This is a genomic window from Synechococcus sp. RC10B2, from assembly GCF_047502635.1.
Genome location: NZ_JANSHO010000060.1, coordinates 1 through 55,302 on the forward strand (window position 1 = coordinate 1; position 55,302 = coordinate 55,302).

General features: G+C 59.6%; 53 protein-coding genes, 3 pseudogenes and 1 riboswitch. Of the genes and pseudogenes, 24 read left to right on the forward strand and 32 right to left on the reverse strand.

Annotation, left to right across the window (positions count from 1 at the left end; translation table 11 throughout):
* Positions 1-95: 95 nt before the first annotated feature.
* A complete protein-coding gene (gene hisH, locus NW855_RS08235; RefSeq protein WP_011429853.1) occupies positions 96-746 on the forward strand; it encodes an imidazole glycerol phosphate synthase subunit HisH in 651 nt (216 codons plus the stop codon).
* 6 nt (positions 747-752) lie between these two features.
* Positions 753-1,214, forward strand: a complete 462-nt coding sequence (locus tag NW855_RS08240) for an EVE domain-containing protein (RefSeq protein ID WP_414347111.1) — start codon at positions 753-755, stop codon at positions 1,212-1,214.
* Between the two features lie 56 nt (positions 1,215-1,270).
* Here the strand turns inward: NW855_RS08240 and surE are convergent, their stop codons facing one another.
* Positions 1,271-2,050 (reverse strand): 5'/3'-nucleotidase SurE, encoded by a 780-nt coding sequence (surE, locus tag NW855_RS08245; protein ID WP_011429851.1) that lies wholly within the window; start codon positions 2,048-2,050, stop codon positions 1,271-1,273.
* A 372-nt stretch (positions 2,051-2,422) separates the two neighbouring features.
* Here surE and NW855_RS08250 point away from each other — a divergent pair, with 372 nt between their 5' ends.
* The gene (locus NW855_RS08250) at positions 2,423-3,088 is read left to right on the forward strand and encodes a Crp/Fnr family transcriptional regulator (RefSeq protein WP_414402395.1); all 666 of its coding nucleotides are present in this window, start codon (positions 2,423-2,425) and stop codon (positions 3,086-3,088) included.
* Positions 3,089-3,091: 3 nt separating this feature from the next.
* A complete protein-coding gene (locus tag NW855_RS08255; RefSeq protein WP_414402394.1) occupies positions 3,092-3,961 on the forward strand; it encodes an alpha/beta fold hydrolase in 870 nt (289 codons plus the stop codon).
* Here NW855_RS08255 and NW855_RS08260 read toward each other — a convergent pair.
* Entirely contained in the window at positions 3,901-4,503 is a 603-nt protein-coding gene (locus tag NW855_RS08260; RefSeq protein ID WP_414402393.1) for a Ycf51 family protein, read from the reverse strand. The two genes, NW855_RS08255 and NW855_RS08260, sit on opposite strands and share 61 nt — an antisense overlap.
* Before the next feature lie 181 nt (positions 4,504-4,684).
* On the opposite strand from NW855_RS08260, the gene NW855_RS08265 reads away from it, so the two are divergent.
* Complete coding sequence (locus NW855_RS08265) at positions 4,685-5,920, forward strand: dynamin family protein (RefSeq protein WP_414508651.1); 1,236 nt, start codon at positions 4,685-4,687, stop codon at positions 5,918-5,920.
* Between the two features lie 287 nt (positions 5,921-6,207).
* Positions 6,208-6,411, forward strand: a complete 204-nt coding sequence (locus tag NW855_RS08270) for a hypothetical protein (RefSeq protein ID WP_414402391.1) — start codon at positions 6,208-6,210, stop codon at positions 6,409-6,411.
* A 14-nt stretch (positions 6,412-6,425) separates the two neighbouring features.
* Here NW855_RS08270 and NW855_RS08275 read toward each other — a convergent pair whose 3' ends face one another.
* The 3 genes from NW855_RS08275 to NW855_RS08285 all read right to left on the reverse strand — a co-directional run bounded on the left by NW855_RS08275 (position 6,426) and on the right by NW855_RS08285 (position 9,697).
* The gene (locus NW855_RS08275) at positions 6,426-7,550 is read right to left on the reverse strand and encodes an FtsW/RodA/SpoVE family cell cycle protein (protein ID WP_414508652.1); all 1,125 of its coding nucleotides are present in this window, start codon (positions 7,548-7,550) and stop codon (positions 6,426-6,428) included.
* Positions 7,495-8,904, reverse strand: a complete 1,410-nt coding sequence (gene murD, locus NW855_RS08280; RefSeq protein ID WP_414508653.1) for a UDP-N-acetylmuramoyl-L-alanine--D-glutamate ligase — start codon at positions 8,902-8,904, stop codon at positions 7,495-7,497. The genes NW855_RS08275 and murD overlap by 56 nt, the downstream gene beginning before the upstream one ends.
* A gap of 76 nt (positions 8,905-8,980) precedes the next feature.
* On the reverse strand, positions 8,981-9,697 hold the full coding sequence (locus NW855_RS08285; protein WP_240527966.1) for a type 1 glutamine amidotransferase: 717 nt from the start codon (positions 9,695-9,697) through the stop codon (positions 8,981-8,983).
* Between the two features lie 1,261 nt (positions 9,698-10,958).
* Here NW855_RS08285 and NW855_RS08290 point away from each other — a divergent pair.
* Positions 10,959-11,162: a PD-(D/E)XK nuclease superfamily protein gene (locus NW855_RS08290; RefSeq protein WP_346426103.1), complete on the forward strand. Its 204-nt coding sequence runs from the start codon at positions 10,959-10,961 to the stop codon at positions 11,160-11,162.
* 73 nt (positions 11,163-11,235) lie between these two features.
* The gene (locus tag NW855_RS08295; protein WP_011429841.1) at positions 11,236-12,186 is read left to right on the forward strand and encodes a DNA adenine methylase; all 951 of its coding nucleotides are present in this window, start codon (positions 11,236-11,238) and stop codon (positions 12,184-12,186) included.
* 9 nt (positions 12,187-12,195) lie between these two features.
* On the opposite strand, the gene NW855_RS08300 is transcribed toward NW855_RS08295, so the two are convergent.
* Positions 12,196-13,380 (reverse strand): glycosyltransferase family 2 protein, encoded by a 1,185-nt coding sequence (locus NW855_RS08300; RefSeq protein WP_414508654.1) that lies wholly within the window; start codon positions 13,378-13,380, stop codon positions 12,196-12,198.
* A 112-nt stretch (positions 13,381-13,492) separates the two neighbouring features.
* On the opposite strand from NW855_RS08300, the gene NW855_RS08305 reads away from it, so the two are divergent.
* Positions 13,493-13,837 (forward strand): STAS domain-containing protein, encoded by a 345-nt coding sequence (locus tag NW855_RS08305; RefSeq protein WP_414508655.1) that lies wholly within the window; start codon positions 13,493-13,495, stop codon positions 13,835-13,837.
* 15 nt (positions 13,838-13,852) lie between these two features.
* Here NW855_RS08305 and NW855_RS08310 read toward each other — a convergent pair whose 3' ends face one another.
* From NW855_RS08310 to NW855_RS08330, 5 genes are all read right to left on the reverse strand, one after another.
* Complete coding sequence (locus NW855_RS08310; RefSeq protein ID WP_099835590.1) at positions 13,853-14,674, reverse strand: tetratricopeptide repeat protein; 822 nt, start codon at positions 14,672-14,674, stop codon at positions 13,853-13,855.
* 115 nt (positions 14,675-14,789) lie between these two features.
* Positions 14,790-16,571 carry an NADPH-dependent assimilatory sulfite reductase hemoprotein subunit gene (locus NW855_RS08315; protein WP_414402388.1) on the reverse strand — a complete coding sequence of 594 codons (1,782 nt, stop codon included), beginning with the start codon at positions 16,569-16,571 and terminating at the stop codon, positions 14,790-14,792.
* Between the two features lie 168 nt (positions 16,572-16,739).
* Positions 16,740-18,734, reverse strand: coding sequence for an ABC transporter ATP-binding protein/permease (locus tag NW855_RS08320; protein WP_011429836.1), 1,995 nt, complete (start codon positions 18,732-18,734; stop codon positions 16,740-16,742).
* A 211-nt stretch (positions 18,735-18,945) separates the two neighbouring features.
* Positions 18,946-20,139 carry a nickel pincer cofactor biosynthesis protein LarC gene (larC, locus tag NW855_RS08325; protein WP_414402387.1) on the reverse strand — a complete coding sequence of 398 codons (1,194 nt, stop codon included), beginning with the start codon at positions 20,137-20,139 and terminating at the stop codon, positions 18,946-18,948.
* Between the two features lie 76 nt (positions 20,140-20,215).
* Positions 20,216-21,319 (reverse strand): RNA-guided endonuclease InsQ/TnpB family protein, encoded by a 1,104-nt coding sequence (locus tag NW855_RS08330; protein ID WP_099812285.1) that lies wholly within the window; start codon positions 21,317-21,319, stop codon positions 20,216-20,218.
* 35 nt (positions 21,320-21,354) lie between these two features.
* Between NW855_RS08330 and tnpA the strand changes: the two are divergent.
* The 3 genes and pseudogenes from tnpA to gndA all read left to right on the forward strand — a co-directional run bounded on the left by tnpA (position 21,355) and on the right by gndA (position 23,843).
* Positions 21,355-21,749, forward strand: a pseudogene (gene tnpA / locus NW855_RS08335) (IS200/IS605 family transposase).
* A gap of 94 nt (positions 21,750-21,843) precedes the next feature.
* Positions 21,844-22,341, forward strand: coding sequence for a pentapeptide repeat-containing protein (locus NW855_RS08340; RefSeq protein WP_011429834.1), 498 nt, complete (start codon positions 21,844-21,846; stop codon positions 22,339-22,341).
* 92 nt (positions 22,342-22,433) lie between these two features.
* Positions 22,434-23,843 (forward strand): NADP-dependent phosphogluconate dehydrogenase, encoded by a 1,410-nt coding sequence (gndA, locus tag NW855_RS08345; RefSeq protein WP_414402386.1) that lies wholly within the window; start codon positions 22,434-22,436, stop codon positions 23,841-23,843.
* On the opposite strand, the gene NW855_RS08350 is transcribed toward gndA, so the two are convergent.
* From NW855_RS08350 to nadC, 3 genes are all read right to left on the reverse strand, one after another.
* The gene (locus NW855_RS08350) at positions 23,840-25,363 is read right to left on the reverse strand and encodes an L-aspartate oxidase (protein ID WP_414402385.1); all 1,524 of its coding nucleotides are present in this window, start codon (positions 25,361-25,363) and stop codon (positions 23,840-23,842) included. The two genes, gndA and NW855_RS08350, sit on opposite strands and share 4 nt — an antisense overlap.
* Positions 25,364-25,394: 31 nt before the next feature.
* A complete protein-coding gene (gene nadA / locus NW855_RS08355) occupies positions 25,395-26,327 on the reverse strand; it encodes a quinolinate synthase NadA (protein WP_414402384.1) in 933 nt (310 codons plus the stop codon).
* Positions 26,328-26,483: 156 nt separating this feature from the next.
* Positions 26,484-27,326: a carboxylating nicotinate-nucleotide diphosphorylase gene (gene nadC, locus NW855_RS08360; RefSeq protein ID WP_011429830.1), complete on the reverse strand. Its 843-nt coding sequence runs from the start codon at positions 27,324-27,326 to the stop codon at positions 26,484-26,486.
* A gap of 18 nt (positions 27,327-27,344) precedes the next feature.
* On the opposite strand from nadC, the gene NW855_RS08365 reads away from it, so the two are divergent.
* Positions 27,345-28,421, forward strand: coding sequence for an ABC transporter substrate-binding protein (locus NW855_RS08365; RefSeq protein WP_414402383.1), 1,077 nt, complete (start codon positions 27,345-27,347; stop codon positions 28,419-28,421).
* Positions 28,422-28,621: 200 nt separating this feature from the next.
* On the opposite strand, the gene NW855_RS08370 is transcribed toward NW855_RS08365, so the two are convergent.
* The 5 genes from NW855_RS08370 to mrdA all read right to left on the reverse strand — a co-directional run bounded on the left by NW855_RS08370 (position 28,622) and on the right by mrdA (position 34,205).
* Positions 28,622-29,386 carry a hypothetical protein gene (locus tag NW855_RS08370; RefSeq protein WP_240527877.1) on the reverse strand — a complete coding sequence of 255 codons (765 nt, stop codon included), beginning with the start codon at positions 29,384-29,386 and terminating at the stop codon, positions 28,622-28,624.
* A gap of 380 nt (positions 29,387-29,766) precedes the next feature.
* Positions 29,767-30,432 (reverse strand): hypothetical protein, encoded by a 666-nt coding sequence (locus tag NW855_RS08375; RefSeq protein ID WP_011429827.1) that lies wholly within the window; start codon positions 30,430-30,432, stop codon positions 29,767-29,769.
* A 26-nt stretch (positions 30,433-30,458) separates the two neighbouring features.
* Positions 30,459-31,700, reverse strand: a complete 1,242-nt coding sequence (locus NW855_RS08380; RefSeq protein ID WP_346426044.1) for a threonine-phosphate decarboxylase — start codon at positions 31,698-31,700, stop codon at positions 30,459-30,461.
* Complete coding sequence (locus NW855_RS08385; RefSeq protein ID WP_011429825.1) at positions 31,675-31,992, reverse strand: HU family DNA-binding protein; 318 nt, start codon at positions 31,990-31,992, stop codon at positions 31,675-31,677. Before NW855_RS08385 ends, NW855_RS08380 begins: the two co-directional genes overlap by 26 nt.
* A gap of 332 nt (positions 31,993-32,324) precedes the next feature.
* Positions 32,325-34,205, reverse strand: coding sequence for a penicillin-binding protein 2 (gene mrdA / locus NW855_RS08390; RefSeq protein ID WP_414401344.1), 1,881 nt, complete (start codon positions 34,203-34,205; stop codon positions 32,325-32,327).
* Between the two features lie 121 nt (positions 34,206-34,326).
* On the opposite strand from mrdA, the gene NW855_RS08395 reads away from it, so the two are divergent.
* Positions 34,327-35,592 carry a lipopolysaccharide biosynthesis protein gene (locus NW855_RS08395; RefSeq protein WP_240530488.1) on the forward strand — a complete coding sequence of 422 codons (1,266 nt, stop codon included), beginning with the start codon at positions 34,327-34,329 and terminating at the stop codon, positions 35,590-35,592.
* On the opposite strand, the gene NW855_RS08400 is transcribed toward NW855_RS08395, so the two are convergent.
* Together NW855_RS08400 and NW855_RS08405 are read right to left on the reverse strand one after the other, a co-directional pair.
* Positions 35,589-35,951, reverse strand: a complete 363-nt coding sequence (locus NW855_RS08400) for an FHA domain-containing protein (protein WP_011429822.1) — start codon at positions 35,949-35,951, stop codon at positions 35,589-35,591. The two genes, NW855_RS08395 and NW855_RS08400, sit on opposite strands and share 4 nt — an antisense overlap.
* Positions 35,952-36,063: 112 nt before the next feature.
* On the reverse strand, positions 36,064-36,906 hold the full coding sequence (locus NW855_RS08405; RefSeq protein WP_011429821.1) for an SDR family oxidoreductase: 843 nt from the start codon (positions 36,904-36,906) through the stop codon (positions 36,064-36,066).
* A gap of 118 nt (positions 36,907-37,024) precedes the next feature.
* Between NW855_RS08405 and NW855_RS08410 the strand changes: the two genes are divergently transcribed.
* Entirely contained in the window at positions 37,025-37,516 is a 492-nt protein-coding gene (locus tag NW855_RS08410; protein WP_099884135.1) for a YajQ family cyclic di-GMP-binding protein, read from the forward strand.
* 175 nt (positions 37,517-37,691) lie between these two features.
* Positions 37,692-38,372, forward strand: coding sequence for a DUF3318 domain-containing protein (locus tag NW855_RS08415; RefSeq protein ID WP_414402382.1), 681 nt, complete (start codon positions 37,692-37,694; stop codon positions 38,370-38,372).
* A gap of 33 nt (positions 38,373-38,405) precedes the next feature.
* Here NW855_RS08415 and NW855_RS08420 read toward each other — a convergent pair whose 3' ends face one another.
* The 5 genes and pseudogenes from NW855_RS08420 to NW855_RS08440 all read right to left on the reverse strand — a co-directional run bounded on the left by NW855_RS08420 (position 38,406) and on the right by NW855_RS08440 (position 42,381).
* The gene (locus NW855_RS08420) at positions 38,406-39,290 is read right to left on the reverse strand and encodes a hypothetical protein (protein ID WP_414402396.1); all 885 of its coding nucleotides are present in this window, start codon (positions 39,288-39,290) and stop codon (positions 38,406-38,408) included.
* Between the two features lie 87 nt (positions 39,291-39,377).
* A pseudogene (locus NW855_RS08425) lies at positions 39,378-39,665 on the reverse strand (BREX system ATP-binding domain-containing protein); the annotation flags it as partial.
* The gene (locus NW855_RS08430; protein ID WP_414402381.1) at positions 39,638-40,588 is read right to left on the reverse strand and encodes a hypothetical protein; all 951 of its coding nucleotides are present in this window, start codon (positions 40,586-40,588) and stop codon (positions 39,638-39,640) included. The gene NW855_RS08430 and the pseudogene NW855_RS08425, both read right to left, overlap by 28 nt.
* The gene (locus tag NW855_RS08435; RefSeq protein ID WP_238376915.1) at positions 40,585-40,854 is read right to left on the reverse strand and encodes a hypothetical protein; all 270 of its coding nucleotides are present in this window, start codon (positions 40,852-40,854) and stop codon (positions 40,585-40,587) included. Before NW855_RS08435 ends, NW855_RS08430 begins: the two co-directional genes overlap by 4 nt.
* A 573-nt stretch (positions 40,855-41,427) precedes the next feature.
* Positions 41,428-42,381 (reverse strand): asparaginase, encoded by a 954-nt coding sequence (locus tag NW855_RS08440; RefSeq protein WP_011429816.1) that lies wholly within the window; start codon positions 42,379-42,381, stop codon positions 41,428-41,430.
* Between the two features lie 142 nt (positions 42,382-42,523).
* Between NW855_RS08440 and NW855_RS08445 the strand changes: the two genes are divergently transcribed.
* From NW855_RS08445 to NW855_RS08460, 4 genes are all read left to right on the forward strand, one after another.
* Entirely contained in the window at positions 42,524-43,279 is a 756-nt protein-coding gene (locus NW855_RS08445) for a sirohydrochlorin chelatase (RefSeq protein WP_041438185.1), read from the forward strand.
* Between the two features lie 67 nt (positions 43,280-43,346).
* On the forward strand, positions 43,347-44,105 hold the full coding sequence (gene cobA, locus NW855_RS08450; protein ID WP_099812301.1) for a uroporphyrinogen-III C-methyltransferase: 759 nt from the start codon (positions 43,347-43,349) through the stop codon (positions 44,103-44,105).
* The gene (locus tag NW855_RS08455) at positions 44,102-44,890 is read left to right on the forward strand and encodes an ABC transporter permease (protein WP_011429813.1); all 789 of its coding nucleotides are present in this window, start codon (positions 44,102-44,104) and stop codon (positions 44,888-44,890) included. The genes cobA and NW855_RS08455 overlap by 4 nt, the downstream gene beginning before the upstream one ends.
* A 183-nt stretch (positions 44,891-45,073) precedes the next feature.
* On the forward strand, positions 45,074-45,745 hold the full coding sequence (locus tag NW855_RS08460; RefSeq protein WP_011429812.1) for a response regulator transcription factor: 672 nt from the start codon (positions 45,074-45,076) through the stop codon (positions 45,743-45,745).
* A 21-nt stretch (positions 45,746-45,766) separates the two neighbouring features.
* On the opposite strand, the gene NW855_RS08465 is transcribed toward NW855_RS08460, so the two are convergent.
* Together NW855_RS08465 and NW855_RS08470 are read right to left on the reverse strand one after the other, a co-directional pair.
* Complete coding sequence (locus tag NW855_RS08465; RefSeq protein WP_011429811.1) at positions 45,767-46,030, reverse strand: sulfiredoxin; 264 nt, start codon at positions 46,028-46,030, stop codon at positions 45,767-45,769.
* 294 nt (positions 46,031-46,324) lie between these two features.
* On the reverse strand, positions 46,325-46,576 hold the full coding sequence (locus NW855_RS08470; RefSeq protein WP_143597298.1) for a hypothetical protein: 252 nt from the start codon (positions 46,574-46,576) through the stop codon (positions 46,325-46,327).
* A gap of 41 nt (positions 46,577-46,617) precedes the next feature.
* Here NW855_RS08470 and NW855_RS08475 point away from each other — a divergent pair.
* Positions 46,618-46,834 (forward strand): annotated as a pseudogene (locus NW855_RS08475) (RNA-guided endonuclease TnpB family protein); the annotation flags it as partial.
* Between the two features lie 272 nt (positions 46,835-47,106).
* Here the strand turns inward: NW855_RS08475 and rpsT are convergent.
* Positions 47,107-47,409: a 30S ribosomal protein S20 gene (gene rpsT, locus NW855_RS08480; RefSeq protein ID WP_099812302.1), complete on the reverse strand. Its 303-nt coding sequence runs from the start codon at positions 47,407-47,409 to the stop codon at positions 47,107-47,109.
* Positions 47,410-47,497: 88 nt separating this feature from the next.
* Here rpsT and NW855_RS08485 point away from each other — a divergent pair, with 88 nt between their 5' ends.
* Entirely contained in the window at positions 47,498-48,862 is a 1,365-nt protein-coding gene (locus tag NW855_RS08485) for a CRTAC1 family protein (protein WP_011429809.1), read from the forward strand.
* 27 nt (positions 48,863-48,889) lie between these two features.
* On the opposite strand, the gene NW855_RS08490 is transcribed toward NW855_RS08485, so the two are convergent.
* Positions 48,890-50,788 (reverse strand): cation:proton antiporter, encoded by a 1,899-nt coding sequence (locus NW855_RS08490; protein ID WP_099812303.1) that lies wholly within the window; start codon positions 50,786-50,788, stop codon positions 48,890-48,892.
* Between the two features lie 255 nt (positions 50,789-51,043).
* Positions 51,044-51,135, forward strand: a riboswitch (Glutamine riboswitch).
* Between the two features lie 89 nt (positions 51,136-51,224).
* Between NW855_RS08490 and NW855_RS08495 the strand changes: the two genes are divergently transcribed.
* Together NW855_RS08495 and raf1 are read left to right on the forward strand one after the other, a co-directional pair.
* Positions 51,225-51,665: a DUF4278 domain-containing protein gene (locus NW855_RS08495; RefSeq protein ID WP_011429807.1), complete on the forward strand. Its 441-nt coding sequence runs from the start codon at positions 51,225-51,227 to the stop codon at positions 51,663-51,665.
* Positions 51,666-52,446: 781 nt separating this feature from the next.
* Entirely contained in the window at positions 52,447-53,544 is a 1,098-nt protein-coding gene (gene raf1 / locus NW855_RS08500) for a RuBisCO accumulation factor 1 (protein WP_414402380.1), read from the forward strand.
* 147 nt (positions 53,545-53,691) lie between these two features.
* Here raf1 and sppA read toward each other — a convergent pair whose 3' ends face one another.
* Complete coding sequence (sppA, locus tag NW855_RS08505; RefSeq protein ID WP_011429804.1) at positions 53,692-54,498, reverse strand: signal peptide peptidase SppA; 807 nt, start codon at positions 54,496-54,498, stop codon at positions 53,692-53,694.
* 74 nt (positions 54,499-54,572) lie between these two features.
* Complete coding sequence (gene fabG, locus NW855_RS08510) at positions 54,573-55,205, reverse strand: 3-oxoacyl-ACP reductase FabG (RefSeq protein ID WP_240527266.1); 633 nt, start codon at positions 55,203-55,205, stop codon at positions 54,573-54,575.
* Between the last annotated feature and the right edge of the window lie 97 nt (positions 55,206-55,302).

Sequence of the window (55,302 nt, forward strand, 5' to 3'; positions counted from 1 at the left end):
AGAGCGGGGCTTCCAGGACTACGTCCCGCTAGCGCGAACGGCGGATTAGCTAAAGCCACTATACTGATAGGCTCTTGAAGGTTTCAGGAAAAGCCATGAAAGCCGTGCGCCTGGCGGTGATCGACTATGATGCCGGCAACCTGCATTCAGCTTGCAAAGGGCTGGAGCGGGCCGGGGCCGAGGTGCAGCTAGTCACAGAGCCGGCTGGGCTAGCGGCTTTTGATGGCCTTGTCCTGCCCGGCGATGGGGCCTTTGACCCAGCCATGCAGCAGTTGCGGGCGCGCGGCTTTGGGGAGGCAATCCGACAAGCCATCGAGCGGCAGCAGCCTTTCTTGGGCATTTGTATTGGTTTGCAAGTTTTGTTCGAAGACAGCGAAGAGGGGACAGAGCCGGGGCTGGGCATCGTGCCGGGGCGGGTGCAGCGCTTTCGACCGGAGCCGGGCCTGCGCATCCCCCACATGGGCTGGAACCAGTTGCACCTTACCCAGCCCGACTCTCCCCTTTGGGCAGGGATCCCCGAGCAAAGCTGGGTTTACTTTGTCCACTCCTACCACGCGGTGCCCAAGGATCCAAGCTGGGTGGTCGCCACCACCCAGCACGGCAGCCAAACCTGTGTGGCCGCCATTGCCCGCGGCACCTTGTTTGCCACCCAATTTCACCCCGAAAAGTCCGGCCCTGTAGGCTTGAAGATATTGCAAAACTTTGTCGAGTTTGTTGCCCGTCGCTTGCCTGCTGCCGGCGCCTAGCGTTTCATGAACTACTGGCTGATGAAATCGGAGCCCAGCGTCTACAGCATCTGGGATCTGCAGCGGGACGGCCAAACCCTTTGGGACGGCGTGCGCAACTACCAAGCCCGCAACTACTTGAAGGCCATGCAGGTTGGGGATCGCGCCTTTTTCTACCACTCCAACGCCGACCCCCCCGGCATAGCCGGCCTGATGGAGATCGTGGAGACTCAGGTGGTGGATCCCAGCCAGTTTGATCCCACCAGCCCCTACTACGATCCCAAGTCAACCCCTGCAGCGCCCCGCTGGCAGACAGTGCGGGTGCAATTTGTTGCCGCCTTTGGGCGCTTGATCCCTTTGGCCCAGTTAAGGGCCACTTTTACCCCTGCGGAGTTAGAAGTGGTGCGGCGAGGCACGCGACTGTCGGTGATGCCTGTTCCCCAGGCTGTGGCAGAACGGCTGCTGGCCTTGGCAGCCGTTCCCCTCTAGGGTTTCCCCTGGCTGCGATCCCGGCCAAGCCTGCTTGCCCTAGGCCATTTTTGCTTTCAAAAGCCAAAGGCTGAGAGGCCCCAGCGCTGCAAGCTCTCGAAAGCGGCGTAGGCCGTTAAATCCGGCTGCAGGGGCGTAATCGACACATACCCCTCGGCAACCGCCCGCACATCGGAACAGGGATCCACCTCCTCTTCCACCACCTCTCCTGCCAGCCAGTAGTAGGCCTTGCCGCGGGGATCTACCCGTTTCTCGTAGAGATCCGTGTACTTGCGCCAGGCCAGGCGGGCCAAGACCATGCCGCGTATTTCAGCCAACCCTAGCGGGGGGACATTGACGTTCAACAGCATCGGCTTCTCTAAAGGCTTCAGGCTCAGCTTCTCCAGCAGCATCAGCACCACCTGGGCCGCCGGCTGAAAATCCTGGTGGGTAAAGCTGGCCAGGCTCACGGCTAGGCTGGGGATCCCTTCCAGCAGCCCTTCCATGGCTGCCGAGACGGTGCCGGAATAGAGCACATCAGTGCCCAGATTGGCTCCCTGGTTGATGCCGGCAATGACCCAGTCAGGGGGCTGCTGCAGCAGACCGTCCAGGCCCAACTTGACGCAGTCCGAGGGCGTGCCCGAACAGGCCCAAGCTTGCACCTCTGGCGGAAACCCCTCCCGCACCGGATCCACTCGCAGCGGCTTGTGCAACGTCAAGGCGTGGCCGGTAGCCGAGCGCTCCCGATCCGGACAGACCACCGTGATCTGATGTCCACCCACCTGAGCCAGCGCAGCGGCCAGACATCGCACCCCCGCCGCCTGGATGCCATCGTCGTTGCTGATAAGGATATTCATCGCAGCCACCCCACACCTGTACTCAGACATCCACCAGTCTGACCCCATTCTGCGCCATCCCCTAGCTGGCTGAGTTCGGCGACAAGCTCTGAAAATTTACGGCTTCTTGAGGTTATTATTGGACGTAGCCTTTTGAACAATATCAGTAGAAACCCGATGTCGCCCCATAGGGTTCAGTGCCATTATGAAGCTAAGGTAAAGTAAGCCTGTAGGTTCTCTCCTCTTTGTTTTGCCCCCTTGCGGTTTCCCCATCCTCTCACGACTCTGTTCCGCGGACGCGAAGGCGAAAGCGTTGTGTTGCAACAGTAGCCAGGTAAAGCTGGGGAGTCTGTAAAACCCATCAGGTCGCTCGAGCGACAGGAAGTTGATCCCATGACACTTGTTTCCATCACATCGGCAGCAGAGGCTCAGGAATGGCGGGAACTCCGCCAGTGGGCCGAAGAGCACTACCGCTCTCGTACGTTTCCTAAAGATGTGCGCATTCCAACTCGTCCGGGATTGGTGTACATCCCCCAAGAGGGCGTGGTGCGCCTGGTCAGCCAAACGCCGGAGCGGCGGGAGGTTTTTGTCGGGTTTATCACGCCCGGGGTGCCCTTTGAGCTGAGCAACCCGGAGCGCTTTGAGCTAAAAGCCTGCACCCATGTCGATCGCACGACGGTGATGTGGTTTTACTGGCAGGATTTGGAGCAGTGGCCCTATCTGCACCAGAAAATTCAAGAAAGCTTCCGCCAGCAACTGCAACGCAAGTTGCTCTGGCTGGGCAACTTGGGCCAGCGTCGGGCCATCGACCGCCTGAAGGGCTTTTTGACCTTGTTAATCGACGAGTATGGGCAGCCCTGTGAGCAGGGGATGTACCTCCCCTGGCCCCTCACCCACGCCCAGATCGGGGATGCCATTGGTGCCACCCGCGTGACGGTTACTCGCCTGCTGGGATCCCTGCGCTCGAAGGGGTTTGTGCAGATCCTGGATCAGAACCTGATCTGCATTCCCAATGGAGTGAAGCTGCAGCCGACGCCAAAAAAGGTGGCCAGCGCCTAAGCTATGGGCCTGCAGCTCTACTACCGGGCCTGGGGAGAAGGGATCCCTTCGCTGCCCATCCTGCTGCTCCACGGCCATCCGGGCAATGCCGACTGCATGGAAGTCTTTGCCGAGGCGGTGGCGGGGATGCACCCCTGTGTGGCGCCGGATCTGCGCGGCTACGGGCGTTCGCAGGTGCGGGATCCCTTTGAGATGTCGGCCCACCTGGAGGATTTGCAGGAGCTGCTGGATCGCCTGGGCTGGCAGGAGTGTCTGCTACTGGGCTGGTCTTTGGGCGGGATCCTAGCCCTAGAGTTGGCTTTGCGCCTACCCCAGCGGGTCAAAGGCTTGATCCTAGTAGCCAGCGCTGCCTGTCCCCGCAGCAACCATCCCCCTACCGATTTTTGGGATCAGCTCAACACCGGCATTGCTTCGCTGCTCAACTGGCTTTGGCCCGGCTGGAGTTGGAACATCAACACCTTTGGCCGCCGCTCTCTCTACCGCTACCTAGTCCAGAGACATACCCCGAGAACCTATCGCTACCTGGCCCAGGCAGCTTTGCCGGCTTACCTGCATACCTCTCCTCAGGCTCGCCAAGCCCTACGCGCTGCCCTTCGACAGGGCTACAACCGCGAGGGAGAGCTGCACCGCCTGCACCTACCGGTTTTGATTCTGGCTGCGGAGCAGGATTGCCACATCACTGTTGCCAGCAGCCTAGCCACGGCTCGCCTTCTCCCTCAGTGCACCTGCATTGTCTATCCCAACGTGGCCCACCTCTTTCCCTGGGAGATCCCTGAGCAAGTAGGGCAAGATCTGCGCCGCTGGCTGAGGGCTCAGGATTGGGCCAAGGGAGGCTCTTGCAAAGTCCCCTCAGAGGGCGGGGCGGCCTCCTGAACTTGGGCTAACCTACGCAGCCGAGCAAAGGCCTCTTCCTCCAGGTGGATTTGCTGCTGCTGTTGTTCTTCCGGGGTGCGCAGGCGTTTCCCCAAAGGCTGTTGCAGCGTGCCCAAAAGTAAGGGCTCGGAGACTCCCGGCTCGGGGTGGATGACAGTGCGGGCTTGCAGGGTAAACACTGGCGAGCCGGTAGAGAAACGACCAGAGGAGGCCAGATCGCTAGCTGCCTGCTTCAGCGTAAGGATCAGTTGCTCCGGGGTGATATCTGGGCTAACGGCAATGACCGCCCGCTCCGCCCCTTGGTCATAGACAGTGGTGTAGGGAGCAGCCCCGGGGATGCGGGAGCGGAAAATGGGCCCTAGGCTCAGAGCAAAACAGCCTGCCGTTAGGACCAAGGTAAAGGCCGTGTAGCCCACTAGCGAAAACTTCCAAGGCCAGTTGCGTATCCAGGCCAGCAGCGTTAGCAGCGCCAGGAAGACCGCTACTCCCAGCCCCACCTGGCTGGCAGAGGCGAAGAAAGATTGCAAAGAGCCATCCATCATTCGCAAACTACCTCTTGTTGACCCCAGAACTGCCGGCGGCTATGTGCATTTTAGAGCCATTTCTTTATGCTACTAAATCAGCATTGCTGGCAAGAAGGACGCTGAAAAAATGCGAAGAAAACGAACCACGGTACTAGCGAAAGGACTATAGTGCCGGCGAAGCGGCTTGAGAGCTGTCGGCATGTCATCTTCAACTCTATCTGAAGGAGCGCATCACAGGCTTGATTCTACGGATCCCTCGGTAGCCCTGCGGATCGCAAGAGAGTCACTGTTCACCCTTGGCAACCTCACTGCTGGGATCCTCAGCGAATACCACGACGTCATTAGCAGCTCTGTGCTGCTGGAAAAGCTGCAGGCCTTTCGGGTTGTCTACGAAGAGGCCGTTGCCCGCCTACAGAAGCCCTCCTTCCGGATCGCCACCATTGGTACCACCTCTTCGGGTAAATCCACTATTGTGAACGCCCTCATTGGCCGGAAAATCGCGCCTATTGAGGCCCAGGAGATGAGTGCCGGGATCCTGCGGATTAGGCACGGCGAGCGGAGCAGGCTAGTTATCCACAATACCGAAGGAGCCACCTGGGAATGCGGCACGTGGGAAGACCTGAGGGACGAAGAAATCTACCGCAGGCTCAAGCTGACGATGGAGGCCTACCACCAAGAGCGACGAAAGAAGAGAAAGAAGAGGGATGAAGCGGAGGTGGGCATCCCTCAGGTAGACGTTGAGTGTCCGCTGCTGCCGGTCAGAAACCCTTTTCTGTTAGGCCTGCCTGAGGGCTTACAGGTCGAGATTTATGACTTGCCTGGCCTAAACTCAATTCAAGATAGAATAAGCCTTAGGATTATCCAAGAGCATGTCAGCAAGTGCTTTAGCTTTGTTGCACTGGATTACTCTCAGACAGATTGGCAAGGACGGGAAACTCTCTTGAGAGAGCTAAAGGATGTCGTAGAGTTTCTCAGAGGTCAAACCAGTTTGATGGTCTTCTTGCTCAACAAGGTTGACATGCGGAATCAAACCGACAACCCTCTAGAGCAAAGGATCGAGGAGCTGAGGGAGGAAATTCAGGAGATTCTGGCTCTTCCAGAGCCGCCTTGCATCATTCCTCTTTCTGCTATTGCACTCTTTTATGCTCAATGTGCCTGGGGAGCTAACTCTTCTGAAGCGTCGGATGTAGATCCCAGTACCAGGCGGTGGATGGTCAGCTCTCTTTTTAAAGACTGCTATAACTTCATTAAAGCCTCTACGAGAGGTGATAAGGAGCTGAGGTCGTGGCTACTTAACCTCGAGAACAGCATCGAGGAAGGACAGGAAATATCCGAATTTTTTTCTCTGACCAAGCCCATCAGATCCCTGTTGAGCGCCAGGTCCACTGCCTATTGCTCAGCGATATTGCTCTCAAGGGTTGGGCGGTTTCCCTAGCGGCGGAATCCCAGCTTCTGCTTAAACATGGGTACCTTCAAGATGCTGTTGATGTCCTAAACTTCGAGGTCCCTCGTTTCCGGGAACTGAGCGAAAGGTGGTGTGCAGCTCTCTTGCCAGCAGATCGGCCTCAGCTCCGGACGGCCTATACGTACAAGGCTTCTGGCTTCGCTGGCCGCATCTCTAGCGAACGCATCCAGCGCATTGCTCGTCTTTCCCCATTTGATCGAGGGCTTACGCCAGAGCAGGTCTTTCTCAGAGAAAAGAATCTTTCCGTCGAGTTTCAGATGACCTATTTCCAGGAGCTGGACAAGTCTTGGCACCTTTCCCAAGCTGCTTTAGCCGAATACCTAGATACCCTCAGCGAGCTCACCGAGCGCCTTGAAGGTCTCCAGTCTTTTGCTCACCTCTGTCGAGAGCTTAACCAGGCGGATCCCTACCGATTGATCCCCTCTGAACCCCCAAGTCTTTATCTACTGGCTGCCGAGTGAGAAGCTTACAGGCCTTAGCCCACCTCGCGGGCGGCCCGGACCAACAGCCCCGCCATGATCAGCCCCGCCAGGATCGAGCTGCCGCCGTAGCTAAACAGGGGCAAGGGCACCCCTGTAGTCGGCAGTAGGCCGCTGACCACGCCGATATTCAGCAGTGCCTGCCCTACCAAAAACATCAGACAGCCGCAGACCACCAGCCGGGCAGGCAGGTCGAGACAGCGCCGCATAACCCGCAAGCTGACCCAGGTGTAGGCGCTCAATAGCCCCAGGAAGAAAAGGGATCCCACCAGGCCAAACTCTTCTGCATACACAGCAAAGATGAAGTCCGTGTACTGGATGGGCAGGTAGAACAGCTTTTGTAGGGAAAGACCATAGCCTTTGCCCCACCAGCCACCTGAGCCAATAGCCAAAAGGCTCTGCACCAACTGGTAGCCGTCCCCCTGAGCATTCCCCCAGGGATCCAAAAAGGCTAAGATGCGCCGCCGCTGGTAGTCTTTGCTGAGAATGCTCACCCCAGCCGCCAAGATCCCCAGTCCCGCGGTAGCCAAGAGGGTAAAAAGGGGGAGCCCAGCCGTCCAGGCCATGACCCAGAGGGTAAGGCCGCAGATGGCGGTGGTACCCAAGTTGGGCTGGATGAGGATCCCCAGCAGCGCCAAAGCAAAGAGCCCGACCCAGACGCCGCGAAACCAGAGGGGATGGTAAAACCAACGGCCAAACACCCAGGATCCCTGCAGCACCAACAGGGGCTTGAGCAATTCCGCAGGCTGAATAATCGGGATCACCTTTAGATCCAGCCAGCGGCTGGCATCCAGGCGGGAAACCCCCAGCCCTGGCACGTGGGTGGCCCAGACCAAGCCAATGCCCAGCAGGCAGAGGATCCCGGCCCAGGGGAACCAGCGCTGCAAGGGGATGCGCACTAGGATGGTGAAGCAGACCAGCCCCAGCCCTGACCAGAGCACCTGGCGCTTAAAGAAATAGAGGCCATCGCCGGTAGTCTGCTGCGCCACCGGGTAGGAGGCCGAAAACAATACCGCCAGCCCTATCCCCAGCCAGACCAGCGTCAGCCAACGCAGCCAGCGCGCTTCAGCGTTCCAGGAATCCCACCAGGGCTTGGCAGCAGGCTCGAAAGTGGTGGCCACGGTGCTCGAAGCTGGGGTACTGGTCGAAGCTGGCACAAGCAGGCGACAGTAAAACGGTGATGGGCTGAGCTGGATTGGCCAGGGCTTGCGCTAGGGAGCAGGCAGCTGCAAAGGCCCTTTCCACCGCCATATCTAGGGTCGGCAGGATCTCGACGTCAGTATAGCGGATTTCCTGAAGAGCCTTGGCCAGCTTAGGAGCAGCCTCCCCAATGAGCAACACGCGGGCCACCTTGGCCTGAATAAGCCGCAGCCAGGCCGAGGGATCCCCCTGTTTGGCCCTTCCACCGGCAATGAGGATAATGGGCGGGGAGAGGGCGTTGAGCGCTACCCAGCCGGCCTCGTAGTTGGTGGCCTTGCTGTCGTTGACAAAGCGGATGGGGGTAGATCCCACCTGGATTTGGGCCACCCGTTCCAGCCGATGGGGCATGCCGGCAAAAGAGCGGATGGCGGCTTGAAGGGCAGCGTTGGGGATCCCGGCTAGATGAGCAGCCGCTGCTGCCAAGAGCAAGTTCTGCAAGTTGTGCGAGCCAGGGCAGCGCTCGGCAAAGTCCTCCAGCTCCGCCACCGCTTCCCCCCGGATGTAAAGCGTGCTCCCTCGCAGGAAGACATCCGCTTGCGGATCTTGCAGCGAGACCCAGTAGGTCTTTTCCCAGTCTCGCCGCCGGCGAAAGAGGTAGGGGTCCTCGCCATTGACCACCCGCCACTGGGCCCGCTCCAGCAGCCGCGCCTTAAAGCTGGCATAGCGCTCCAGCGTGCCGTGCCGCTCTAGGTGATCTGGGGTGAAAGTTGTCCACACTCCAATGCGGGGTGGGCCTCCGGGGGAGCTCTTCATCAGGCGGCTGCTGGCCTCCAGTTGGTAGCTGCTCAGCTCTGCCACGATCCAATCTGGCCGACGCTGCCCTTGCCAGATCTCCAGAGCCACTTGGGACAGGGGCAAGCCAATGTTGCCGCAAGGGATCCCTTCTAGCCCTGCTGCCTTGAACATCTCCGCCACTAGGGCCGTGGTGGTGCTTTTGCCGTTGGTGCCCGTGATCCCCACCCAAGGCAGGTGCTCAAGAAACGGCCAGGCCAGCTCCGCCTCTCCCACCACCTCGATCCCTTGCCGCCGCGCCTCTTGCAGCAGCGGGTGATCCCAGGCAATGCCCGGGCTGACCACCACCTGCTTCACTCCCGGCAGCAGTTGAAAAGGCTGGCCCAAGTGGACAGGGATCCCTTCCCGTTCCAGCTCCGCCTGCCGTTGCCGCAAGAGCTCCGAATCCTGCTCGTCCCAGACCCACACCTCTTTTCCCTGGGCCCGCAGCAGCCGTGCAGCCGACCAACCCGCGATCCCCAGTCCCAAAACCTGATGGCCCACGTCTATCCTCTTGGAACTTTGGCTTGCAGATCTGCATCTTACGGCTTTGGCCGCTCTCTAGAGCGCAGCGCGGGGCCTAGGGATCGGAGCGACAGAGAAAGGAGAGAACCTCGCCCATTAGACGGTTTATGGCTTGGTACTTCTCAGGGGAGGCTGAGAGGATCTCTGCTTCCGACTGCACATAGGTAGATGGCAACAGTTCGTTGCGGCAGTGGGAGACAAGCCCTTGCACCAATTCTGGCGTGGTTTCCAAGTGAAACTGGAGGCCGATCACTGAGCGTCCAAGCTGAAAGGCCTGGTTCTCACAGCCTTCGCTCTTGGCAAGGTGAATTGCACCAGGGGGCAGCTCGAAGGTTTCCCCGTGCCAGTGAAAAACCTCAATCGAGGGCGGGAAGCGAAAGGTTAGCTCATCAGGGGGCTGTACCCCTCGTACCGGCCACCAGCCTATTTCCTTAACACGATTTGGAAACACTCGGCTACCCATTGCGCTGGCAATCAGTTGCGCCCCCAGACAGATGCCCAAAATGGACTTGCCGGCCTCGATGGCATTGCGGATAAACTCCTTCTCCTGACCTAGCCAAGGAAATGCACTTTCGTCATTGGCACTCATGGGGCCACCCATGACGATGAGCATGTCAAATTCATCTAGGCTCGGCAATCTCGTCGATTCAAAAAACCTTGTGCCCGTTACAGGGTATTCCTTGGCTTTGAGCCAGGACTCTATATAGCCCAGACCTTCAAAGGGCACATGTTGTAAGTAATGGACACGCATGCTGATTTCGATGACTAACACCCCAGCATAGCATAGCTCCTGTAACTTCCCTGCTGATCGTAGCATTCCTAAGATATTCATGATAGGAAAATCAAAATTCTGTTCCGTTGTATAAGGAACAAAAAGAATGCACCTGGCTGGTCACTCCTCTTCTCTTAACCTCTGGCTCACTTCTTCTAAATACGCCCTAACCTATTTACAGCAACGATAGTCCGCCCCATCCCAAAAAATCGCTATCCTTTGTTCTTTTTTCTCAAGTCTTAAGTACTCTATAAACGCTCTCATGCTTTGAGAATCTGCCTTATTATATACTTGCAACGGAAACTCTCTCTTGTCATAATCTAATGCCCCAAAGTAACTTCGCCTCCCCCTGATATTCTTAATATCGGCCGCAATCTGTTCTCCTTTACCCCCCACCTCTATCCACAAAGGTAACCTCATAGCGGGTGACGCTCATCTACCATAAACACTGTTAGCTCCCCCTTGTCCATCAGGAGCTTCTACTCTTTTGCCTTATGCCGTATCTCTTTTTTTGAGCAACTGCTTCCTCATTCTTCTGGGACTGCCTCTTCTAAACTTTCCTTCAGCTCATCGCAATAGCAGCAGCTTTTTATTCGGGAGAGAGATAGGGCTTTGAGCCTCGATAAGCTAGAGCAAGTCCAGCAGCTCCTTGGTTTGGGAGTATAAGTTCCGGTTGCTGATAAAGCTTGATGACACTTGCAACACGTCACAGACCTAGGGGTGAGTATGGCCTTGGAGTGTTGTTTTGACAGCTAAGGCTTGCCCCAGCTCTCGGAGATCGGGGTTGCTGTCTACGAAATCCACGAGCCCCTGCATTAAATCCATCTTGCCCCCGATCACTAATCTGTATTAAGGTTGCTATGTGCTTCTGCAACAGCAGATGAAAACCACTGCTACTGGACTCCGGAGATCGGCTGGTTCTTGAGGGTGTGGCACCGACAAAAAGTAGAAACCACAGCCACCTACTTGCAGTGGTGGACTGCCGACGGGAATTTGCTTCTGGGGGAATTGAACAAGTAGGGCAGGAGCGGCAGTAGCAGCCCTCGCCCAAGTCCGTCAGGAACAGCAGCGCCTAGCCGCAAAGCTTCGGGAGTTGGGTGGCGATGGGAGAGCGCAGGGGTGGTGAAAACAAACGAAGCTGATTGTCTGTGAGGAGTTTTCTCTATGTCAGGAAAAAGAACAGCGCCTAAAAGTGGTGACGAATTAAAGCAGCGAGTTGTTGCTCTGGCACAATCTCTTGGATTGAAGACCAGCACGAAGGCTGTGGGGGCAACAGCGGTATATTGATGTGGTCATTAGCGATGAAAAAAGCGGCAAGCGACTGGGAGTGGAGTGTAAGTTTCAGGCGACGTCAGGCACAGCGGAAGAGAAGATCCCTGCAACCATTCAAGATATGGAGCACTGGCCTATTCCAGGGATCGAGGTAATTGACGGCGAAGGGTTTTCAAAGAACATGCAAGGATAACTGATGTCTACTGAGAAAGTGGTTTGGTTCAGCGATTTAGAAGATTGGTTACGTTTGTATTTTGGATTGTAACATGAGCGATTTGCTTCTTCCGCGACCTTTTCTAAAATGGGCCGGTGGCAAGACACAACTGACAGACGCCCTATTAGAGCGGATGCCGGTCTATTTCAGAACTTACCACGAGCCTTTTGTTGGGAGTGGCGCGCTTTTCTTTCGCCTGTATAGAGAATGCAAAATCAAACAGGCGATCCTTTCCGATATCAACGCTGAGCTGATAGATACTTACCTGGCTATTCGCGATCATGTTTGGGAAGTTATTCAACTACTCTCCGAATTTCCACACAATGAAAGTTTTTATTACCAGATTCGAGAGAAAGATCCTTGGTCAATGGGTCTTGTAGGACGAGCAGCGCGCATGATTTACCTGAACAAGACAGGCTATAATGGTTTGTATCGCGTCAATCGGCAAGGAAAGTTCAATGTTCCTTTTGGGCGATATAAAGCTCCAAAGTATCTAGACAAGGACAATCTTTTAGCTGCATCCCTTGCTCTACAAAATGTTGAAATTTTGTGCGTGCCATTTGATACGGTTGTTGAGAGGGCCAAGCCAGGCGACTGGGTGTATTTCGACCCGCCTTACGTTCCTGTCTCGCAAACATCAAACTTTACCTCCTATCATGCCAGTGGCTTCGGCCTAGAGGATCAAGAGCGATTACGAGACATTTGCATTGACTTAAGCAAGAATAAGGTGTACATCATGCTTTCTAATTCTGACACCGCAATCATTCGCTCTTTGTACGCTATGCCCTTCTTTGCTATTGATGAAGTTCAAGCAAACCGGGCTATCAACTGCAAGGGGACAAAACGAGGCAAAATCACGGAGCTAGTGATCACAAACTACCCTGTTGAAAGAGCGGTGCAGCTAGGCTTACTCGATCAGGGGTTGCCTTATTTGAGGGCCACCCAACACTCGCTTGCGCCTGCTGTCACTCCGCTGCGCTTCGCGGGGCAGGTGAGATCCTGAGGCAGTCGACTAGTAGGTGCGCCCGCGCCAAGAGCGGGGGCGGCTGAGGGCTGACAAGATCACCCGCAGGACAGCCAAGGGATCCGCCAGCGGCGAAGCCCAAAACGTCCAGGGGGGATCCTGATAAGAGCCGCGAATGCCCATCAGCACCCCCAGTCGCAGGGCCAGCAAGCCCAGGTTGAGCCCCAACAACACTTGCTCTGTTAGGGAAAAGGGGAACCCCAGCCCGGCCTTGATCCCCAGCCCCCCCACTGCCAAGAGTGGGATCCCTTGGGTAAGCACCAGCAGGGCCATATCCCCCCACAGTTGGGCCCTGGGGGTGGCGTCTTTCAAATCCAGGGATCGGCCCCACTCCCGCCAAGTTTCGGCCAAAGAGGTGTACATGCGCACCTTGAGCAGGTGCCGACCGTCGCAAAAAGCTACTTTAAAGCCGGCTGCCGCGATCTGCCGCACCAGGGTGACATCGTCGCAAAAGGAGGCCCGCGCCAGGGTATAGCCGTTCATGGCTTCCAGCACCGAGCGGCGCACCAACATACACTGCCCATTGGCCATCGTCCGCTCCGGCAAGTGGGGAGTCTCCCCTGCCGCCCCATAGCGGTAGATCAGGGTTGTCAAAAGAGCTGGCTGCAGCCAGCCTTCCCCCCAGTGCTGCAGGATAAACTGCGGCGCCAGGGTGATGAGATCCAGCTTTTTGGCCTGGGCAGTTTCCAGCAGCCGCTCCACCAGGCCCGGCTGGGGGCGGGTGTCGGCATCAATGCCCAAGATCCACTCAGAGGCGGGATCCGACTGGAGAAATCCATAGTGCAACGCCCAAGGGCGACCGACCCAGCCGCTGGGCAGGGGATCGTCGGTAACGAGGCGAAAGCGGGGATCCCGCGCGGCCATTTGCAGCACTTTTTCGCGGGTGCCATCCTGGGAGCGGCTATCCACCACCAGAACTTCGCGCACAACCGCTCCCTGGCGGTGCAGCCCTTCCAGACAGGGATCCAGGCGCTCGGCCTCGTTGAGGGTGGGCAGCAAGACGCTGACCAAGCCCGGCGGAAAAGGGATCCCCGGTTGACCAGGAGGGAGAGGAGAAGGGCGCCACAAAGAGGGCAGCAGCCGCGCCAGCAACACCGCCGCCATCGGCATCTGCAGGGCCAACAAACCCAGGGCAGCCGCATCCTCCATCGGGATCATCGCGTGCGTATCCATTAGGGCTACCTTCCTACCTCCAAATAAAAGTTGCCCAGCAAGGCCCAAGCCGGTGGCTTTGGTTCAGAATCAATGTGACCCTTGCCCTCGGCTTTTTCTTTCTTAGCCCTTTGTGGATGTTTCCACTCAGCTCAGCCCCGGGGGATCCCTTGTCGCCCTCGTCAAGCTTCCTGCAGGACAGCTGGAGCCTGCTTTGGTGCAGAGAGAGCTGAGTCAGATTCTCGCCAAGAAACCCAAGCACCTCTTGCTGGATCTGAGCCAGGTTACGCAGATCGACAGCAGGGGAGTTTCGGCTTTGGTGTGGGCAAGACGCGCCTGCGCCGCCGCCGACTGTCATCTCAAGCTCTGCGGTTTAGGAGAGAAAGCCAAGACAGTTCTCAAGGTTACCCGTCTGGACTCTCTCTTCGAGACTTATCCCTCGGTGGAAGCGGCCCTCAAGGAGGTCTCCGAGTCTTGAGGGGGACGACTCTCCTCAGGGAGCAGTCTCCTGGCTCTCAACAGCCTGAGGCTGGTTTCTTTGGGCAGAGAGCTCGGCCTCTTGCCGGATCTGCTCCCGCAGCTTGGGTGGGGCCAGGCGGGCTGCTTGCTCAAATAGCTCCGGGGCTTTTGCCCGTAGGTTTTCATCGGTGGCGGAGCTAAGGGCTATTGCTTTGCCCAACACGGGCGCAAAGTCGCTGGGATCCGCCGCAATCATCTCGTCGTAGAGGGCGACAGCCTTTTCCGTCTGGTTATTGCGGACGTAGATAAAGGCCAAGCGCAGACGGACATCGTTATCTTCCGGGACTTCCTTCAGATAGTTCTCCAGTAGTTCAATGGCTTGAGAAGGGCGGCCCAGCGCTAGTTGAACGTCGGCCAGCTCCTGCAGGACTTGGCTATCTTTGGGATCCTTCTCGTGAAGGATCTGGAGCTGCTCTAATGCCCCTTCCAGATCCCCTGTATCTTGCTGAATCTGGGCCAAAAAAGCTCGCAGTTGCCGATTTTCCGGCTCCAGTTCCACCAGCTTCTTCAGCGGCTCGATGGCCCCTTGCGGCTCGTTGAGCTGCAGTTGCGTGTCGATCAACCCCCGCAGGGCGATGGGGTTATCCGGCTCCCGTTCCAGCACAGCCCGGTAGCCGTCCGCCTGGGCCCGCAGTTGCTCAGTAACCAAGTTGGCGGTGTCTTGCGAGTCCGAAGGCCCCAGCGCCTGGAGGATGGGGCCAAAGGAGAAGCTTAGGAACATCGCTGCGCCGACCACCAGCACCAGCGCTTTGAAGACCTTGCGGACGAAAGGTTCGTCAGGTTTGGACTGAGGCATGAAGGGGCTCGCACAAAACCTCTTTGTACTCTATCATTCGCTCCCCTGGAAGCCTAGCAGCCTCCTGAACCAGTGACCCACTTTGCCCTCAGTGAGGAAGGGAGGGGCAGTCCCCTTAGCTTTGAACCTGCTGGAGCCGCTGCACCTGGGCCTGTAGGTAGGGGATCCCCACCCGGTGGCAGTAGTCGCCAAAGCGCTCTTGGGGGTGGCGCTCCTGTTTGTAGAGCTGCAGGAGAATCCTCATCAAAGGCACAATTTGGCTGATGTGCACCCGATCCTGAAACGGCTGGGCCAAGCGATCCCCTCGCGGGCTAGCCCCCAGCCAGATTTGGTAGTAGCCATCGGGGGCGGATCCCACCAATCCCAGCTCCGCCAAGTAAGGGCGGGCACAGCCGTTGGGACAGCCGGTCATGCGCACCAAAAAGGGCGAATCCTGCAGATCTAGCTCCCGCAACACCTGATCCAACTGGCGGATCAGGGTGGGCAGGGCCCGCTCCGACTCGGTAATGGCCAAGCCACAGGTGGGCAGCGCCGGACAGGCCATGGAAAGCCGCACCAGCTCCGGGATCTCCTCTTTGGAGAGCACCCCGTGGGACTTGAGGATCTGGTTAATGGCCTCTCGCTGGCCCTCCTCGATGTCGATGAAGATCACGTCCTGCGTGGGGGTAAGCCGCAGGTGCAGGGAAAATTCCTCCACAATCTTGCGCAGGGCCGTTTTCAGCTGCCGCTCCGGCGTATCCTGGATGCGGCCATTTTCAATGGAGAGGCCCAAAAACCAACGGCCATCCCCCTGCTCGTGCCAGCCCAGGTAGTCGTCGCTGTTGGGGACAAACTTAGGCATGCGCCGGAAGGGCAATAGCTTCTCCCCCAGGTACTGCTCGACCACGCGGCGAAACTTGCGGATCCCCCAGTCGCGCACCAGATACTTCAGCCGCGCCTGCTTGCGGTCGTAGCGGTTGCCGTGATCCCGCTGCACCGCCAAAACCGCCTGGCAAATCCGGTACACCGCTTCCGGCGGGGCAAAGCAGAGTTTCTGGGCCAAAAGGGGTTGGGTCTCCTCCTTGCCGTGGGTGCGCCCCATGCCGCCGCCCACCACGATGTTGAAGCCCTTGAGGTTGCCCTTGCGGTCGGTGAGCACGATCAAACCCAGGTCTTGGGAGTACACATCGACGGTGTTCTCCCCAGCTACGGCGATGGCCGTCTTGAACTTGCGGGGCAAATAGACCGGGCCATACAGAGGTTCTGGCCCCTCCAGCCTCACCCCGTTGCCGACAAACTGCTCCGCTTCCCGGACTTCCGCATCCACCGGCGGGATGGGAACCGCCTCCCCATCCACCCACAGCTCGTAGTAGGCAGAAGTCTTCGGAGCCAAGAGATCCGCCAGCTTGCGGGCATACTCCTGGGCATAGCGGTAGGCAGGCCGGTTTTTGTGGGGGGCGACCGGCGCCATGACGTTGCGGTTGACGTCTCCACAGGCGGCCAGGGTGGATCCCATCTGCCGGATGATGCTGCCAATGGTGGCCTTGAGGTTTTGCTTCAAGATCCCGTGTAATTGAAAGGTCTGCCGGGTGGTGGCCCGCAAAGTGCCGTTGCCGTACTCCTCCGCCAGCCGATCCAGGGTCAAGTAAAGCTGTGGCGGCACATGCCCCCCTGGAATGCGGGTGCGCAACATCATCTGGTAGGCCCGCTCCAGACCTTCCTGCTTCCGCTGCTGCCGCAGATCCCGGTCGTCTTGCTGATAGGCGCCGTGAAACTTGAGCACCTGCACCGCCGCCTCGCTGAAGTGGGTGGTGTCCTGGGCCAGCTCCTGCCGCAAGGGATCCCGCAGGAAGTGGCTATCTGCTTTGATCTGCTCCACCTTGGAGCGCTTGGCCTCAGAGGCGGCAAAGGGAGTCATGTGATTCTCCAGTAATCCGGTCGGAATACCTGTGAAACAGGGTAGCATCTCCCCTGGGTCGCGTCCAGTTCTGTGGGTTGGGGTTAGAACAGCCTGCCCCCCTCTCCCAGAGGGAGAGAGGATGGGGGTGAGGGGTGCCGCCGCAGATTGAGAGCTGCGGCAGCATCTCTAGCCGGCCAGCGCCAGGCGGGCGCCGTAGTCTGCCGCCGACCAGAGCTTCCAAGCAGCGTTGCCCTGCAGCTCCAAGACCAGATCGTGGTAGGCCAGGAGAGTGGGTCGGTGGCCGACACTGACGTAGGTGGTGTTGAGGTGCTGCAGTTGCAGGTAGAGCAGCTTTTCGTTGGCCACATCCAGGGCGCTGGTGGCCTCGTCCAAAATGGCGTAGCGGGGCTGAGTAATCAAAATGCGGGCAAAGGCCAAGCGCTGCTGTTCGCCCAAAGAGAGGGTGCTAGCCCAATCTTTCTCCACGTCGAAGCCGCCCACCCGCTCCGGCAAATCGGCCAGGTTCACCTGGGCCAAAACCCGGAGGAGATCTGCGTCGCTAAGATCCCGGCGGCGGCCCGGGTAGAGCAGTTGATCCCGCAGGGATCCCAGCAGCATGTAGGGCTTTTGCGGCAGGAAGAGCATCTCGGTGGTATCGGGGCGGGCAATGGATCCCTGGCCGTTGTTCCACAGGCCGGCAATGGCCCGCAGGAGGGAGCTCTTGCCGCTGCCGCTGGCTCCCACAATCAGCAGCCGTTGGCCCGCCTCTAAAGTCAAGGACAAATCCCGCACCAGGGTTCGTTCCGAATTAGGCGTTAGCAAAGTCACCTGCTGCAGGGCCAGTTGGGGAGCAATGCGGGTTTGGATGGTACTTTCTCGAGGGCGCAGCTGGCGCAGGGCAGGATTCTCCAAAGCTTCGTAAAAGGATCCCAGGCGGTTGATCCCGGCGGCAAAGCTGGAGATGCTCTGGATCTGGTTGGCCACAATCGAAAGGGCGCTCAGCACCTGGCTAAAGGCGATGGTAGCCTGGGTAATGGTGCCGAAATCGCGCACGCCGCTAAAGTAAAGGGGGGCCACAATTACGTAGGGCACAATGCGAGTGAAATAGTTATAGGCGTACTGAAAAATGTCGATAATGGCCTGCCAGATGATCAGCAAATTAAAGTTGCGCAAGGCGGCAGCAAAGCGGTTCAAGATCTGTCTCAGCTCCAGGTCTTCCCCTTGGTAAAAAGCAATGGACTCGGCGTTGTCCCGCACGTGGACTAGGCTGTAGCGGAAGTCGGCCTCGTAGCGCAGTTGATCGAAGTTAATTTTAATCAGCTTGCGGCCGGCCAAAATGGCGATCCCGGTGCCGATGGTAGCATAGATAACCAGCCCCACCGCTAGGGGGCGGGAAATGCTGTAGAGAATCCCAGTAAAGGCGTAGAGGGTGAGGATGGAGTCAAGAATATCCAACAAAAAAGAAAGAGTGGTGCCGGTAAAGGAGCGTACATCTTCCGAGATGCGCTGGTCAGGGTTATCGATCTCTGTGTTAGCGGCGTTGGAATCCAGCTCGTAGTAGGCCCGCCGATCAAAGTAGCGATCCAGAAAGTAGTCGGTCAGCCATTCCCGCCAAAACAGGGCCAGCTTTAGCCGTGTATATCGGTAAATAACCAAAATGGGGATGGCGGAGATGATCAGCACGCCATAGATGATCAAAAATTGCCAGAAGGTGCTCTCTTCTTTTTGCTGCAGAGCCGTGTCGATAAACCGGAAGATAAAGCTGATCATCACGTTCAGCCGGTTTACCGTTAGCGACAGGAACAGCAAAAAGGTCAGCAGCACCCATTGCAGCCAACGGCGGCAAATCTGGCGCCACACCAGCCCAAAGGCCAGGCTGCTCAGGGCCAAACTGGCTGCGGCCACCCATAGCACCGGCGAGGCTAAATTCCTCTCTGTTTGCTCGACCAAGCCTGCTGCTAGGGTGCGGAAGAACTCTGGAAAAAGAGCCTGTCCAACCAGGGTTACCCCAATCTCGACAAAAAACATGAGGGCAACCACAAACACCATGGATGCTGCTAGCAAGCCGAAGAAGATCCAGCCCCCGTAGCGCACCCGCGGGTAGAAGTAGGGTTGCGCTACGCTGATAAAGCGATCCCAGAGTTGGCGGTCGAAGTTAAATTGGGCGGCTTGGGATTCCATGGTTGCGGTTGTCGGCAAGAGCGCGGGGTATTGATATTTTTCAGGCTAGCAGGTCAGGGATCCGCATCTCTGTCCAACAGGAGCCAATCCATCGGGAATCTGAGGAAGAGCCCCGTTGCCTACTCTGGAACATTTCCGATCTGGCTCCATAAATCCTTATATCCAGCCAGATCTTATGCACGAGCATGCGCTTGTCCAAGGCCCAACCTTCTTAGGCGGGATCCCCCTGCAGCCGCTTTTGCCAGGCCGCTTGGGCTGCCAGCCACACCGTCTGGACCGGCACGCGGAACTCTTGGGCGCGGGCCACACAGTCGCGAAACTCCGGCTGGGCGTTGACGATGTGGCCGTGGCGGCAGGCCACCTTGATGTCCACCAGGCCGTAGGGGGTTTCCACCCGCTCGATCCTTCGCTCTAGGACGGTGCGCTGCTGCTGGGAGTGGCGGATGCCCAGGGTGGTGGTTTCCCGGAAGATGAGATCTTGGCACTCCGGCACCCGCTCCGGCGGGCAGATCACCGTCAGTAACACTCCCGGCCGCCCTTGCTTCATGGTGATGGGCTGGGTAAACACGTCCCAGGCACCTAGGGCCAGCAACTGCTCGCAGGTATAGGCAATCACTTGAGGGTTGAGATCGTCAATCTGAGTTTGCAACACCGAGACGATCTCGGTCGGCTCTTCCCCCTGGGACTGGCCAATCCAGAGACGAAAGATGTTGGGAATGGGCAGCTCGCGGCTGCCGGCCCCACGCCCCACTTTTTCCAGCCGCAGCGGTGGACAAGGCCCAAACGCTTCTGCCAGCGCCACTGCCAAGGCTGCCCCGGTGGGGGTAACCAGCTCGGCTTCCACGCCGTTGCTGAACACTGGCACACGCCCCATTTCCCACAGCTCAATCACCGCCGGCACAGGCACCGCTAGCTGGCCGTGTTCGGTGCTGACCCAGCCGCCGCCAATGGGGTGGGGAGAAGAGATCACCTGCTCCACCTGCAGCCAATCGAGACCAACACAGGTGCCGACGATATCCACCAGGGCATCGACCGCCCCCACCTCGTGGAAATGCACTTTTTCCAGGGGAACCTGATGAACTTTTGCCTCCGCCTGGGCCAGCTTCTCAAAGACCTTGAGGCTGCGGGCCTTGACTGCGGGGGCCAGCCGGGATCCGGCAATCAAAGCCTGGATCTCCCTCCAGGGGCGGGCGGGCGGGGACTCGTCCAACACCTCCACCACCGCTTGCAGAGCCGGCTGGCCGCACCGCTGCACCCGGCATACTTGTAGGCTGTATTCTCCTTCGAGGCCCAGCGCCTGGAGCTGCTGGTTGAGATACTCTAGGGTCAGCCCGCAATCCAGCAGCGCCCCCAGGCACATGTCGCCGGCAATGCCTGCTGCGCAGTCAAAGTAAGCTACTTTCATACCAAAGCATGTTGACTTGACATACTCCCCTCGCCTAAAGGCGAGAGATTCTTGACGCTTCACAAACTGCTGCTGGCTAGCCAGTCTTACGCAGTCTCCACGTCCGTTTTAGAGTCGGGCGATGCCCCATCCCGACTTGCTTTAGGTTGTTGGCAGCGTTGACGTCCCTGTCATGCACTGCCCCGCAACCGTCGCAGACCACCACACGGGTAGCCAAATCCAACTTGCCCCAGTGCCAGCCACAAGCCGAACAGTACTGGCTTGTAGCCTCCCACCGGTCGATTAGGCGCACTTCCCTCTGGTACTTCTCACCTTTGCCCTCACAGAGAGCCCGAAAGGTATGCCACCCCTGCTGACTAATCGCCTTGGACAACCGACGGTTTTTCAACATCCCGCTAACGTTGAGGTCTTCCAAGCACACGACTTGGTTTTCGACCGTGAGCTGGGTTGACAACTTGTGCAGGAAGTCGAGCCGCATGTCGGCAATGCGGTTGTGCAGCTTGGCAATCCTCAGCCGGGTTCGCTCCCACCGATGGGATCCCTTCACCCGCCTGGCAAGCTGCTTTTGCAGCTGGGCAATACGGTTGTACAGAGGCCTATAGTTGGGACTGGGGAACTTGGCCCCATCGCTTGTGGCGGCGAAGGTCTTAATCCCCAAATCCACTCCAATACTGGGTGAGCGAGCAGGGATGCTAACAGGTTCCGTCTCCACCACAAAGCTGACAAAGTAACGCTCGGCAGTGTCTTTAATTACAGTGACGGAACTAGGGGTACTCGGCAAAGGTCGGCTCCAAATAGGCTTAATGGCTCCCACCTTGGCCAAGTAAACCCGCTTACCGTTGATAGAAAAAGCTCCCCTAGTTAGCGTTGCTGACTGCTTGGCTGCTTTCTTTTTGAGCTGCGGCGCACCTCCTTCCTGGGCAAAGAAACGCTGGTAAGCTTTGTCCAAATGTCTGAGAGATTGCTGTAAAGCAACACTTGAAACTTCGCCCAACCACGGAATCGATTGCTTAAGCTCGGTTAGGCGCTTGGCCAAAGCGTTGTACCCTGGATACTTCCCAACGGCTTGGCAGTGGGCTAAGGCTTCATTCCAGACGTACCTGACACAGCCAAACAACTTGGCAAGCTTCTGCCGCTGTTGGTCTGTGGGGTAGAACCTATACCTGTATCGAGCTTTCATGGGCTAGAGTCAAGTTGGCATTTCCAAGATAGCACATGAAATTAAGGAGAGACCGCAACAGTGTTTCTAGCCTGCAGGCCCATTTGGTGTTTGTCACAAATCCAGGCGAAAGATATTCACTCAAGAGAGTTTGAACTTGATTGCGGAGGCGTTTAAGAGTGTTGCCCGAAAGATGGACTTTGAGGTCTTGGAGTTTAACGGCGAGGCAGACCACGTCCGCCTTCTAATTGCCTACCCGCCCAAGTGGTCTATCTCTCAAATGGTGAATGTGCTTAAGGGAGTTTCGAGTCGCAAGTACGGGCAAGCTAAACTACCTAAACCTTGCGGCAAGAATGCCTTGTGGAGTCCCAGCTACTTGGCTTCTAGTGTTGGGGGTGCTCCTCTGCAACTCTTAGTGGCCTACATCCAAAACCAAGAAAAGCTGCCCTAGAGGGCAGGGTTTTAGACCTAGATTTTCTGATAAGAACTTGCGGAAGGAGTTGAGCCCTTTGAAGCGTCCTGAGGTACTAAAGGGGGGATCCCAGATGCCGTCAACACTTTGCATCCTTCTAGGGATCCTGCTGGGGGCAACGCTGCTGCTGTGGGGCCTGTGGGGATCCCCGGCGGGTGGCCAGACCCGTCTCAACTTCAGCAACGCCGATCTGCAGGGGCAGGATCTGTCGGGTCAGGACTGGCGGGGCAGTAGCTTTGTCAGCGCCAACCTGCAGGGCGCCGACTTGCAGGGGGCCAACCTGGCCGGCGTGGCCTTCACCAAGGCCAACCTGGCAGGAGCCAACCTGGCGGGGGCAGATCTCAGCAACAGCCTGCTGGATCTGGCCAACCTAGCGGGCGCCGATCTCAGGGGGGCCAACCTCAGGGGGGCAATCGCCGCGCGGGCCGTTTGGGATGGGGCGCAGATTGCCGGCGCCGACTTTAGCGACGCCTACGTGGATCGGGCAGCCCTGCGGCAACTGTGCCAGCGAGCAGAGGGATCCCATCCCATAACCGGGGTTTCCACCCGCGCGAGTCTGGGCTGTCCTTGAAAGCCGGCAAAAAAAGGTGAAGAAAACAGGATCCCTGAACCCTCTTGGCCGGATCGCCCCTTAGATTGGGGGAGGTGTTACCCTGCCCCACCATGAGCAAGCCCAGCTTCGCGGTCATTGGCCTAGCGGTAATGGGGGAAAACCTGGCCCTCAACGTCGAGCGCAATGGCTTTCCGGTTGTCGTCTACAACCGAACTCGCGCCAAAACCGAGCAGTTTATCCAAGGGAGGGCCCAAGGCAAGCAGATTACCCCCGCCTACAGCTTGCCGGAATTGGTGCAACTGATGGAGCGGCCCCGCAAAATCTTGATCATGGTTAAGGCAGGCCCGCCGGTGGATGCCATCATCGACGAGCTTAAGCCCCTGCTGGAGCCAGGCGACATCCTCATCGATGGCGGCAACTCCCTCTACAGCGACACCGACCGGCGCGCCGAGGTCCTAGAAGCCAGCGGGATCCACTTTGTCGGCATGGGGGTGAGCGGCGGGGAAGAAGGTGCCCTCAACGGCCCCAGCCTCATGCCCGGCGGCAGCTTGGAAGCCTATCGGCAACTGGAGCCCATCCTCACCAAAATTGCCGCTCAAGTGCCCGATGGCCCCTGCGTCACCTACCTGGGGCCTAAAGGGGGTGGGCACTACGTCAAGATGGTGCACAACGGCATCGAGTACGGCGACATGCAACTGATTGCCGAGGTCTACGACCTCATGCGCAGGGGGCTGAAGCTGTCAGCCCCCCAGATGCAGGAGATCTTCCAGGCCTGGAACGAGACGGAGCTGGAGTCGTTTTTGATTGAGATTACCGCCAAGATCTTGGGGACGCTGGATCCGGAGACGGGCAAGCCGCTGGTGGATCTCATTTTGGACAAGGCGGGGCAGAAGGGCACGGGCCTGTGGACGGTCAAGGACGCCCTGGATCTTGGGGTGCCGGTGCCCACCATTGAGGCGGCAGTGCAGGCTCGCATCCTCTCGTCGATGAAAGAGGAACGGGTGGCCGCCTCCCAGCAGTTGCCAGGGCCAGGAACAACCTTGGAAGGGGATCCCGACAGCTTCCTTCAGGATCTGCGCGCCGCCCTCTACTGTTCCAAGATCTGCTCCTATGCCCAGGGGATGGCCCTGCTCAGGCAAGCCACCGTTGCCCACGGCTATGTGTACACCTTCAGCGAGATCCCTCGCATTTGGAAGGGGGGCTGTATCATCCGCGCCCGCCTCCTGGGCAAAATCCAGTCGGCCTACCAAAGGGATCCGGAGCTAGTCAACCTCCTTTTGGATGAGGAGTTTAAGCGGGCCATCCAGGAACGGCAGGGATCCTGGCGGCGAGTGGTGGCCACTGCAGCAGCCTTGGGGATCCCGATCCCGGCCATCAGCGCCTCCCTGGCCTACTACGACAGCTACCGCACCGCCGAGCTGCCCCAGAACCTCACCCAGGCCCAGCGGGATTTCTTCGGCGCCCACACCTTTGAGCGCATCGACAGGCCGGGGGTTTTCCACCACGCCTGGAACGCCTAGGCAGGGCCCCGCCCTGGGGCAGCCGCCAGATCCAGCGGCGCTTGCTTAAACGTAGAGCCCCACACTTCGGTGTGGAAAGGCTCCCTTTCTTGGGGGAAATCCCTGCGGAAATGGCATCCCCGGCTTTCCTCCCGCAGCAAAGCCCCCTGGGCTACCCAGCGAGCCAGCAACAGCAAACTCCCGGCCTCGACCTCTTCCCGACTGGCCCACGGCTTCTCCTCCAGGGGCAGGGCTTCCGCAAAAGCCAGAAAAGCCCGCAGCCGCTCTCCCTCCCGCACCACCCCCAGGGCTTCTTCTGCTTGCTGCCTGAGCTGGGGAAGTAGAGAGGGCGGCGCTGTCAGCACAGGTAGAGCCTGCACCTGAAGGGGGGGCTCCTGGAGGTCCCGCAGGGCAGCCAGAGCAGCTCGCTTGCCCATGACCAGCCCTTCCAAAAGGCTGTTGGAAGCCAAACGGTTTGCCCCGTGCAACCCTGTGGAGGCCACCTCCCCGGCAGCATAGAGGCCCGGCAGGCCAGTGCGGCCAAAAGCATCCGTTCGCACCCCCCCCATGACGTAGTGAGCAGCAGGAGCAACCGGTAGGGGATCCTTGCCGGGATCCAGCCTCAAAGCGCGGGCAGAGGCAACCACGGTGGGAAAGCGCTCTTCCAGATGGGGCACAGCCCGGAGGTCAAGGTAAACTCCCCCCGTCCGCTGCCGCTCCCAGAACACCGCCTGGGCCACCACATCCCGCGGCGCCAGCTCTTCCAGCTCCGCATAACGAGGCATAAAGCGCTCCCCCCAGGCATTGAGGAGCACGGCCCCTGCCCCTCGGGCAGCTTCACTGACCAGGGCTCCATTGGGCAGGACGGTGGGGTGAAACTGCACAAACTCCAGATCCCTTAGGATGGCCCCTGCCCGCCAGGCCAAGGCCATGCCATCGCCGCTAGCTCCCGGCGGCGCCGTAGAGAGGGGGAAGAGGCTGCCAAACCCGCCTGTAGCCAGGAGAACCGCCCCCGCCCTCACCTGAAGAAAGCCCTCCGGCCCGAGGAGCAGGGCTCCTCCCACTCTCTCCCCTGCCATCAAAAGGCTGAGGGCTGTGTAGCCCTCCAAAGGCGGCTTGCTCAGGCGAGCCAGCAGGCCTCTGAGAAGCCATAGCCCACTCCGATCCCCTCCCAGATGGCGTACCCGCGCCCGCGAATGGCCCCCTTCCCGCACTGGCTCAGGGTGGAAGGGGAGCCCCCAGGACAAAAGCTTCTCTAGGTGAAAGGGCGCTTCCCACAGAATGGAGCGGGCCACTTCGGTCTCCACCAGGCCCCGGCCTGCCTGCAGGGTGTCCTGGAGGTGGGCCTCCACATCCGCCGCATCCAGCGGAAAAGCCACCCCCCCCTGCGCCCAAGGAGTGGATCCCGAGGGGAGGGGATCCTTGCTCACCACCAGGGCTCTGGCCCCCTCCGCTTCCGCCCACAGGGCTGCATAGACCCCTGCCACCCCTGCTCCCAGGATCAGGAGGTCTGTTTCCGCTGAGAAAGGCGTGGACACCACTGGACAAAACCGCCCCTCGACCAGGGCGCTTCTAGGCTCCCGCCGGCACCGACAGCATGGCCAGGAGGGACTTGCGGGCTTTTTCGGCCACCGCCTCTGGCACTTGGATTACGTGGCGCATCTCCAGCAGGGAGCGGTAGACCTTTTCCAGGGTAATTTTTTTCATGTACTCGCAGACGGCGTCTGCTTTGACAGGGATAAACCTCTTGTTGGGGGCCTCTTTTTGCAGCCGGTGGAGAATGCCCACCTCGGTGGCGACCACAAACTCGCGGCTGGCCGAAGTTTTGGCATAACGCACCATCCCCTCGGTAGAAAGGAGCTTGGCGTCCGGCTTGAGAAATAGACAACTGGAGCCGCAACTGCACTCGGGGTGGATGAGGAACTCCGCCTCCGGGTGCCTCTCTGCCATTGCCTTGAGGTGCTCCTCCCGGATGCCGACATGGACGTGGCACTCGCCGGGGAATAGATCCAGCTCCCTCCCCGTTGCCTGGGCTACATAGGCCCCCAGGAACATATCCGGCACAAAAAAGATGGGGCGATCCGGCGGCAGGCTAGCCACCACTTGAACCGCGTTGGCGCTGGTTACGCAGACATCGGCTAGGGCCTTGATCTCGGCAGCGGTGTTGACGTAGGCAACCACCAGGCCTTCTGGGTTGGCCTCTTTCCAGCGCTGCACATCCTCCGGGCGGATGCTGTCAGCTAGGGAGCAGCCAGCCTCCAGATCCGGCAGCAGCACCGTCTTTTCCGGGTTGAGGATGGCTGCCGTTTCGGCCATGAAGTGGACGCCCGCAAAGACGATGACCTGGGCGTTCGTCTTCTGCGCCTCACGGGCCAGGCCCAGGGAGTCTCCCACAAAGTCCGCCACCTCTTGCACCTCAGGGAGTTGGTAGGAGTGGGCTAGGATAACGGCCTGCCTTTCCTGCTTGAGTCGAGCAATTTCCTGGACAAGGGTTTCTTGGGTCATGGTGAACCTTCTGTTTTGGCTGGGCCGGCCACGGGTGCAGAGCTGGACTGGTGCGGGGCTAAGGAGAAGTTGCCAGCAGGCAGCAACTGGCCTTCCTGCTTTAGGCGGGATCGTTACCTAGCCTAGCATTAGAAACAGCGCTCCCTGGGGCAAACCTCAGGGCCGCACCACGAGCAAGGAGAGATCCAGGGCCTTGGCCGAGTGAGTCAGGGCCCCCACACTGATGTAGTCAACGCCTGCCTCCGCCGCTTTCCGGGCGCGCTCTAGGTTCATGTTGCCGCTGGCTTCTAGGGGAACTTTCCCCCCTACCCGTTGAACGGCAGCCCGGATCTGCTCCAAGGGGAAGTTATCGAGAAGGATGAGATCGGCGCCTGCCGCCAAAGCCTCCTCCAGCTCCTGGAGGTTGCGCACCTCAACCTCGACCTTGAGGTGGTGGGGGGCACCTGCTTTGGCCCGCTGGACGGCTGCCAAGATGCCGCCGGCACCGCGAATGTGGTTTTCCTTAATCAAGATGCCATCGAAGAGGCCAAAGCGGTGGTTTTTGCCGCCCCCTACCCGCACGGCGTATTTCTCCAGGGCGCGCAAGCCGGGGGTAGTTTTGCGGGTGTCCAGAAGCTGGGTTGAGGTTCCCCGCAGCGCCTCTACGTAGGTGCGGGTGAGGGTGGCAATGCCGGAAAGCCTTTGGAGAAGGTTCAGCGCCAGCCGTTCTGCCGCCAGAATGCCCCGCAGGGATCCCTTGATCTGGACTACCTCCTGGCCAGCGACAACAGAGGCTCCCTCCTCTACCTGGGAGGCGAACGCTAGCTGGGGATCCACCAGCCGGAAAACCCGCCTGGCAATTTCCAGGCCAGCTAGGATCCCTGGCTCCTTGGCCAGGATCACCGCCTCCCCCTCAACGCTGGGGGGCAGGGTCAGCTCGCTGGTGAGATCGCCGTGGCCGAGATCTTCTTGTAGCCAGGCACACAGGGTCTCCTCCGGGATGTATAATGCTTGCGTCATCTTTCGCTTTAGTTACCTATGGCCTCGGTTGGATCCTCTAGACCCAAGGGCGGCACCTTCAGCCGTCGTCAGCTGCTCAAAGCAGGAGCTGCCGCTCTTGGAGGCAGTTGGCTGGCCGCAGCAGGGGCTCAGGCTCAACGACGGGCTTCCCCCACTCTGATAGTGGCCCAGAGATCCAAGCTCGAGCGAGTTTCCTATGCTACCAACTGGTATGCCCAGGCCGAGCATGGCGGCTTTTATCAGGCGGTGGCCACAGGCATTTACCGCGAGTATGGGCTAGACGTCACCATCAAAATGGGTGGCCCTGGCGTCAACATCACCCAGATTTTGGCTGGCCGAGCCGCCGACTTTGCCATGGGGGGAAGCGCAGGGGTCATCAATGCTGTGCGGGAAGGGATCCCGCTTATCTGCGTGGCGGCTATTTTCCAAAAAGACCCGCAGGTTCTCCTGGCCCATCCCGGCACCAAGCGCCTGGAGGAGCTCAAGGGCCGACCCATTTTCGTATCCAAGGGGGCCTTTACCACCTACTGGCCCTTCCTGAAAGCCAAGTACGGCTTTACTGACGACCAAACCCGCCCCTACAACTTCAACCCTGGCCCCTTCTTGGCCGATCCCAGCTCCGCCCAGCAGGGGTACCTCACCTCTGAGCCTTTTGCCATTGAAAAACAAGGAGGCTTTAAGCCAGTGGTCTTCCTCCTGGCCGACTACGGCTACAACCCCTATGCCACCACCATCGAGACGCGGCGCCAACTGGTGGAAAGCAAGCCTGACTTGGTGCAGCGGTTTGTGGATGCTTCTATCAAGGGCTGGTACAGCTTTTTGGAGGATCCCCGCCCCGCCTACCGCCTCATCAAGCAGGATAACCCGGAGATGACTGATGAGCAGTTGGCCTACAGCTTTGAGAAGCTGAAGGAGTACGGCATCATTTTGTCTGGCGATGCCCTGGAAAAGGGCATTGGCGCCATGACCCACGAGCGTTGGCAAAGCTTCTTCGAGAGCATGACAGTGGCGGGTGTCTTTGAGCCAACCATTAACTACCAAGCCGCCTACACGTTGGACTTTGTCAATAAAGGCACTGCCTATTACAAAAGCTAGGTCAGGTTGCGAAAAAGGGAAGGGGGAGGGGATTGCATCGGTTTGGAGGGGGCTGCCGACCGTTCCGCTCTGCCAAAGGCCCTCACCCCCAGACCCTCTCCCTTTGGGAGAGGGGGACTAGGCATCTCACTGCTCCACTGCTACTTGTCAATGAATGGCTGTAACTAACCTTCGGGTATCCTGCCGACCGCTGGCCAAAGCTACTGCTCGGCAATGGTGACGTTGAAGCCCTTGTTCTTCAAAGTTTCAGCGTGGTAGCGGGCATATTCCAGTTGTTCAAATGCTGCCAACTGCACGAACTTCTGGCCGTTCACATCTCTTACAAAAGCGTCATTGGCAACTTGCCGAGCTCGCGCCAAGCTTTCCTCTCCGGAGTAGGTGGTCAGCACCAAAAAAGTTCCTTCGCCGCGGTTAGGCCCCAAGGAATCGAGATCGTTGCTGTGCAGGGGCACCGTGAGCAAAGATTCTGAAACAGTGGCCACTTTGGGCTGAGAGGGGCGCTCCAGGCTGGCTGCCACTTTCTCCACTGTTTTCGGGCGGGAAGGAGCAGGTTTCTGTGCAGCCGCGGCCAAGTTGGTTTGTAGGCTGTCCAACAAGTTGGCGACATCCTGAAGGGGATCGACCCGCAGCTCCTCCAGATTGGGAGTGTTGGCCAACCCTAGCGCCAACTGACTGGGATCCAGCCCACCTGAATAGAACTCTTCCCCTACCTGTCCTGGCAGCGGCTCCAGGGGAAGCAAGGGCAACCGGGCCAAATCCACCTGGGCAGGGATCCCTTTTTCCGTCTTGTGGGCCAGGACAGCGGTTTGGGGAAGCGACAGCTCTTCCGGCCAGATCAGCCAGCGCACCCCAAAGCCGATCCCCGCGCAGGAGAGGGCCCACACCAGCAAGACCCAAAGAGGGGAGAGCACCCCCGCCGGCCGTGGCGTTTCTTCCTCCTCCAAGTCTTCCACGACTTCTTGCATCAGCACAGGTGAAGAGCGCTCCACGGGGATATCGCTTCCAAGGGGATCTGCCCACGGCAAGGGGACAGATGGCCTGCGCTGCAAACGTTGCCAGAGGCGAAATCGCTCCAATTCCTTGAGCTCATCCAGATGCAAGCAGCTCAGCGCTTCCTGAAGCGTCAGTTGAGGAGTCGGCTGGGCTTGCGGGGCCCTCGGTAGGGGTCGAGTAGCATCTGAGGGAAGTGGAGAAAAACTCATAGGCAACTCACCCTCGCTAGACTAAGAGCTAGGAAGCCAGCAGAACCGATCCGGTGCTGAACCCGAGAACCGCTTAACCACAGAGCCAACCCCAGGGACAAAGGCAAGCCATCACTACCATGCCACAAGCCGAAGGCCTTCTTCTAGGGATTGGCCGCAAGATAGAGGGCGCGCACATCTGCCGGCAGATGCTGAAGCAGGAGCTGGCGAGCGGAGGCAACAATGGCATCCACCTCCTCTGGGGCGAGGTAGTACCTGTCAGCTTTGAGCTGGGCAGCGATGCGCTCCGGCGACCAACCAAACCGATCCCGTAGCAGCAGAATAAAGCGCATATCTCCCGGCAAGTTGTCCAGAGCCGCGCTCAGGTAACAGGCCAATGCCGGCGAAAGAGGGGGCTTCGCTGCACCAGCGCTCGCAGTTTGAGGAGGGGCAGCCTCACCCTCAGCAGCGCCGTCAGACCGCCCCGCAAAAGGCCAGATCAGCTCGCGGATTTGCGCCGCCAGCCAGGGTGCCAGCACCGGATCCCCGCCCCCCTCGCTCTGGAGCGTGCGGACATCGAGATGCTGAAGGCGCGCATACAGGCGCAGCCAAACCTCCTCTCGCCAAGCAGCCCGCTGCTCCGGGGGCAGATGCTCGGCCAGGATCCCATCCACCCAGGCGCAGTAGCGGCAAAACAGGGCGATGAAGTAGCGCGCCGCCTGCGGCTGCCGTTGAAAGGCTCGCAGCAGTTCCAGATCGCTGTGGTGGGCCACCCCCTTCACGATAGAGGCCTCGCACTCCCGCCAAAGGGGAGTCACCACCTCAACCATAATCCCTCTCGCCAGAAAGAAGCTCTCTAGCTATTTTCCAAGATCTCTCGACAGGCCGATAGCAACTGCTCCTGCTCCGGCAGGGTTCTTAGGCCAATGCGCAGATAGCGATCCCCCAGCTCTGGAAAGCTCAGGCAATCCCGCACCAGGATGCGGTGCTGCCGCAACAGCTTTTCTTGAATCTGCGTAGCGGAGCCAGGGCAGCGCACCAGCACAAAGTTGGCTTGGCCGGGCCAGGGATCCCAGCCGGGTAGCCCCTGTAGACCTCTCAGCAAATGCTCCCGCGCCGTAGGCAGCCAGGCCAGGGTGCGCCGGCGAAAGTCTTCATCTGCCAGAGCCGCCGCCGCCGCCACCGCCGCCAATCCGTTGACGCTCCAGGGATCCCGCCACTGCCGCCAGCGCCGCCAGTGATCCGGATGCCCCACAGCAAAGCCGATGCGCAAGCCGGGCAAGGTAAAGAACTTGGTCAGCGAACGGATGACGATGGTGTTGGGGTGGGCCTCCAGGTGAGGGATCAAAGTCTGGCTGCGGGGCAGCTCTCCCACCTCTGAGCTGGCGTCCAGAGGGGGCAGCTCCTGCGGGGCGTCTCCTGGCAAAAAGTCCATAAAAGCCTCATCCACCACCACCTGCTCGAACTGGGGCAGAAGGGGCAAGATGTCTTGCCGGAGGAAAAGCCGGCCCGTCGGGTTGTGAGGATTGTTTAGCCAGAGCACCCGGCCTGTCTTGTCCGCCCGGATCTCTTTCTGCAGCAAGGCCAAGGGGGGGGATCCCTGAGAGGGCAAAAGATCCAAACCCCTGAGGGTTACACCCGCCGCCCGCAGGGCCCGCTCATAGTCCCCAAAAGCCGGCCGGGGCAGCCAAACCTCCCGTCCCTGGGCATCGCGGGCCGCCCAGGTGAGCAATTCCGCCGCCCCGTTGCCCACGAAGATCCACTCCGGATCGACCGCCCAGCGCTGCGCCAAACAGGCCCGCAGCTCGCGGTAGTCGGGATCCGGATAGCGGCTAATCGCAACTGGATCCGACGCCGACAGGGCCCGAGCCAGAGCTTGCAAAACCGACTGCGGCGGACCCAGGGGGTTGAGGCTGGCCGAAAAATCCAAAATAGCCTCGGCAGGGCAGCCGGCAATGGCTGCCCCCCAAGCGCGATTGCCACCATGCTGAGGCCGTTGCACGCCTGTCCATCCCAAAGCCCAGGTTCGCTGAGAGAACTCCGCCTGAGGAGCGCGAACGGCTGGGATCCCGTCAAACTCCCGAAGACTTGTGGCCACCTGCCACCGCATCGCGGAAAGTTTTGCCTGCAGTGAAAGTCGGGACAATGCTGGCTGGGATCACCATCTTCTCGTTGGTCTTCGGGTTGCGACCTTCTCGTTGTTTGCGCTTGCGGGCCTCAAAGGAGCCGAAGCCCACCAGGGTCACCTTTCCTTTGGGTTCACCGTTTTCATCGCGGGATGCGACCTCTTCGACAATGATCTCCAGCGCCGCCGTCAGGACAGCTTCAGCTTCTTTTTTGGTTACGTTGGCGCGATGAGCGACGGCATCCACAAGCTCTGCCTTGTTCATCCTGATCTCCTCGTGAGTTAGGCAATAGGGTTAAAACAGACTCTGGCCGCGTACTTGCGAGGTGCTGCGAAGCAACCACGGCCCAGAGTGTTCTCAGTTTTTAGGAGCGGGGCTTGCCCTGCACTGCGCCAAGGCGCCGCTGGCGCGAATGGCAGGATTGTGGCAGTTTGGCTCCAAATCACTGACATATTCTACAGCCAAGTTAGGGCAGAAGCCGGTTGGAGAAGGGATTTTAGGGGGGCTGAGTGGAATTTTTTGGGAACAAAGAGAGATCAACCGATAATCCTAATATCCACTCCCCTCGAATGCCGGGGCAAGTCGCGCCCAGGGCCTCACGAGTCACGTTGGAAGTAGGCCCGCATCACCTCGCGGAAGATCGGGGCGGCCCGGGATCCACCCCCGCCGCCACTGTTTTCCAGAAAGACCACGACTACCAATTCGGGCCGGTCGTAGGGGGCATAGCCGACAAACCAGGCGTGGGAGCGCCGCGGCGGATCCTCGGCGGTGCCGGTTTTGCCGGCGGTGGGGGGAAAGCCCGGCCCCAGGTTGGCGTTGCCGCCGGTGCCGTAGACCACCACATCCCGCAACCCCTGCTGCAGGATCTCCAGCGTGGCGGGGGAAAGACCCACCTTCTGCCGCAGGGGCACGGGGCTTTCCGGGATCACCTGCTGCGAGAGCAAGGGGCGAACCCGCCAGCCGCCGTTGGCCACCGCTGCTGTTACCACCGCCATCTGCAGCGGCGTGGCGGTGATAAATCCCTGGCCGATGGACATGTTGACCGTATCGCCCACGTACCAGGGCTCGCGCCAGTGGCGCTGTTTCCACTCGGCGTCGGGCACCAGCCCAGCAGCTTCCCCTTTGAGGCCGATCCCGGTCAATTGCCCCAGCCCGAAGCGGCGCGACCATTCTTGCAGGGGGGCGGCCTTGGTGCCCAGGGCAATTTGGTAGAAGAAGGTGTCGCTGCTGTAGGCCATCGCCTGGCGGTAGTTCAGCCGCCCGAAACCGGCCCGGTTCCAGTCCCAGAACCTCCACCCGCCCACCTGGATGTAGGGGCCGGTCTGCAGCACCGTATCCGGGGGAAAGGCTCCCGACTCGATCCCGGCGGCGGTGGTGATGATTTTGTAGGTGCTGGCGGGGGGATAGGGCCGCAGGGCGCGGTTGAGGAAGGGGAAGTCCCGCTGTTGCAGGCTCTCCCACTGGGCTTGGGTGATGCGGCTGGAAAAGAGGTTGGGATCAAAGGTGGGATAGCTGGCCATGGCCAGGATCGAGCCGTCGCGGGGATCCATGGCGACCACTGCTCCTTTCTGCTGGCCCAGGGCCTGCTCCGCTGCCTGCTGCAGGCGTACATCCAAAGTCAGCTGCAGGGTGTTGCCCGGTCGAGGCGCTTGCTCTCCCAGCACCCGCAGCACTTCTCCCATGGCGTCTACCTCCACCTGGCGCCCGCCCCATTGGCCGCGCAGATGGCTCTCGAACAATTCCTCCACGCCCATCAGGCCGACGATATCCCCCAGGCGATAGCTGGGATCGGCCCGCAGTTGTTCCTGCGAGATCTCGCCGGTATAGCCCAGCAGGTGGGCGGCCAGGTCGCCATGGGGATAAAACCGCACCGTCTCTGCCTCCACCATCACCCCCGGCAGCTCGCGGCTCATCTCTTCCAGTTGAGTGACCACCTGGGGGCTGGCGTTGCGCAGGATGCGCACCGGAAACGGGGAGCGATAGCCCGCCTGCTCCAGTTTTTGGGCAATCTCTTCGGGAGCCATGTTCAAGGACCGGGCCAGCTTGGGGATCGTCTCCTGCCAGCCCTGCCGCGATTGCACCAGCGGCCACAGGAAGACCGAGTGGGAGAGCTGGCTGCCCGCCAACAACACGCCGTTGCGATCCACAATGCGCCCCCGTTCCGGCGGCTGGGGCAAGAGACGAATGCGGTTGGTATCGGCCAACTGGCGGTAATACTGGGTGCGCACCAGTTGCAGGTAGGCCAGGCGGGATCCCAGCCCTCCAAACAGCAACACGCTGGCCAGCAGGAGCAAGACAACAGCTCGGTAGCCCTGGCCCACCGCTTTGGCTGGCGGGGATCCCAGCCAGCGAGGGCTCCTGGGCGGCGGGGGAAGGACGCGGCGCGGGTCGGGGGGCCTGGAGTGGAGAGAAAACAGGGTCTTCGGATCCCGTCCCGCCGATGAGGCGGGGCCGCCAACAGGGTAAAGTTTGGCCATGAAGAATTGCTGCAAAAGTTGCAACTCATCCACCCAGCGCACAACGTCACACGTCTGGGCGGGCCGTCTCGGCCTCCCTCCAGTATCCCCGGCTGCGGCAAGCTTCGTCCAGGAGGGCCGCGTGGATAGGGCAGGGCAACGACAACGGCTGCGCCAGGCTGCCTGGCTGATGGTGGGCAATGGCCTGCGCCTGGGGTTGTCCGGGGCCTATTTCATCCTGCTGGCGCGGCTGTTGGGGCCGGAAGCTTTTGGAGTGTTCTCCGCGATTTTGGCCTGCAGCAACCTAGCTGCCCCCTTTGGCTACTGGGGCCAATCGGAATTGCTGATCCAGCGCCTAAGCAACCGGAGATCTGCCGCGGCTGCCCCGGAGATCAGTCCCAGCCTGTGGCTGGCCGGACTGGGCTGCGGCGGGATGGCGCTGCTGTTGGCGCCCCTCCTGAGCCTCTGGCTGGCGGAGACTTCTCCCCTGCTGGTAGGGATCCTGCTGGCCAGCGACCTGCTGTTTATCGCCATTCCTGAGGTGTACCGAGGGATCCTGATTGGGCAAGAGCAAGTTGCCGGCGTGGCCCTCATCGACACCGGCATGGCGCTGGGGCGATTGGGGGCTGTGCTGCTGGCGGTGGCCTTGGGCTGGGGATCCCTAACCCAATGGGCCATTCTCTACGGGCTGATGGTGCTGGCGGTGCTGCTGCTGATGGCGCGGGGGATGGGACGGTGGAGCAAGCCTTCTCCCCCCCTGGCCTGGAGAGATCTGGGGGAACGGCTGGTGGCGGGCTGGGACTTTGCCGTGGGGCTGGCGGCGGCCAAAACCTTCACCGACCTGGACAAGCTGCTTTTGCCCCGCCTGGCCTCGGCAGCAGCGGGGGGGCTCTACAGCGCTGCCTACCGGGTGATCAACTTTTCGCAAACGCCGATGATCGCTCTGCTCACCAGCCACTTTGCCGAGCTGTGCCGCCAAGGACAGAAAAGCCTGCCGCAGGGCTGCCGCTACGCCTGGCACCTTTCCCCTTGGGTGGCGGGCTACGGCAGTTTGGCCGCCTTGGGGGTGGCATTGGGCTCTTACGGGATCCCTTGGGTGCTGGGGTCGGCTTACCAAGAGACGGCCCTCATCCTGCGCTGGCTTAGCCCGGTGATCTTGCTGGAGGGGATCCACCTGCTGCTGTCTCACCTGCTCACCGGGTCAGGGTTGCAAAAGCCCCGCAGCCGCCTGCAACTGCTGGCTCTGGGGCTCAACGGGCTTTTGAATGCGGTTTGGATCCCGAGGTGGGGTTGGCGAGGGGCGGCTTCGGCCACCTTGCTCTCAGAAGTGGCGCTGGTGCTGGCCTTGCTGCTGCTAATTCGACAGCAATTGCGCTTTCCAGAGGGAGGCCAACCCAGCTCGAACTAGGAGGTCTTGACGATGTAGGTGGCCTTGGCGTCCGGACCAAAGCTGATGACATCCCCCGACTTAAGTTGGTGGGTAGAAATTTTCTGGCCGTTGATCAGCAGGCCGTTGGTGCTGGGCCTACCCTCCAGATCGCCATCGAGAATGCGGTAGTAGTACTCTCCCTCCTTCTCAGCAGGAACGCGCAGCAGCATGGCGTGGTAGCGGGAGGCGTACTGGGAGTTAAGGCAGATGTCGTTGGCCAGGTCGCGACCAATGAAGTATTTCGCAGAGGTCAGCACCTGGCTGCGGCGGCCATCTCGATCCTCCACGACCAAGATGTGCTGCTGAGCACTCGGAGGAGAAGGCGCAGAATCAACCATAATCCCTTCCGCTGCAACTGCCCGAATCTAACCTTAGCACCATACTATAGAATAGAAGCTCGACTCCAGAATTGGCAGAGCTGCAGAATCGCCTAAGATGACCTGCCAAATCTCAAGGTCGGCCAGCGGCCCTTTGCAGCAGCGGGCCCACCAGCTCTGGGAAAAGGGCATAGGCTCCTACTGCCCATTGGGCCATGCCCACCACCACCTCCGACTTGGACTGGCGAGCGGCGTCCCAAATGGCTGCGGCCACTTCTTCTGGCCGGCTGGCCCAAAAACTCTCCAGCGCCTGTTGCATTTGCTCGCGGGCTTTCCCACCTGAGGCTTGCGATTGGCCATCGGGAGAGGACTCCGGCCCCCCCTCATCCAAAAAAATGGCTCGCTTGAGAAAATTGCTGCTGACAATGCCCGGATGGACGCCGATCACCTGGATCCCGTGGGGTTGCAGTTCCAGCCGCAGCGCCTCCGTCAGCCCACTGACCGCGTACTTGCTGGCACAATAGGCGCTCATTTGGGGCAGGGGCATCTTGCCGCCGACCGATCCCACGTTGATGATCTGACCTTTTTTGCGCTTCAGCATATCGGGGAGCACGGCCCGGATGGTGTACAGGTAGCCCCAAAAATTGACCGCCATCAGCGCCTGCCAGTGTTCCAGGGTGGTTTGCAAAAAAGGGCCCTTCAGGCAGATGCCGGCGTTGTTGATCAGGCAATCGATGCGGCCATAGCGTTCTAGGGTTCTCTCCACCAGGTTTTGCACCTGTTCTGGCTGCGTGACATCGGTGGGAACGGCCAAGACCTCGGCGTTTAGGCTTTGCTCCAGCTCGATGGCGGTTTGTCTCAGGGTTTCGGCGGTACGGGCAGCCAGCGCCAAGCGGTAGCCGCCACGGGCAAAGGTAAAGGCCGTGGCCCTGCCGATGCCTTCGGAAGCGCCTGTAATTAAAACAACATCGGCCATCCTGCTTCTCCGCAAATCTGGACTGGGATCCCTTTACCTGTTGTAGCTTCTTTGGGGGTTGGGGATCCCTGCTTGGCCTGAGGGCTTAAGATACGGAGCGGTAGCGAAGATACAGTTTATGGCCTCTACCTACTCATTCGATATCGTCAGCGACTTCGACCGGCAGGAACTGGTGAATGCCGTGGATCAAGCCCGGCGGGAGATCAAACAGCGCTATGACCTCAAGGATACTCAGACAGAAATCGAGCTGGAGGAGGGATCCCTGACCATCACCACCGCCAGCGAGATGGCTCTCAACTCCATTCGCGATCTCCTCCTCACCAAGGCGGCCAAGCGGGGCCTCTCCCTAAAGATCTTCGACTTTCAACCTCCGGAGAGTGCCGGCGGCAACCGGGTGCGCCAGGTGGTTCGGCTGAAAAAGGGCATCGATGCGGCGCTGGCCAAGCAGATTGCCAAACAAATCCGCGACAACTTCAAAAAAGTGCAGCCCTCCATTCAAGGGGATCTGGTGCGGGTTTCCGGCAAAGACAAAGATGAGCTGCAGGCGGTCATTCAAATGCTCAAGCAGCAGGATTACCCGGTGGCGCTCCAATTTGTCAATTACCGATAGAGAGCCGATACAAAGTCGGGGGGATCCCTGGTTGATGATAAGGATTGGTGCAGAGCGATCCCGGCTCTCGCCATCCCATCGCCACAGCCTCTCTTGGAACCAGTCTGCAGAAAAAGCTAGGATCCCTTACTATGGGGATGATCTCCATCTCCAGCCGCGACTCTGCCGTGCCAGTATGTACACTATCTCTGAGTTCGATCGCCTGATCCAGTTTCTCCCGGTGGAGATCCGCCCCGAGGTGCAGATCGAGATCGGCACCCCTGACCAATCTCGGGTTGTGCAGCCGCTCTGGCGCTTCCCCTGGCAGAAGTACACCCGCTTCGCCATTGACCTCAGCCGCTGGCAGAAGCTGAGCCCTGACCAACAAAAGATCTACTTTTTGCGGGAAGCGGTGATGGCCACCGAGCTGGCCTTGGGGGATAACTGGTCGGCCCTGTTGCTGTATCCCGCGCTGATCGGGGCCGGCAGCATGGGCATTTTGGTGGAGTTGCAGATGGGGGATAACCTGGGCGTGGGCTTGGCAGCCGGCTTGGCGGCGTCGGCGGTGTTTCTTTTGCGCAAAGCAGAGAAAGGCCAGAAGGCCCAGGTGGCAGCCGACGAGTTTGCCGTGCGCTATGCCTCCCAGAATGGCTACACGTCCGAACAGGCAGCTTCCATTTTGCTAAGTGCGCTGCAGCAGGTGGCTATTCTAGAAGATCGCGTTAAAACTGACTACGACACCACCATGCGCCACCGCAACCTGGAGTTTTTGGCGCAGCGAGGCCTGGGAGCTGGCACCCTGACCATCAACCCCAAGTACCGCAACAGAAGGCAAAGCTCCAGCCCGAATCCTTTCCAAAACCCTTTCCAGCGCTGAGGCCTCTCAAAGCTAGTTAGGGATTGACTGGGCTTATTCTTCGTCCTCTTCCAACTCTGGAAGCTCCTCAGTTGGGGTAGACTTGATCGCCTCATCTTCTACAATCACAATTTCTGTATCGGGGCTGTAATACCGACGCACATCCCACTCCGTAATCCAGCGGCGAATAATTGACCGCACAGTGGTTGTGCTGTAGAGCTCAGGAAGCTGTGGCGGCGATGGGCGTACCCAATCGGGATAAGCTTTCTGGTAGAGATCCGCTACCCTATGCCACATGGATTGAATGGCCTCGCGGGCTTCTAAGCAGGAACGGAGAGGGGTAGCTTGGCTAATAGCCTCCATGCCGGCCTTTACGACTTCCTCAGACATATGCTTCTGGAGAGCTATCTTAGGTGCTTTCTCCCAATCTCCTTTTTCTTGTAGAATGACCCTCTCGAAATCGCGGGTTACTGCTCCTACGAAAACCAGCGGAGCTTTCTTTATTTCTTCAGGCAGGGTTGTTGTACCAAACAAGTGCCCAAGAACGCGGTACGACTTGACCCGCTGAAGAAGACTGTACTGGGCAATAAGCTCAATCTCATCCACCAAAACCACCAAGCCCCCAAACCCTATGGCCCGACATAGCTGGGCACAGAAGGCCAGGCGCTGCCAGTGTAGGCTTTCTGCAGGGGGTAGCTTGCCAATGGGATAAGCACCTGCCAAGCCGTGATCCCGTAGGCTTCGCCTTACCTCTGAGGACTTCAGAGTGGGCTCACCAGCCCAAAAGCGGACAATGGCGTCTAGCTTCTCGTCATCGCCTCCTAACCTTTGGTACAGAGCCAAGGTGGCCGGCCACCAGCCTGACCCAAACTGCCACTGGTTAACCCAAAGCTGGAACTTCTGGAAAGAAGGCGAGGAGTACTGTAGCCGGGCTGCCATGCCTTGGATCCCACGCTCAACCATGTCAGGGAGCTCGACCTGGGCAAGGAGGCGGGGAATCAGGCGATTGGGGTTACCGAGGGGCAACTCTTTGGAGACGACAACTAGGGAGGTGGCAAAATTATTCTTCCTTGCTCGCTCCTGCAGGGTTAGTAGAAGATGGGACTTGCCTGTCCCAAAATCCCCCTTTATCAGCATTCCTGCAGGGCCTGAACTAGCACCCTTGCACAGCTCTTGAAAACGCTCCTCAATCTGAGACTGCCAAGAGCCAAGTTCTGCAACTGCGAACCGGTTAGGAACGCCATTTCGTAGGGCTTCAATGGCCCGCCTAGCTGCAATCGCTACATTCATAGAAGCTGCACCATAGCTGTGCATGGATTAGGCTTTTGAAGAGAAGAAACCTCATTCTCAATTCGAGTTTGCAAAGCTCGATATCTATGATAAGACAGACGCTCAGATTCAATAAACTCTGGAGGAGCTAAGAAAATTAACACAGTTTTTTCTAGTTCACTCTCCGCATCGATAAACTCACGCAAAGTCTCGTAGAGCTCAAGGATTTGTCGACTGGTAAAGTTAGGGCGTCCACTGGGGGTCCGCTCGTAGTAGTGAAGCAAGCTGACAAGGACTGCTACTAAGCCGGATCGTCGTGTAAATAGTCTTAAGAAAGAAAGTAGAATCTCTCGAGCATTTGTCCTGTCAATCTTTCGAAAAATAGCCGCTTCACGCACCCGGCTGATAGAGCTCAGCGTACCTTTAAGCCACTCTTGAATTGCAGAGCATAGACCTTCCAGAGTGCCTGGGCTTTGAAGGGGTTCGTAGACAAGTCGGACTATGGCTTTGCGAAAGTCAAGGGCTAGTGAGTAATCCAGAAAAATACCTCTCTTAATTTCCCGCTGAAACTCTAGTTTGATCTCACGGGCTTCAATCTGATAGAATTCGGCCAACTGCTCTAAAGTGCAGTCCTGCAGATCTAGCCTGGGAGGGTATCCAATTTTTTGGAGAATGTTGAAGCGCAGATCTTTGGCAAAAGTCTCCCAATCTACTCTCTGAGCAAGGGCAAACCAAAGCTGTTCGACTGAATGCAGCTTTAAGCACTCCTCTGTCAAATCAAAAATATGAAAGGAATACTGGTTAAGCTTTTCCAGCAGCGCTTTCCGCACCCAAGAGTAGGAATCTTTCGGAACAACGGCCAGCTTGACAGTGGCACCACCTTCAGGGATAAAAGAACGCAAGTAGTCTTCTTCCAGACAGCGCAGCCACAAATTAGGCTCTAGCCGACCCTGGCCCTCTTCGCTCATAGCTTCTCAAACTCCAAAAGATAGTAGGCGTGCTCCACCCCAGCTTCGTCTCGAATGCGGTAGTAGCGACCCGAGCGCGTGCCTGTAGACGCGGAGAAGATCAAGCGGTAGCCCTCCACATGGTTGGTGCCATTTCGATCCAAGAGGTAAAGATGCCGCGTAAACTCCACTTCGGTGTAGTCTGGGTTGTTGAGGTGGAGCACCTCGAAGACATCGCGAGCAGGTACTTGAAGAGAACGAGGCAGCTCTGCGCTTGACTTTCTCAAGTAACCCGCTGCAATTTTTGCCGCTTTCCAGATGCGTTCAAGAACTACCTCTGGATTAGTTTCTTTCCCTTTGGTCATTCTTGCTCGGAGAATCTTCTCTGCAATGGCACTGGGCCGTTGAGAGCGTAGAAGCTTGCGATCTATGCGCACTCCCTCCCTGGAAAAGCGCACCAAGGCGGGGAAAGCTACAAAGACATGGGGGCTTTCCGTAGGCAGCCAAGGCTGGCCGACTCGTTCTCCTACCTCGCTAGCAAGTTCTTCAAGAGAAGTTCTCTCCAAAACCTGCTGGGTTTGTTCAAGGGCTTGTCTTACCGTCTCCACCTGGGAAAGAGCCTCGCTGAGGACAGAGCTACAGCCTTGTAGCTGGCGGCTCAGGGCTGGAACTTGCCCTCCTTTACAAGCGACTTGGGCTTTCCCTGCGGTCTCCTTTGCTTTCTTAGTCAGGGCAAATAGCTTGCCTAGCTCGTCGTCAAGAGTCTTGAAGAGGGCTTCAATCATTAGTTTTTGGGCCTTTTCTTCAGAAAACTAGCATCACCAAGAGTTTGGGTGCAAGGCCTTCCCACCTCCGGCTCTTCAAGGCATGCGCAGCTCCCCTTCCACCTCCAGGCGGGTGTAGGGGCCGACGGCGAGGAAGCGTTCCCCCAGCATCTCGGCGGCAGCCGGTTGGATCCAGCCCATGCGCTGCAGCAGGTGCAGGGCCAGGGCATATTTGGCCCGCGCGGCCCCGTCTTGTACCTTGATGGCCAGGCCCATCCCCTCTCCGACGCGCCCGATGCACTGGATCCCTTCGGCGCCGGACTTGCTGACCAACTCTCCCTGGGTGGCCCGCATCAATTCGGTGTCGAAACATCCCTCACCAGCCACCATTTCGGGGTGGTGGGTCATGGCGCGGGCGATGGCCTCCAAGTCCGGCCGCTCGCCGGCGGTCAGTTGGGCATATAGGGAAGCCAGGTGGTTGAGTTGTAGCTGGTAGGTGGGCACGCCACAGTCGTCACGAGCAAACAAAAACTCTTCTGAGGGCATTTGCAACAAGTCGGCCAACTTGGCCCGCACCAGGGCCTGGACGGGGTGTTGCCGCTGGGCGTAGTCCTGCAGAGTCCAGTTCTGAGCGCGGCTGGCCAGGAGCATGCCGGCATGTTTGCCGGAGCAGTTGTGGCAGAGGGGGCTGGGCTTGCCGGGTGGGGTGGGGCAGACCAGCAAATCGGGAGACAGATCGGCCCGCCAGAGCATGCTGAACACCTGCCGCGCATGGGCCGTGGTGCCCTGATGGGAGGCGCACATAATGGCGATGTCTTTCTCGCTGAGGCGATAGCGCTCGCGGATGCCGGTGGAGAGCATGGCCAGCGCTTGGAAGGGTTTGAGCGCAGAACGGGCAAAAACAGGGGTGGTGCTCTTGCCGGCCATGGCCAGGGATCGCCCGCGGCTATCGGCCACGACCGCTTGGCAATGATGGATGGATTCGGTCAACCCCTCCCGCAAGACATGGATCAACAGTTCGGGGGTGGTAGAACGATTCTCAAATGACATGAAATCCTGGGAAAGGGCCGACGAGTCTGAAAAGGAGGTGTGTACTTTATCAAATCATACGCGCAGATGCGGTGCGAGACGTTGCCGGAACCTTTCCAAGTAGCAAAATAGAACAGTTGCGTCTGGATCCCTGACTGCTGCCATGTCCTCAGCCCCGCTGGTGTTTTTGGTTTGTCACGGCAGCCGGGATCCCGAATACCAGCAAGCGGCGGCGGATTTGCTGGCCCGGGTGCGGCAGCGGCTGGCTCCTCAACCGGTGGAGCTGGCCCAGTTGGAAGGTCAGCCTCTGAGCCTGGCGGAGCAGATTCACAGACACCTGACAGCCCGCCTGGAGGGGCCGGTGGTGCTGCTGTCGCTGTTTATGGGCGGGGGATCCCATGTGGAGGAGGACTTGCCGGCTGCCCTGGAGCAGGTTCAAGCTCGCTGGCCGCACCTGAAGCTGCTGTTGACACCGCCGATTGGCCAGCATCCAGCCCTGCTTGATCTGGTGGCAGCGCGGGTGGCAGCGGCGCAGCGGTTGGGGGAACTGACCCACGGCTGGATCCTGTTTGGCCATGGCAGCCGCCTGCCGGGATTTGCCGCCCAGCTCCAGGCCGGGATCCAAGCTCTGGAACAGCGCTTGCCCGGAATCCGCTTGCATGTGGCTTTTGCCGCCCAGCCCCCCACACTGGAAGCGGCCGTAATCCATTGCCTGCGCCTCGGCCAGTATCGCCTGCGGGTGCTGCCGTTTTTTCTCTTTCCGGGCGGTCTGCTGCGCGCTTTACAGGAACAGGCTCAGCGGCTGCAGCGAGAATGGCCCTTGTTGCAGATCACGGTGGAGCCGCCCCTCTGGCGGGATCCCCAACTGGTGCAGGCCATTCAGGAGACCCTGCAGACGGCCTGTCTGACCTGGAAGTAGAGTTGGTTGGTCAAAACTGTCCTGTTCCAGCAGAATAGATATCTCCGGAAAACCATTGGGACTCGAGATGGGCAAAGTGTATCTGGTGGGGGCAGGACCTGGGGATCCGGGACTGCTGACGGTGAAGGGCAAGGCCCTGCTCGCCCATGCGGACGTGGTCATCTACGATGCCCTGGTGGGATCCCCCATTTTGGATTTGATCCCGCCCACAGCAGAGCGGATCTACGCCGGCAAACACTGCGGCGCCCACACCCTTCCTCAGGAACAGATCACCGCCTTGCTGATCGAGAAAGCCCAGACGGCAGCCGTGGTGGTGCGCCTCAAGGGCGGGGATCCCTTCATGTTTGGGCGGGGGGGAGAGGAGATGCTGGCCCTGGTGCAGGCCGGGATCCCGGTGGAGGTGGTGCCGGGAATTACAGCGGGCATGGCCGCCAGCGCCTATGCCGGGATCCCCCTCACCCATCGCGACCTCAGCTCCTCGGTTGCTTTTGTTACTGGCCACGAGGCGGCAGGCAAATACCGCCCCCAGGTCAATTGGCGTGCCCTAGCCGAGGCCGTAGAAACCTTGGTGATCTACATGGGCATGCACAACCTCGGCTACATCGCTGCCGAATTGTTAGCGGGAGGAAAAGATCCCGCTACCCCAGTCGCCTTGATCCGCTGGGGCACCACCCCGGAGCAAGAGATTCATCTGCTCCGTTTGGAGTCTCTGGCCGGTCAGCCCTCGCCTGCGGCGCCGCCCGCCATTGTCGTGGTGGGGGCGGTGGTCAATTTGGCCAGCCTGTTGCCCACCTTGTACCCCCTTGCCCCTTCAGAACCTCAATGAACGCCTTTTTTCGCAAGCTGAGCGCGCTCTTTGCCGCCTACTACGCCTACATGCTGGAGTACCGGGCGGAGCTGCTCCTGTGGGCCTTGGCCGGATCCCTGCCCTTGATCATGATGGGGCTCTGGAGCGAGGCGGCCCGTTCAGGAGATTTCTCGCTGTCTTCCCTAGAGTTCATCCGCTATTTCCTGGCCGTGTTCCTGGTGCGCCAGTTCAGCATCATCTGGGTAATCTGGGACTTTGAGCGGGAGGTGGTGGAGGGAAGACTCTCGCCCCTTCTGTTGCAGCCTCTGGATCCCGCTTGGCACCATGTGGCCAGCCACCTGATGGAACGCCTGGCCCGCCTCCCCTTTACCGTGGCTTTGATTGCCCTCTTTTTCCTGCTCTACCCCCGCGCTTTTTGGATCCCGTCTTGGCAACAAGTGGCGCTGGGATCCCTGGCCATTTTGTTGGCGTTTGCCCTGCGCTTTCTCATGCAGTACACCCTGGCGCTGCTGGCCTTTTGGGTGGAGCGAATATCGGCCTTGGAGCAATTCCACTTTTTGGTGTACCTATTTCTCTCAGGGGTGATCGCCCCTCTGGAGGTGTTTCCGCCGGCGGTGCGTCAGGCCTTGGCCTGGACGCCCTTTCCCTACTTGGTGCATTTTCCCGCCAGCCTCTGGGTGGGGATCCCGCAAGATATCCCGCGCGGTTTTGCCATGGGCCTGGCCTGGCTGGTTCTGTTTTGGCTGGTCAACCGCTGGCTGTGGCGCAAGGGTTTGCAACACTACTCCGGGATGGGAGCTTAGGCCCAGTCCGCCTGAGCCGGCAGCCAGACCGCTTCCGAAACTATCATGGGGCAAGGATCTATCTATAGTTGACTGCCAGTATCCCTGTCTAAACTTCAATCTTGCGGCAAGGGTTGAACACTGCCCTCAAGTCATCCCTCTGTTACGCCTCAACCATTCCTCAACAGCCTCTCCCCGGTCATCATGAAGCGCGTATTGGTCGTAGATGACGATCCCCTCTCCTTAAAGGTGCTGAGCCGCCACCTCACCCAGCACGGCTATCGGGTTTGTACAGGCGCTTCGGGTGTAGAAGGGTTGCGCCTGTTTGCCCAAGAGCAGCCGGATGTGGTGGTATCGGATGTGGTGATGCCGGAAATGGATGGCTTCGAGTTTTGCCGCCAACTGCGCCAACAGCGGGGCGGCGAACTCGTTCCTTTCATCTTCCTCTCCTCTCGCAGCGAGCTGGATGACCGCGTTCAGGGCTACGAGTGGGGAGCCGACGACTACATCATCAAGCCCTTCGAGCCGCTGGAGCTGGTGGCCAAGATCGAGGCGCAAATCGAACGAGCCCGCCGCACCCAGTTGGAGATTCTGCGCCTAATCCAGCAGCAGACCCAGGCCAAAGCTGAAGCTGCCCCCCGTCCCACCTTGGCAGATCTCCCCCTCACCCCTGCCGAAGAGCGGGTGTTCCGGGAAGTGATCCGCGGCCTCACCAACAAGCAAATTGGCGAGAAGCTGTTCATCAGTCCGCGTACCGTGCAGACCCACTTGACCAACATTCTCAGCAAGCTCTCTCTGGAAAATCGCTCCCAACTGGTGCGCTTTGCCTACGAACGGGGCTACATCCCCCGGGAAGAGTCGAGCGACAAAAAATAGGTTGGGAGAGAGGGATCCCTTCTAGGCTAGGTGGAGTCTTAAGACGGCAGGCGTTGCCTTGCGCACCCGGCAAGGAATCCGCTCCCTACCCAAGCGGACAAATGCCTCGTAGCGGTGGCAGCCCGAGAACCCGTAGTACTCTCCCTCCACTTCCAAAACCTCGATCGGCTCCTGCAGCCCGATTGCTTCGATGGAAGCCATCAGTGCCCGCACCTTCTCCGGATCCGTCTGCCGCGGCAAGGGGCGACGAATTTGGGCCAAGGGAATCTCGCGAATTTGCGCCATGGTGAATTCTCTCCCTAGGTAAGCTCCTTAATCATACTCGTTATGACTTTGCTCTAGCAAGGCTTGCAGAGGGGGTGGATTCTCAGGTCAGAGCATGGCAGGATAGCACCATCCCTCGCTGCCCTTTCGCTCAGGAGCCAACTTAGCCATGTGGCAACTCCTCCAGGCTTTATGGGGAAAGATCGCCGGCAAGGCTCCTCCCGTACCCCCTGCCGTCAGGACAGGCAAGGCCCCACAAACCTCCCCTGGCAAGAGGCCGCCGCAGTCATCTTTCACCTGCCCAGCAGAAGCCTCTCAGCCCACGCTGGAACCTTCCACTCCAGCGGTAGCCCGGCAGGGTGGGGAAGCGGCGGTGTTGATCGCTTCCCAGGAGAAATCCCCCGACTCTGAGACAGTAGAATCTCCCCTGGGCACCTCTACGGCCAAAAGCATCGGCAGCTTCTGGGCCATGGCCGATACAGGATCCCGGATTTCCCGCATTGCTTCCGCCACCGACAGTGGCCGCGCGGTCAGTTCTATTTCAAGAAAACGCGCGGGATTCCCCATCGTCTATACGGTGGGGAGGGATAGCGCCTAATATAACCTGCATGACCCAAGTCCTGACTGTCTTCTGCAAGCTCAAGGTATCTGCCTCGCAAGCCACAAAGCTGGATGCAACTTTGGATGCCTTTGCCCAGGCCTGTCAACCAAAACACGCCAGAGAAGATAACCAACGCTCTTCAGCTTCAGTCTCTGAGCGACCGCGAAATCCATGCACGGTTTGGGCTGTCCAGCAACTTGGCTGTGCAGGTATGTAGGTCCATCCCCCCGTATACGGGGGGTGTGGGGGCGGGGGATCCAGAAGCGTGTCAACCAACAGCGGCGCAACCAGACAGATCCGAAGCAAGCAGAACTTTGAGGTTATGCCTCAAAAGACTGTCTGGGGGCGTCTTGACAGCGCCTTTACGAGTTCATTTTGGGCTGCGTAAGAATCCCCTGGGTGGGAGTGTCAAACAAAAGCTCGGTAAGCAAATGCTCAAGCTTGCTTCCGGGGCAGCAGTAGAGACCTTTGGGCCCTGCCCGTCCAAGACCCTGTCTTAGGAGGCACTTGTGGCGGCCAGGGATCGTTGCACGATCCGAGACAAACGCGCCTTCCGACGGGCGGCTGTGTTTTTGTGGAGAACCCCTGTTTTGGCCGCTTTGTCGATGCGGCTAAAGGCAGCGCTCATCGCCGCTTGAATCTCCTGCAGGGTTTCCGGTTGGGGGTTGGCGGCGTAAGCAGAGGAGAGAGAAATGACTTTTTTCATCAGCGCGCGCACCATGGCTTTGGTAGCTTTGTTGCGCAGGCGATTTCGCTCCGCAATCTTGACGCGCTTGATGGCAGATTTGATGCGTGGCATGGTTGAAAGGGAAGCGACAGCGAGGATCTAGCATACCATTAGAGTCTGGAGCCCCACCAGTTCCTGCCTCTCCTACGACGGGATCCCCATGTTCCAAGATTGCAGCTCCCTCATCCAGTTCAACCCGCCTGCTTTTTCCTATGGAGTTGCCATTTGCGATGTGGATCGGGACGGGGCTTTTGAGCTGTTTGTGTGCGGCTTCCGCGGCCCGAATCGGGTTTTGAAGTGGAACGGCCAGGCGCTGGTGGATTTGGTGGACGATACTCTGGCCGATGCAGGGCGGATGGCCATTGGGGTGGCTGCCGGCGACTTCGACGGCGACGGGCAAGAAGAACTCTACGTCTTGAATACTGATACCTTCGGCGGGCGCAAGCGCTTTGGGGATCGCCTCTTCGACTGGCAGGGATCCCGTTGGGTGGATCTGTTCTCTCTGCCCCACAACCAAGATGCCCTCAACTTGACGGCAGGTCGCTCGGTGGCCTGCGTGGATCGCTTTGGCCAGGGGCGGTACGGGTTTTTCGTGGCCAACTATGGCGGCCCCATGCGCCTTTACGAGCTGTCCGCCGGCCAGATGATCGCCGATGTGGCGCCAGAGGCGGGGGTAAACCGGGTAACGGGAGGGCGGGGGCTGGTGGCCGTGCCCCTGGTTTCCCAGCGGATGGACATTTTTGCCGTCAACGAGCAGGGGCCCAACTTTTTGTTTCGCAACCGCGGGGATGGCACCTTTGAGGAAATTGCCGCCGAGGTGGGGTTGGCGGATCCCGGCGAGCACGGACGGGGGGTGGCAGCGGTGGATCTGGATGGGGACGGGCGGTTGGATCTGGTGTACGGCAACTGGGAAGGGCCGCATCGCCTCTGGATCCAAACTTCCAGCGGCGTCTTCAAAAATGTGGCCCCTCCCGAGCTGGCCAGGCCCTCCCGCATCCGCACGGTGATCGCTGCCGACTTCGACAACGACGGTTACCCAGAGCTGTTTTTTAACAACATCGGCGAGCCCAACCGGCTGTTTGGCTGGCGCTCCGGCTGCTGGCAGGCTATCGACATGGGAGATGCTGTCGAGCCGCAGGGACTGGGGACGGGAGCGGCGGTGGCGGATGTGGATGGGGACGGTTGCCTAGAGCTGCTCGTTGCCCACGGAGAATCGGGCGCCCAGCCCCTGAGCTTCTACCGTCCGCTGGCCCCTGGCAACAACTGGCTGAGAGTTCTGCCCCTCACCCGCCAGGGATCCCCAGCCCGCGGCGCCTTGGTACGCCTGGTTACCTCTACCCGCACGCAGATCCGACCCATCGACGCCGGCAGCGGCTACCTCTGCCAGATGGAGCCGGTGGCCCATTTTGGCCTGGGATCCGAGTCGGCAGTAGAAGCCATCCAGATCCAGTGGCCGGACGGCAAACAGGTGCAGGTGGCTCACCCACCGGTCAACCAGCTCCTGCGGATCCCCTATCCTGGTTAGCTCCCCTGAGAGGGGTTTTGTCTCTATCTACTCAGCCGAGCCCGAGATCCCTGCCCATTCCGGCTGTACAGGGCGCTGCCAGTGCTCCCACCAGGCGGTCGCAGGCTCGGGTGGGCCGCTGTCGCGGCTGCCGTTGGCATGGCCGAGGAGCGGCGGGGATGGGGGCTGCGCCGGCCAACTCACGGGGGTGGGGATCAGACAACTGGGGTAAGGAGGGCGCAAATCGCGGTAGTGGCTGCTGCGGATGGCCAGAATCTCCTGCTGGATGACCTCCAGGGGCTCGTCCAGCTTCAGCAGCACATGGCTGCACAAGCCCAGGCTGGCCTCAAATTCCGGGTGGACGACTTCCCTGGCCCCCAACTGATAGAGCTGTTCGATGTCCTCTTCATGGGTGGCCCGCACCACCACATCCAGGTGGGGCGCCAGTTCCAGCGCCCGTTTCAGGCAAAGGCGCATGCTCAGGCGATCCGGCAGGGCAATCACCAGGGCGCGGGCGCGGGGCAGGCCAGCTTTCTCCAGCACCGGGGCGCTGGCGGCATTGCCGTAGAGATAGGGGATCCCACGGGAGCGCAGGTGTTGGATGACCCGTTCCGACTGGTCGATCACCAAGACGGGATGGCGACGGGCTTCCAGGATGCGCACGATGTCCTGCCCCACCTGTCCATAGCCGCACACCACCACGTGATCCTGTTGGGGAGCGTCGGGGGACAGGGCGCGGGGCCGCTCGCTCGCTTCCAGCCAACGGGCAAAGAAAGGGATCCCTTGTAATTTTGCCAGCAGCCGCGGCGCGCCCCTGAGCAGAAGGGGAGTGACCAGCAGGGTAACGGCGGTGGTGCTGACGACGAGCAAATACAGTTGCCGCGACACCAGCCCCAGCGCTTGCCCTTCGCTGGCCAGGACAAAGGAGAACTCGCCGATCTGCGAGAGGCCCAGCCCCACCAACACCGCTGAGGGGAGCGGGTAGCCGAACAGACCGGCCAAAGGGGCCACCAGGCAAAACTTGCCCACCATCACCAGCCCCACTAACCCTAAGATTAAGGGCAGGTGGGCAGCGATAAAGCTGGGATCGATGAGCATGCCGATGGCGGCAAAAAAGAGGGCGGCAAACACATCCCGCAGCGGCTCCACATAGGCCAGGGTCTGGTCGGCGTATTCCACTTCTGAGATCATCAGCCCGGCCAGGAAGGCCCCGATCTCGCTGGAAATGCCCAGCCGCTCTGTCAACAGGGCAATCCCCACGCAGAGGCTGATCACCCCCAACAAAAACACCTCCTTGCTCTCCTGCTGCGCCAAAAGGCGCAGGAAAGCGGGCACCAGCCACATCCCGCCCACCACCGCCCCCAGCCCCACCAGGCCAATCTCCGCCAGCGCCTTGGCCAGGGATCCCGCCAGCTCCGGCAAAGGACAATCCAAAGCCGGCAACACCGCTAGCATCAGCCCCACCGCCAGATCCTGCACAATCAAGATCCCCAGCATGGCGTGAGCCTGGGGCGTGCCCATCTGGTTGGTCTCGGTGAGGCTTTTGAGCACCACCGCTGTGGAAGACAAAGAGAGCACTGCCCCCAGGAAGATCCCCTGCACCGGCGTCAGCCAGCCGCTGGCCACTGCCAGCGCCGCCGTGATCGCGATGGTCAGGCCGATCTGCAAAGCGCCGCCGCCAATGGCGATCCCCCGCACCTGGCGCAACTCTTTGAGGGAAAACTCCACTCCCAGGCTGAACAGCAAAAAGGTCACCCCAAACTGGGCCAGGGTTTCCACCTGCACCAACTCCTTGATCCACCCCAGCCCCGTTGGTCCCACCAGGATCCCTGCCAGCAGGTACCCAAGCAACACCGGCTGCCTCAGCAGCGCTGCCAGAAAACCACCCGCCGCCGCTGCCGCCAACACTGTCACGATGTCCAGAATCAGGCGAAAGTCTTCCTGCACAGAGACACCCCACCAGGAGTATGAACTTTTGTAGCCAATCCTGAGGATTCTTCCACGATAATGCTTTCTTCGGCCCTGCGGACAGAGTGGAAGGCTGGGCCCAACCCAAAGCGCTGCAAACCGGCTCCCGCAGGGGATCCCGCCTCATTCAGGCTGGGTTCTTGGCCAGCCAAAGGGAGGATCAGTGGAAATTTTCGTTAAAAGTTGGTGGCAATACCTCAAAACCGTAGCTTATAATACAAAATGTAGAAAGAAATCGTTCATCCTCTCGCCTGCTGTTTGGCTTATCGTGGAGCAAGACGGCAGCCGGAGGACGGAAGTAGGGAGCTATCCCGAAGGAACGTGCCTCAACCCTTGGGACTGTCCACGGGACATCTCGGGTCACTCCTCAGGAAGTGAAGTGGATACAGACCATATACGTTTGGAGGCGAAGATCATGGAACTCTCTTACCGTGGCGTTGGTTACACTCACTCGCCGGCGACGGTGACTGTTTCTCCGGGCAAAGTGGGGGGTCGCTATCGGGGGCTGGACTGGCGATTTCGCCACCTGAGCAAGCCGGTGGTTTTGCCCACCAAGCTTGACCTGCTCTATCGGGGCGCGGCCTATCGTTCCGAAGCTGCTGCAGCGCCGGCTCAAACCGTTCAGACAGCCGAGGCACCTGCTCCTGGCCGTTCTCACGTTCTGGATGAGCTGGCTCGCCGCCTGATGATGGGCCACCAACGGGCGATTCGGGTTCGTCAGCAAGCCATGTTGGTGCGTGGCACGGAGCGGGTTGGCCTGCAGGCCAATGTGCGCAACTTCTGGAACCGCATCCAAGGAAAGGTGCATCCCACCTTCCGTCTCACCTATGACCGCAGCCGGGTCAGCATGAGCTAGTTTGCTTTGCCCACCCCAGTTCATCTTCTGGTATGGCGGGAGAGGGATCCCTTTGGATCTGGATGGGGGGTCAGGGGAGGGGAAAAGGCGCGGCTACTTCATCGAATTCAGGTGACGGAGGGCGAGTGCCGAGAGAGCGCCGAGAGCAATTGACACTCCCTCCGCCGGAAGGCGGGGGATGCTTAACGTAGTTCACAAACGGGCTCGTAAAGGCGCTGCCAAAGCGCCTCTAGCTAGACAGTTCCTTGAGGCAAGGCCCCAAGGTTCTGCTGACTTTTCTGATCGCGTCAGGGGGCAGAGTCCTTGCAGGTTGGCTGAGACGTTGGCATCTCCCAGACGCTGGCCACCGGTCGAGTTTTTCATCGTGATGAGGTGCTTGCCTGGGAACGGCACGCCTCGGTAACAACGATACCATTATGAGCAACTCAAGTTGCCTACGGGCTTTTCCGCCCCGCCCTAAAGTACGAGGCTACCGAGCTATCCTTTTGTGTTTGCAGGTTGGCCAGCGGTTGCGGGGTCACTCTTGCACGTGGGCGGGAAGGGGATGCGAGCTCCAACGCTGCCCCCCGCGTTAGTGGGCCGTAGGCCTATGTTATTTGAGGCTGCCCTTATCAACCAGCCCAGGGATCCGCGGCTGGCTTGCCGGCTACAGGATTTCCCAAAGCCCCCGGCTACCGCTTCGCGGAAGCAAGCTATAGCCATGGGGTAGTTTACTGTATTGGATGGGTTGGTTCTGTATGCGTTCATTTTGGGCTATTGTCGTTGCGGAGGAAGCCTGGCCATGAGTCAGCATTTGCCGGAACCCACTGCCCCGGAGGAGGATCCCAGCCTGTTGATGGGCCGGCTGCAGCGCAAAGAGGGGGGGTGGCTGGATTGGGCAAAGGCCTGCCAAAGCTTGCAACGACAGAAAATGACTCCCCAGGCCATCTTCGAGGCGACCGGGTTTGAGCCCGCCCACCAAAACCAGATCGTTGTCGCCGCCCAGGTTTACGAAGGAATGGCGAAAGCAGGAGCCAGCTCAGCCGTTTTGGAGCACTTTGCCCACAAAGGCAGCGATATTCTCTACGAGTTGCGCATCCTCTCGCCTCAGGATCGCGTCCGGGTGGCGGAGCTGGTTGTCAGCCGCAACCTGGGTGCCGATGAGGCCCACGAGATCGCCCGGGCTGTGAAAAACTATGCCCAACTGCGGCAGCTCCCGGAAGGGTTCACGGATCACCCCGGCGATGCGGTGGCTTACCAAGCCTGGAAAACTGCCCAGGAAACCCGCGATCTCCAGGAGCGAACCCGGGCCATTGGCCGCGCCTTTCAGTATGCCCACAGCGAAACAGCCCGCCAACAGGTTGAGCGGCTCTTGTCGACGTTGGCTCCCGGCTCCCAACCCCAGCGCAAGCCGTTGCCCAGGCTTTCGGTGTTTCGCCCGGAAGAGGATCTGCCCCGTCTGCTGCCGGTGGCCGGATCCCTGCCTCTTTCTACCGCCACCTGGGAGCGGATCCCTGCCGTTGAGCCTCAAGGCCTTTTTGGTTGGGTCACCAGCGTGGCTGGGCAGACGTGGATGGCCTTGCCCGCTTGGCCGGCCATTCAAAGGGCCGCCGACCCAGTCGCCCTGCAGGTGGACAATGGTTTGCTGGGATCCCTGTTGGGCTGGCCGGTGGCCCCTGAAGAAGAACAGGATCCGATTTTGCTGGTGGCGGATCGCGCCGTTCGCACCTGGGAAGGGAGGGCAGGGGTTTTCCTGGTGGATCGAGGGGGAGCTGTGGCGGTGGAGTGGATAGAGGATTCGCCCCCCTCTCCCCTGCTGGGCCAAGTGCTGATGGCGGTGCGTCCCCCCCGCATCTTCGACGAGGAGTTGGCGCAGGATCCCTGGCAAATAGAGGAGTAACTCCGGCCAGCCAGACGCACCGCCGCAAGCCCCCGGCCAGGAGCAGGTGGCAAAGCGGCTTCTGGCTTTGCTTCCCAACTGCTCTCTTATGCCGGCATAAGGGTTGGGGGCGGGAGAACCAATCCTCACAGTTGTGGAGGCCGTCTCTCAAGAACCGGTGTAGAGCCACAGGGGCAGGCCTGAGGTGCTTACCTCAAATTGCAGACGCGCCAATGCCTCTGCCGCCGGTAGCAAGCGGGCCCAACCCCTGCGCCGTGGGAGCAGATCGCAGAACTTCGCATCGGGCGGCAACCCTGACAGCTCCGCGGCCCAGAGGCGGGCATCCTCTTCTGTGCCCAGGCGATCCACCACGCCCAGGTGCAGAGCTTGTTCGCCGCTGAAAATGCGGCCATCGGCAAAGGTTTTGACCACATTCACGCTTAGCCGGCGAGCGGCAGCAACGGTTTGCACAAATTGGCCGTAGGTGATGTCGATCAACTCTTGGAGGATGTTGCGCTCTTCTGGGGTCAGCTCGCGGTCAAAGGAAAGGATATCCTTGTAGGGGCCGGACTTGATGACCTTAAAGGAAATCCCTATCTTGTCCAGCAGCCGTTCGAGATTGTTGCCGCGGATAATGACGCCGATGCTGCCGGTGATGGTGCCGGGGTTGCTGACAATTTTCTCGGCTCCCATGGCAATGTAAACCCCTCCAGAGGCAGCGATGTTGCCAAAGCTGGCCACAATGCGCGTGCCCTTGCGTTCCCGCAGACGCGAGAGGGCATTGTAGATTTCCTGGGAGTCTGCCACTGTCCCACCGGGGCTGTCGATGCGCAACACCACGGCAGGGATCTGTCTTTCTTCCACCTCTTGCAAGGCTTTGAGAACCCGCTCTCGGGTTCTGCCATCGATCACCCCTGTTACCTCAATGCGGCCAATTTGCTGACGCCAGCCCCCCAAGAACCATCGCTTCAGCATAGGAAAACGGCACGAAAATAAGCCTCTACCCTCGTATCATGAAGGCCGTCTGGGGGCGCGGTCAACCAAGCAGCTCAGACATTGCCGTACACCGGGATCGCCGCCCCTCTCAGATCCCGCGCCGCTTCCGAGACCAAAAAGGCGATCACCTGCCCGATCGACTCGGGCTTTACCCACAGCTCCGCCTGCTCGGAGCCCATGGCAGCCCGGTTGGCCGGCGTGTCGATGATGCTGGGCAGGATGACGTTGGCGGTGATGTCGGTGCCTTTGGTTTCGGCGGCAATGGTGCGGGTCAGGGCCACCACCCCCGCTTTGGAAGCACAGTAGGCGGCCAGTTGGGATCCCGGCTCTACCGCCCCTCGGGAGGCCACCGTCACGATCCGTCCATAACCCTGTTGCCACATCTTGCGCAGGCTGTGCTTACAGGCCAGGAAGGTGGTGGTGAGGTTGAGGTCAAAATCGCGCCGCCAATCTTCTAGGCTGTACTCGTGAGTGGGGCCCATGGCAAAGCCGCCCACCAGGTGCACCAAACCATCGACGCGGGGCAGATCGTCGATGAGCCGTGCCACAGCGGCTTCGTTCAGCAAATCCACCTGCACAAAGCGCACCTGATCCAGGCTATTGGCCGGCAGGCGCTGCCGCAAAACAGCCAACTCCTCCTCTTGGCGGTAGGTCAAGGTCAACTCTGCCCCTGTGTCCAGGAGCACGGGGGTTACTCCCAACCCGAGCCCACCGGTACCGCCAGTTACAAGGATCTGTCTGCCTTGGTTGTTGAGCATAGGTTGTTTTGGGGTCTGGTGAAAA

Excerpts from the sequence above, each read along its gene's own strand:
- NW855_RS08470 (WP_143597298.1), bottom strand. The coding sequence starts at position 46,576 with ATGGGGAATCCCGCGCGTTTTCTTGAAATAGAACTGACCGCGCGGCCA.
- NW855_RS08300 (WP_414508654.1), bottom strand. The coding sequence starts at position 13,380 with ATGGATACGCACGCGATGATCCCGATGGAGGATGCGGCTGCCCTGGGT.
- NW855_RS08365 (WP_414402383.1), top strand. The coding sequence starts at position 27,345 with ATGGCCTCGGTTGGATCCTCTAGACCCAAGGGCGGCACCTTCAGCCGT.
- NW855_RS08310 (WP_099835590.1), bottom strand. The coding sequence starts at position 14,674 with ATGCCTCAGTCCAAACCTGACGAACCTTTCGTCCGCAAGGTCTTCAAA.
- NW855_RS08330 (WP_099812285.1), bottom strand. The coding sequence starts at position 21,319 with ATGAAAGCTCGATACAGGTATAGGTTCTACCCCACAGACCAACAGCGG.
- NW855_RS08400 (WP_011429822.1), bottom strand. The coding sequence starts at position 35,951 with ATGGTTGATTCTGCGCCTTCTCCTCCGAGTGCTCAGCAGCACATCTTG.
- nadC (WP_011429830.1), bottom strand. The coding sequence starts at position 27,326 with ATGACGCAAGCATTATACATCCCGGAGGAGACCCTGTGTGCCTGGCTA.
- mrdA (WP_414401344.1), bottom strand. The coding sequence starts at position 34,205 with ATGGCCAAACTTTACCCTGTTGGCGGCCCCGCCTCATCGGCGGGACGG.
- NW855_RS08340 (WP_011429834.1), top strand. The coding sequence starts at position 21,844 with ATGCCGTCAACACTTTGCATCCTTCTAGGGATCCTGCTGGGGGCAACG.
- NW855_RS08440 (WP_011429816.1), bottom strand. The coding sequence starts at position 42,381 with ATGTCATTTGAGAATCGTTCTACCACCCCCGAACTGTTGATCCATGTC.
- NW855_RS08410 (WP_099884135.1), top strand. The coding sequence starts at position 37,025 with ATGGCCTCTACCTACTCATTCGATATCGTCAGCGACTTCGACCGGCAG.
- NW855_RS08295 (WP_011429841.1), top strand. The coding sequence starts at position 11,236 with ATGAGCGATTTGCTTCTTCCGCGACCTTTTCTAAAATGGGCCGGTGGC.
- NW855_RS08320 (WP_011429836.1), bottom strand. The coding sequence starts at position 18,734 with ATGGAATCCCAAGCCGCCCAATTTAACTTCGACCGCCAACTCTGGGAT.
- nadA (WP_414402384.1), bottom strand. The coding sequence starts at position 26,327 with ATGACCCAAGAAACCCTTGTCCAGGAAATTGCTCGACTCAAGCAGGAA.
- NW855_RS08405 (WP_011429821.1), bottom strand. The coding sequence starts at position 36,906 with ATGGCCGATGTTGTTTTAATTACAGGCGCTTCCGAAGGCATCGGCAGG.
- NW855_RS08240 (WP_414347111.1), top strand. The coding sequence starts at position 753 with ATGAACTACTGGCTGATGAAATCGGAGCCCAGCGTCTACAGCATCTGG.
- NW855_RS08455 (WP_011429813.1), top strand. The coding sequence starts at position 44,102 with ATGAACGCCTTTTTTCGCAAGCTGAGCGCGCTCTTTGCCGCCTACTAC.
- NW855_RS08445 (WP_041438185.1), top strand. The coding sequence starts at position 42,524 with ATGTCCTCAGCCCCGCTGGTGTTTTTGGTTTGTCACGGCAGCCGGGAT.
- NW855_RS08465 (WP_011429811.1), bottom strand. The coding sequence starts at position 46,030 with ATGGCGCAAATTCGCGAGATTCCCTTGGCCCAAATTCGTCGCCCCTTG.
- NW855_RS08375 (WP_011429827.1), bottom strand. The coding sequence starts at position 30,432 with ATGGTTGAGGTGGTGACTCCCCTTTGGCGGGAGTGCGAGGCCTCTATC.
- gndA (WP_414402386.1), top strand. The coding sequence starts at position 22,434 with ATGAGCAAGCCCAGCTTCGCGGTCATTGGCCTAGCGGTAATGGGGGAA.
- NW855_RS08430 (WP_414402381.1), bottom strand. The coding sequence starts at position 40,588 with ATGAGCGAAGAGGGCCAGGGTCGGCTAGAGCCTAATTTGTGGCTGCGC.
- sppA (WP_011429804.1), bottom strand. The coding sequence starts at position 54,498 with ATGCTGAAGCGATGGTTCTTGGGGGGCTGGCGTCAGCAAATTGGCCGC.
- NW855_RS08255 (WP_414402394.1), top strand. The coding sequence starts at position 3,092 with ATGGGCCTGCAGCTCTACTACCGGGCCTGGGGAGAAGGGATCCCTTCG.
- NW855_RS08370 (WP_240527877.1), bottom strand. The coding sequence starts at position 29,386 with ATGCAAGAAGTCGTGGAAGACTTGGAGGAGGAAGAAACGCCACGGCCG.
- NW855_RS08260 (WP_414402393.1), bottom strand. The coding sequence starts at position 4,503 with ATGATGGATGGCTCTTTGCAATCTTTCTTCGCCTCTGCCAGCCAGGTG.
- NW855_RS08485 (WP_011429809.1), top strand. The coding sequence starts at position 47,498 with ATGTTCCAAGATTGCAGCTCCCTCATCCAGTTCAACCCGCCTGCTTTT.
- NW855_RS08460 (WP_011429812.1), top strand. The coding sequence starts at position 45,074 with ATGAAGCGCGTATTGGTCGTAGATGACGATCCCCTCTCCTTAAAGGTG.
- NW855_RS08270 (WP_414402391.1), top strand. The coding sequence starts at position 6,208 with ATGACCTATTTCCAGGAGCTGGACAAGTCTTGGCACCTTTCCCAAGCT.
- NW855_RS08420 (WP_414402396.1), bottom strand. The coding sequence starts at position 39,290 with ATGGCAGCCCGGCTACAGTACTCCTCGCCTTCTTTCCAGAAGTTCCAG.
- cobA (WP_099812301.1), top strand. The coding sequence starts at position 43,347 with ATGGGCAAAGTGTATCTGGTGGGGGCAGGACCTGGGGATCCGGGACTG.
- NW855_RS08265 (WP_414508651.1), top strand. The coding sequence starts at position 4,685 with ATGTCATCTTCAACTCTATCTGAAGGAGCGCATCACAGGCTTGATTCT.
- NW855_RS08315 (WP_414402388.1), bottom strand. The coding sequence starts at position 16,571 with ATGACTCCCTTTGCCGCCTCTGAGGCCAAGCGCTCCAAGGTGGAGCAG.
- larC (WP_414402387.1), bottom strand. The coding sequence starts at position 20,139 with ATGAAAGTAGCTTACTTTGACTGCGCAGCAGGCATTGCCGGCGACATG.
- NW855_RS08415 (WP_414402382.1), top strand. The coding sequence starts at position 37,692 with ATGTACACTATCTCTGAGTTCGATCGCCTGATCCAGTTTCTCCCGGTG.
- NW855_RS08495 (WP_011429807.1), top strand. The coding sequence starts at position 51,225 with ATGGAACTCTCTTACCGTGGCGTTGGTTACACTCACTCGCCGGCGACG.
- surE (WP_011429851.1), bottom strand. The coding sequence starts at position 2,050 with ATGAATATCCTTATCAGCAACGACGATGGCATCCAGGCGGCGGGGGTG.
- NW855_RS08385 (WP_011429825.1), bottom strand. The coding sequence starts at position 31,992 with ATGAACAAGGCAGAGCTTGTGGATGCCGTCGCTCATCGCGCCAACGTA.
- rpsT (WP_099812302.1), bottom strand. The coding sequence starts at position 47,409 with ATGCCACGCATCAAATCTGCCATCAAGCGCGTCAAGATTGCGGAGCGA.
- raf1 (WP_414402380.1), top strand. The coding sequence starts at position 52,447 with ATGAGTCAGCATTTGCCGGAACCCACTGCCCCGGAGGAGGATCCCAGC.
- hisH (WP_011429853.1), top strand. The coding sequence starts at position 96 with ATGAAAGCCGTGCGCCTGGCGGTGATCGACTATGATGCCGGCAACCTG.
- NW855_RS08250 (WP_414402395.1), top strand. The coding sequence starts at position 2,423 with ATGACACTTGTTTCCATCACATCGGCAGCAGAGGCTCAGGAATGGCGG.